Below are 56,915 nucleotides of genomic sequence, written 5' to 3'. Positions count from 1 at the left end.
GCCCGGCCAAAGACCGGAGGCATTGACATCGGCAATCGTATCCAGTGCGGTCGCTTTTTGGGCGTCATCCACATAATAGATCGCCGATCTGTAGGACAGACCACGGTCATTGCCTTGGCGGTTTTCCGTGGTGGGATCGTGGATTTGAAAGAAGAATTCCAACAGCCTGCGATAGCTGGTTTGGCTGGGGTCAAAGGTAATTTCGATCCCTTCGGCATGGGTGCCATGGTTGCGATAGGTCGCATTGGCGACATCGCCGCCGGTATAGCCAACGCGGGTTTTCAACACGCCCGGCAGTTTGCGGATCAGATCCTGCATCCCCCAAAAACACCCACCCGCCAACACTGCACGTTCTTGCATCGTTTCATCCCTTTTTGTAAACGCCGTAGCCCCAATGCCCCGCACCGTATTGCGGGGAGATTGCAACACGCAAGATCCCGAAAGAGCAAGGTGATACATGGGCGCTTGGGGTAGAGGGACAATATGGGGGCAATCTGTTTGGTTTCAAGACCCGCGGGTTGTGTGAGGAAAGGTCGCGGCGCGCCAAACACGCTAGGCGGGAAGGTGGCATGGGTGCTATTCGCTATGCGGGATTGTCCAGCGGTTGGATTGCCCGCGGACCCGCGAAATACGTATTTAAGATACAGGGAATGGGCATCCGGCCTTGTTTTGTCGAAAGGGCTCTGCCAGTTTCTTTAGATACATATTTAACGATTGAGCACAATTTCTGTGCGGGTTTCCAAGTCTTTTTAAAGATACGGTGTGGAGTCTAGATATGGGTAAAATTCGTTTTGTTGTCGTATCTGATATGCATGCAGGGGCAGAGCTTTCGCTTGCCACTGCGGTTGATGAAACCGGGGCGCGCACCGACCCCACGATCCCCAGCATAACGGCAGCCGCTTTTGGGCGCGCTGTTCAATCTGTGCTGATGCAACAGAATACAGCCCTTGCGGCTATGGATGACCCCGCGACGATTATCCTGTTGGGCGATATCATGGATCTTGCGTTCAGCGACCGTAATGCCGCTGCGCAAAGCTATGTCGGGTGGCTGAAAGGGTTGGTGGGGGCGCAGGCCGGATTGTTTGCGCCGGATATGATTTTCCTGCCCGGCAATCATGACCATTCGCTGTGGACGAGCGCACGGATGGCGGCCGAAACCGCGTCGGTCGCGGCGGGGGGCGCTCCGCAGATGGCGCTTTATACCCGATCCGAGACAGGAAACGCCTTACCCAGCGGCTTTGTCACTGCGCTGAACCAACGGGCGGGGATTTATGGCGATGTGCGCATCCATTACCCGAATTTTGCCTTGCATGACCCCACATTGGGGCGCTGTGTGGCGTTTCATCACGGGCATTTTCTGGACAGTGCGTACCGCATGATGAGTGCGGCACATGACATGTTGACAGGCGTGCCGCGGTTGCATGTGACGGTGGCCGAACTGGCCGATGAAAATGCCAATTGGATAGATTTCGGCTGGTCGTCCTTTGGCCAATCCTCGACCTTAAGCCGCGATGTGGCGACGCTTTATACCGGTTTGTCGGTCGCGTCCGAGGCGCATCATTTGCGGCAACGCATTGCGCGGGCGATCAGTGCGGAACTGGGCCCGAAATTGCCGATGGGTGGGCAGGAAGGGGTGAAGGCGGCGCTGCGGTACACTGTGCTGGCAGCGCTTGATGCAAGTTTCGGGGCCTATACCGACACGGCGCGCGCGTCGATTTCGGATGCTTTGTCTGACAGTGGGGTTGATGGGGTGCAAGCCTATATCGACGGCCCGCTTGCGGGGCAGTTGCGCGACGAATTGGGGCATATTCCGCCGCAGTTGAGTTTTGTGTTCGGCCATACGCACAAGCCGTTCATTGACACGCTGGTGCCCGCCAAAGGGCCGGTTGTGCAGCTGTGCAATACGGGGGGCTGGTATCTGGACAGCCCCCGCCTGAACGGGCGCGAAGGGGTAGCCTTGGTGTTGGTGGATGACATGCTGAATGTCGTGTCGGTGCGCTGCTTTGCAACGCCGCAGAACGGGGCTGTCGCCCCGACCGAGGTGCGGCTTGCGTCACACCCCACACCGGATGGCGAGGCCTTTGCTGCCGAGGTGGCAGGGTATGTGGCGGCCGCTGGGCCGGTGTGGGCGCATTTGGCACAAGTCGCCGCCACAGAATACGCGCTGCGCCAAGAGATGCTGTTGGCACGGTTGAACCGATCAGACCACGAGGCGATCATCGCAGGAGGTATGCCTATGACCCGTATTCAACTGTCAAAACCCCTGTCGGATGCCAAAGCGCGGTATGAGGTGGTGGTCATCGGGTCCGGCTATGGCGCGTCGATCGCGGCATCACGCCTTGCAAGGGCGGGGCGCGAGGTGGCCGTGTTGGAACGCGGGCGCGAGATGCGGCCTGGCGATTTTCCAAGGTCGATGACCGAGATTGCAGGCGATGCACAGGTGCAGGTCGCGGAGACGGGGAAACGGTTGGGGCGGGCGGATGGCTTGCTTGATTTTCATCTGAACGATGATCTGAGCGTTCTGATCGGTTGCGGGCTGGGAGGGACATCGTTGATCAATGCCAATGTCGCCTTGGAAAGCGACCCGAGGTTGATAGACCATTTCAACTGGCCTGCTGTGTATCGCGACAATCCGGGGCTGCTTGCGCCCTATTACGAGCGCGCGCGCAAGGCGTTGGGGTCACGGCCCTATCCCGAAACCGCACCCGCCTTGCCCAAGCTTGCGGCCTTGCAGCAATCGGCAACCGAGATGGGCAAACCGTTTTACCGCCCGCCGATCAATGTGACGTTCGAGGACGGGCCAAACGCCTTTGGGTTTGCCCAAAACGCCTGCAATCTGTGTGGCGATTGCTGCACGGGGTGCAACTATGGTGCCAAGAATACCACTTTGATGAACTACCTTCCCGATGCCCGCGCGCATGGGGCGCAGATTTTCACAGGCGCCGAGGTGCGGCATTTGGAAAAGACTGCTACGGGGTGGGATGTGCATATCCGCCCGATTGAGGGCGGGGCTGTGCGGGTCATCAGCGCCGATCTGGTCGTGATGGGCGCAGGCACGCTGGGGTCGACCGAAATATTGCTGCGCAGCAAAACCAAGGGTTTGGCACTGTCAAAACAGTTGGGGCAACGGTTTTCGGGCAACGGCGATGTGCTGGCCTTTGGCTATAACGCCAATCTGGACGGGGATATGGATGGGGAGACCCCACGCCCAATGCTGCGCGGCATTGGCGCGGGCAGCAATGCGCCAGATTTACCGGAATATCAGCCCGGCCCCTGTATTGCGGGGATTATCGATTGCCGCGATCCGGCCGCCCCTGTCACCGATGGTATGGTGATTGAAGAAGGCGTGATGCCCGGGGGGCTTGCGATGGGGTTTTCCGCGATATTCTTTTTGAACCAAGCGATTACAGGCGACCCCTTCAAGTTTGGTGATACGTCTTTGCGGCTGCAAGATGCCGCCGATGTGGGCAATGCGATAAACACGGATCCGGCAAGTTTGTCCCGTTTCGCCTATGACGGGCCTGTGGGGCGCACACAGACGTATTTGGTGATGAGCCATGATGCATCGGATGGCGAGGTGACACTGACCAATGATCAGGCCGTCGTGCGCTGGCAAGGTGCAGGCAGCGAGCCGTCGATCCTGCGCAATAACAAGATTTTGGCCCAAGCCTCTGACGCAATTTGGGCCGAGTTTCAGCCCAATCCGATGTGGCAAACCGAGATGGGGCGCAAGCTGGTGACGGTGCACCCCATCGGTGGCTGCGTGATGGCCGACAGCGCCGATACGGGCGTTGTGAACGGAGATTGCCAAGTGTTTGACGGCGCGGGGGGCGTACATGCGGGGCTTTATGTCTGTGATGGCGCGGTCATTCCGGGCGCGTTGGGCGTGAACCCTTTGCTGACCATTTCGGCCGTGGCTGAATATGCGGTTGAACAGATGGCCACATCGCGCGGCTGGACAATTGAGTATACCGGCACACGGCCCCTGCCCGCCGAATGCCATGTGCCCGACCCGATAAAACCACCGCCACCGCCCGATATTGCAGCACAGTTGCAAAGCATCATTGATGCGATGAAAGCGTCCAAGACATTGATAGATAACGGCGACTATGCTGCGGCCCGCGCGATATTCGAGGCGGCCTATAAGGCTGTGACCGAAGGTGTCGACAGCCCGCTTGCCCCGTCTTGGGCTGTGTTGCGATTGATGCTGACCGATACCCTGATGCGGGCGATTGCCGAAGTGTTCGCCGAGTTTTTGCCAATATTGGAGGCGGTGGACGCCAAGATCGACAGTGGTGATTTCTTGGGGGCGCTGACGGTGATCGAGGATGCGGCGGGCGATTTTACCCCCGGCCTGCGGTTTGACGAAAAGATGGAAGGGGTGATCGCCCCAGCCGACAGGCAGATGGACCGCCCGATTTCCGACGCTTACCGCGTTGCCCAGCGCCGCGGCGAAATGACGGGGCCGGAGGCGGCGATCGTGGGGCATTTCACCATCTCGACCGAGAGCATAGAACGCTTGCTGACCGATCCCGACCACCGCGCCACGCTGACCGGCACCATAGATTGCCCTGCCTTGGGCGGACGGCTGATTTTGGACGAAGGCGCCGTGTTTGACCTTTTGCGCGCCAATGACGGCGAGATTGAATGCTGGAATATGATCTATTCCGGCAAAATGCAGGACAGCGATGATGAAACGCCCTTTTATTTCAAAGGGGTGAAGACGCTGAAACGCCGCGCGGGGTCAAGCTGGTGGACGGATCTGACGACGTTGAATGTGGATATCTGGGACGGAACCGCGCCGCACGGCCTGCCCCGTTTTCAAGGCATCATGACATTGGGCCTAGAGGATTTGGCGCAGCAACTTTCGACTGTGCAAACACCGATGGCCCAGAACATCTGGACCAGCGGCTTTGACATTCTGGCAACCTTGGTTGCCGCACAATGGCAAGGCAATTTGGCCCAACGCCTGCAAGATCAGGACTTGCGAGCCGAGATCATTCGCCAAGGGTTGATGATCGCGGCGCGCATGGGGCATCCGGGGTTGTTGGAAATTGTGCAGCAAAACGAGGTGATGCGCTTTGGCAGTGTCTTCGCAAAGCTGGTGTTTCGCTGCTATGGCGGTGTCACGGCCTATTTGAACAACTTTCCGGCGTTGGACGATGCGCAGGCCCCGCACCGCCCGATGCGACTGCCTGCGCCCGAGGTGCATGTGCCGATGGTAGGTGACAAGGCCTTGGGGCTGACGCGGTATAAGGGGGGCACGCTTGGGCCCGTGATCCTTGCGCCCGGGTTTGGGGTGACTGCCGCGTCCTATGCGATGGACACCACGGACGAGAACCTTGCCGAATTTTTGGTGGCGCGGGGATATGATGTTTGGCTGTTCGATTATCGCGGCAGCCCCGCGCTGGATGCATCACGCCAGCCGTTTACCATCGACGATATCGCGCGTGAGGATTGGCCAGCGGCGATAGAGATGGTGAGGGATAACACCGGCGCGGCCGATGTGCAGATCATTGCGCATTGTTTCGCGTCGACCTCGGTTTTGATGGGGTTGCTTGCGGGGATGAAGGGCGTGCGGTCGGTCGTTTCCAGCCAGACCAGCCTGCACCCGATCAGCGGTTGGTTCAATTATGCCAAGGCCGACAGTCATTTGGCCAACCTGTTGGTGCAAGGTGTACCAAAGGCGATGCGGGGATTGGTGGACGGGATCGGCCTGCCGCCCGCGCTGGGGGATATCGTGAAATACGGGATGAAAACCGTGGATATGGTGTCAATCGTGGATCCAAGCGCCGAGGGGTATATGGCCGCAAAAACGCTGGATGCGCTGCTGTGGCCTGTGCCCTTTCCGGGTGAAATTCCGTGCTATAATCCCGTTTGCCACCGCGTGTTCGGCGTTTTTGGCCCGTCCTTTGCCCATGACCAGTTGAACGAGGCCACCCACAACGCATTGGGCCGTGTGTTTGGCAAAATATCGACCGAACCGTTTTTGCAGCTTGCAGAAATTTTGCGCTGGGGCAAAGCTGTGGATGCGGGGGGCGCAGATACCTATATGAACACCCCGGAAAACATTGATATTCCGATTGATTTTGTGGCAGGCGGCAAGAACCGTATCTTCTTGCCGGAAACCACCTTGCGGACGCTGCATTGGCTGCGTGCCACACATAAAGACGCGCCAAAAAATATGTTTACGCGCGTTGTGTTTGAAGAGTACGCGCATATGGACATATTCATCGGCAAGAACGCGCACCATGAGGTGTTCCCCTATTTGCTGGACCGATTGCGCGCGCGTGATGGGGGTGTGCAGGCCTAATGCGGGATGTAGCGGCGACAGATGGCGAACGACGATGGACGGCCGTGATGATGGCCGACATGGCCGCATCGACCGCGATCACTGAACAGATTGGCGCGGAAAAAACCTATCAACTGCTGACACGGTTGATCGCGATGGCGATTGCGGCGGTTGAGGCAGAAGGCGGCACGGCGCTGACCTTTGGGGGCGACAGTTTGCTTGCGTCCTTTGGCGCGCCTGTTGCGGTCGAAGATGCGTCTTTGCGGGCCTGCCGCGCGGCGCTGGCGTTTCAGGCGGCGCTGACCCGCGACAGTGACGCGCTTGAACAGCGTTTCGGGGTCAGGCCCCAGTTTCGCATCGGGATTAGCGGTGGCATGGTTGTCGTGGGCCATATGGGGCCGAATGCGGGTATGGACCTGAATATCATGGGCCAACCCGTGAATGCTGCGGCAAGGTTGCAGGAATTAGCCCAGCCCGGGCAAATTTTGCTGTCGGATGCGATGTTCGAACAGGTGGCCGGAGAGGTGGATTGCACCGACCTTGGCCCCCAGACCCTGAAGGGGCTTACCGGACGGCCCCATGCCTTTGTGCTGCACAAAACGCTGGACGCATCCGAGCGTTTTGCCGGCCGCATCCGCCGCGGGCTGGTGGATATGGTAGGTCGCCGCGCGCAGTTGGATGGCCTGCGCCACGCCATCAATGCCACGCCCCAAGGCTGGCATATGACCTTGATCGAAGGGCCGCCCGGCATTGGGAAATCACGGTTGCTGTATGATTTGCGGCTGTCGATGCAAGGCGAACGACAGGTGTTTCAAGGGCAATGCAGGTCGGGGTCGCAAGCGCCATACCAACCCCTGACCGATATTTTGCTTGCCGTCAGTCAGGTTAATGCGGCCGAGGGGCCAGATGCCATATTGGCGGGGCTGAAGCAGGTTTTGGGCGCTGATATTGACCTATCTGCGTTGCGCCACCTTTTTGCGCCGGGCAAGGAAGTGATTTCGTCGGAAACTGGCGGCAACCTTGCGCTGGCCTTGCGCGAAACGCTGCGGCGCGCGTTGATGCGGCTTTATACCATAAGCCCAAGCCTGATGGTTATTGAGGATATGCACTGGATCGACGGGTCCACCAGGAGCCTTTTGGACGATCTGCTGCGCCAAAGCGGGGCACGGATGCCACCCGCCGCCTGCCCGTTCTTGCTGACCACGCGCCCCGAAGGTATCAACGCCTTGGCGCACCACGAAACAACCACGACCTTGCGCCTTGGAGCCCTGACGCTGGACGAAACACGCGACCTTGCGTCCCGGCGGGTGCGCAGCGCGGTTTTGTCACCCGAGCTTGTGGACCGTTTGTATGAAAAGTCCGAAGGCAACCCGCTGTTTATCGAAGAAATCATGCGCTACCTTGGGTCGATAGATGCGTTGGTTGACGGCCCAAAAGGGTTGATCATCCGGCCCAGTGTTCGGGTGGACCTTGCTGGCGGCAATTTGCAGCATCTGGTGATGGCGCGTGTCGATGCTTTGCCCGCCCCGATGCGCCAAACGCTGCGCTTTGCCGCCGTGCAAGGCCGTCAGTTCAGCCAAATGGTGCTGGAATCCGTCGAACAGGGCCAAGATTTATCGCCCCATCTGGCGGAAGCCGCGGACCGTGGGTTGATTGAGGTTGCCCCCGGCGGCAATGCCGATCAATGGCGGTTTCGTCACGCGCTTTTGCGCGATGCGATTTATGGCAGTTTGCTGGAAGACAACCGATTGCCGATGCATCAGATCATTGGCATGGCGCTGGAAACCATGACAGCCGACCACGCGGACGAGCATTGCGAAACGCTGGCCTTTCATTTCAATGCGGCGCACATGCCTGCGCGCGCGTTGCCCTATCTGATCCAATCGGCGCGCAAGGCCTTGCAGGTGTATGACCTGAACGAAGTGGACAGAGTACTGTCGCTGGCCCGCGATATGTTGCGCCGCGAGCCTGCGTTGATTGACCAAGCCAAGCTTGACCGGATGGTCGTGATTTGGCTGGAGGCAATGAATTTCAAAGGTGATTTTGCCCGCGCGATTGAGGTTGGGCGCGAGTTTTTGCCAAAGCTGCAAGCCGGTGGAAATGAGCGGGCGATTGAAATCGCCGTGTCACATTACGCAACGGCCTTGACCCATGTGCGCGATTATCCGCAGGCGATAGAGCTGGCCAAAAACGGCATCACGCAGGCGCAAAAGCGCGGGGATGAAATGTCGGCGGCCTGGCTGCATTTGCCCTTGCTGCGCGCCTATGAAGAAACCAACGCAGTGCCCCATGCGGCCATTATGGATATGGCCGATGACACCTTGCGAAAGGCCGAAAGCTTTGGCGAGACGCGGCTGAAAATGCAGATCATTTATTTGCAGGCCGCACATTTCCGGTCAATCGGGAAAATGGCCCGCGCGCGCGAACGCAACGACGCCTTGCGCGATTTTGCCATTCTCCAGAATGATCGGCGTGGCCAAGGCTTTGCCGCGTGGTCACAAACGCTGTTGTATCAAGTGGTTGAAGAGAACGAGGCGGCTGTGGAATTGGCCGAAGCATCAATGGCGCTGACCTTACCGGGAACGGCAGACAAGCATGTGATGGTGTCGCTTTGGGCTGCCAATACCGTGTTGGGGAAAAACCCGAGGGCAGCGCGGGCCACATTGGACGAAATGATCGCTTTGTCGCGCAACTATCTGGATTACAACATTATTCAGGGAAATGCGTTGATTGACGCGATCTATTACTTGCGGCTTGGTAAGGTTGCTTTGGGGTGGAAGCGGCTGTGTGCGGTGTTGGACGATACGCGCAGCTCGGGTAATGTGGTGTTTAGCCGGTATTTTCATTTGGTGCGGGCCGAGATTTTGGTCAAGATCGCCGGATTGATGAAAGAGCCGCCCCCCGGCCCCGATTACCCCGACCGCAGCGTGGTGCCCCCGCCAAAACCCGGGCTGGTCGATATTTTGACGGTGTTAAAGCTGCGTTTGGTGGCACGGCGCATGGCATTGGCGGATCTGGCCTATTTTCGGGCTAATTTTCATGGCGATGGCACGGGCGTCCATGAGGCGCGGGCGTTGACCTGCGAAGCGTTGCTGAACCGTGACCGCGCGGCCCGTGATGCGGGGCTGCGGCGGGCGGCGGCATTGGCACAAGACGAAGGCCTGGCCATATTGCAACGGCGGATTGAAGCGCAATTGTAACGGGTTAGCGCGCCAGCCGCAGCAGGCCTTCGACATCCAAGCACTGTTCCAGATGTTGCGCCAAGGCGTCCAAAGTGGTTTCGACCGTATCGCTGTACGATAGCTGCGACGAAGCTGCGCCACGCGCTTGCAAGAACGCCGCGCGAAAACTGTCATCCCCGAACATGCCGTGCAGATAGCTGCCCATGATGCGGCCATCGCTGGACACGGCGCCTTCGGGTTGGCCGTTGATATGGGCAAAAGGGCGCGCACGGGCGGGGCCGTCGCTGCGCCCGATATGGATTTCATAGCCCGTGATCGGACATCCGGTTTCGGCATGGGTGGCAGAGACGCGGGTCAGGGTTTTATCGGGGCTCATCACCGTATCAACATCCAAAAGGCCAAGGCCAGCTGTGTCACCCGCCGCCCCTTCTATGCCCTGCGGGTCGCGCACCCAATTGCCAAGCATCTGATATCCACCACAAATTCCCAGCACAGCCCCACCGCGCCGCACATGGGCGGCGATATCAACATCCCAACCCTGCGCGCGCAGATAGGCGAGGTCGCCACGGGTGGATTTGGACCCGGGGATGACAATCAGGTCGGTATCGCCCGGCACCGCCTGCCCCGCACCGATCATTTGCAGGTTTACGCCGGGTTCTTGCGCCAAGGGGTCGAGGTCATCGAAATTGGCGATGCGCGACAGGGTAAGGCAGGCGATTTTATAAGCGCCCGAACCGCCGCCCTTTGGCAGGTCAAGCGCGTCTTCGGCAGGGAGGCGCGTGGCGTTGGGGAAGAAAGGGACCACGCCGAAACCGCGCCAATTGGTGCGGTCGGCAATCAGTTTGTAGCCGTCATCGAACAGCGACACATCACCGCGAAACTTGTTAATAAGGAACCCTGCGATCAAGGCGTTATCGGCGGGGTCCAGCACCGCTTGGGTGCCGATCATCTGGGCAATGACGCCGCCACGGTCGATATCACCGACAAGGATCACGGGGACATTGGCAGCCGATGCAAAGCCCATATTGGCAATGTCGCCTGCACGCAGGTTCACCTCGGCAGGGCTGCCAGCACCTTCGACAATGACCAGATCACATTGCGATTTCAGGCGGTTAAAGCTGTCGAGGACGGGGGCCATCAGCTTTGGTTTCAGCGCCGAATATTCGCGCGCTTTGACGGTGGCCACGCGGCGGCCTTGGACGATGACTTGGGAGCCGACCTCGGATTCAGGTTTTAGGAGGACGGGGTTCATATCGACCATCGGGTCCACCCCGCAAGCCATCGCTTGTAAGGCCTGCGCGCGGCCAATTTCGCCGCCATCGGCGGTGACGGCAGCGTTGTTGGACATGTTTTGCGGTTTGAACGGGCGCACCGACAACCCGCGCAGTTTAGCCGCACGGCACAGCCCCGCCACCAGCAAGGATTTACCGACATTGGACCCTGCCCCTTGGATCATCAGCGCGCGCATGGGTTATCCTTGAAAGGGCAAGAACGCCTCGACCGCCGCGGTGGCGATGACGAGGATGTTGCCGTTGTCGGGATTGGTGACGTTCAGCCCGCCGTGGGTCGCGGTGACGGTGGCCCGACCACGGGGCAGTTTTTCGGCGAGTGCCGCGCAATCCACCAGATCGGGGTTTTGCACACCGATGGTCACGCGGACCTCCATTTCGGCATGGGAAATGCCGACAGATTCAAACATCGGGATGGCGGAATGGCGGATCGCGTCTTCAATCGCGCGGGCGGCGGCTTTGGTATAATCTTGGCCGTATTGGTCGTTGCCCATGCCCATTTCGATAATAAAACGCTGCATCTATGCCTCCATCTCAAACGACACCGAGATTGCGGCATTGGCGATGACGGTGGGGTTGCCACCATCGGCGCGCGGCACATCCAGCCCGCCTTTGACCACCGAAATCGTGACTTGCCCGTACGGGAACACGGCGGCGAGGGTATCTTGGGCAACCAGATCGGGCTGCTGGACGCCAATTTCCAGATCAATCAACATGTCCGATTTGTCACGGCCAAAGAGTTCGGCGAGGTTGATGGAATTGTGCCACAGCGCATCTTTGACCGCGCGCACGGCGGCCTCGGTATAATCTTGACGGCGCAGCGATGTGCCCATGCCCAGTTCGGTCAACATGCGCTTTTTCATTCAGTATTCCACGCCTTTTTGCGCTTTGACACCCGACCGGAACGGGTGCTTGATCAGGGTCATTTCCGTGACCAGATCGGCCAGTTCGATCAACTCCTCTTTCGCGTTGCGGCCCGTCAGGACCACATGGGTCATGGGCGGTTTATGGTCGTGCAGGAAGGCCACGACTTCGGCTATATCAAGGTAGTCATAGCGCAGGGCGATGTTGATTTCATCGAGCAGGACGAATTGGATTTCGGGATCGAGGATCAGTTCTTTGGCCTTGGCCCAACCGGCCTGTGCTGCGGCGACATCGCGTTCGCGGTCTTGGGTTTCCCAGGTAAAACCTTCGCCCATCGCGTGAAACTGGCACATGTCGGAAAAATTCGCCTCGATCAAGCGGCGCTCGCCTGTGTCCCATGCGCCTTTGATGAACTGGACAACGGCGGAGGGCATGCCGTGGGCGATACAGCGCAGGATCATCCCGAAACCGGAGGAGGATTTGCCTTTGCCCGCGCCTGTGTGGACAATCACGAGGCCTTTGTCGCCTTCTTTGGTGGCCATGATCTTGTCGCGCGCGGCCTTTTTCTTGGCCATTTTAGTGGCGTGGCGGGCGTTATCGACGGGGGGCTTTTCGGCGGGCGGCTTTTCTGTGGGGGTCTGGTCCATGTCGGGCATCCTTTCATTCGGCTTGGCGCATCTTTGGCACCAGTTGTGGCCCACTACAACCCGAACCGCCGTGGGCTGCTGCGTCAATTACGGCACGGGGGCGCTTGACTCCGCCCCGCCACTTGGCCCAAGTGGGCGCTGCTGGTGCCCGAAGGTTTTCGGGTGAAAAGGGAATGTGCCAAGGCGATACGCGCCCCAAGCACAGCCGCCCCCGCGACCGTGACCGGAGAGGTCGCCCAATGCCACTGGCCCGTAAGGCTGGGAAGGCGGGGCAACCGCAGGGGCAACCGCGCCCCGATATCCGCAAGCCGGGAGACCTGCCAGCGCGAGAGAGACACGAAGTCCGGGCGGGGTGCCCCGGTGTCGGGCATTTGCGTATGCGCCCGCCATTTTTGCCCCGGTCCGATGTGATGCCAAGGACCGATGCGATGAGTGATGCCACTGCGACCAATTTGCCAGATGCAGAGTTGTTGATCTGCGTGACCTGCAAAACCAGCTTGCCTGCAAACCCGCTGGCTGACTTGGCTGCGGCCGAGGATGAAACCCGCCCCGGTGCGCGTCTTTATGCGGCGCTAATGGCAGGGGAGTTGCCTGCGGGGCTGCAGGTGCATGCGGTGGAATGCCTTTCCAATTGCACGCGCGGCTGTACCGTGGCGCTGCGGGGTGGTGACGCGCGTTGGTCCTATGTTTACGGCAATCTGAATCCCGATACCGATGTCGAAACCCTGCGCGATGGCGCTGCCCGTTACCTGACTGCCGCAGATGGGCTAGTGCCGTGGCGCGAAAGGTCGCAACACTTTCGCAAGAATTGCATCGCGCGGATTCCGCCCGCCACGTTCACCCCTATTGACCTAACCCCCGCTACTTTGACCAAGGATGCCCCCAATGTCTGATCTGTCCAAAATCCCCGTTACTGTGATCACTGGTTTCCTCGGGTCGGGCAAAACCACGCTGATCCGGCATTTGATGATGAACCCGCAGGGGAAACGCTTGGCGATTTTGGTCAATGAGTTTGGGACCGTGGGCGTGGATGGCGACATCTTGAAATCTTGCGCCGATGAAAGCTGTCCGGTGGAAAATATTGTCGAGCTGGCGAATGGCTGCATTTGCTGCACCGTGGCCGATGATTTTATCCCGACGATTGAGGCGCTGATGGCGATGCCGCAGCGGCCCGACCATATTTTGATTGAAACCTCGGGGTTGGCCTTGCCCAAGCCGTTGTTGAAGGCGTTTGATTGGCCTGCAATCCGGTCCAAGATTACGGTCGATGGGGTGATTGCGCTGGCCGATGCCGAGGCGGTGGCGGCGGGCCGTTTTGCGCCCGATGTGGCGGCGGTGGATGCGCAGCGTTTGGCCGATGACAGTATTGACCATGAAACGCCGTTGTCCGAGGTGTTTGAGGATCAGATCGCCTGTGCCGATATTATCCTTTTGTCCAAGGCGGATTTGGCGGGTGAGGCTGGATTGGCGGCTGCACGCGCGGTGATCACGTCGGAAACCGTGCGTAAGGTGCCGATGATTGCGATGACGGATGGGGTGATTGATCCGCGCGTGATTTTGGGTCTGAATTCGGCGGCGGAGGATGATATCGACGCCCGCCCCAGCCATCATGACGGGCATGACGACCACGAGCATGATGATTTTGAAAGCGTGGTGATTGATTTGCCGGAAGTGGCCGACCCTGACGCATTGCAAGCCGCGATTATTCGTCTGGCGCGGGAACAGCACATCCTGCGGGTCAAAGGCTATGTTGCGGTGACGGGCAAGCCGATGCGGATGCTGGTGCAAGCCGTGGGCGAGCGTATTCGCGTGCAATATGACCGCCCGTGGGGGGATACCCCGCGCCAGACCCGACTGGTGGTAATTGCCGAGCATGACCACATCAACGAGGCGGCGATCCGCGCGGTGCTAGAGGCCTGATCTATGCATGTCGTCTTTCGCGAAAGCCACGGGTTAGAGGAAACGGACACGCCCTATGACGTGGGGCAAAGCCCTGCCGATTTGGTGGTATTGTCCTTTTCCGACAGTGACCTTGGGGCCTTTGCGGCGGGCTGGCAGCGGGGGCGGGATACGCTGCCTACAACGCGCTTGGCCAATTTGGTGGCGCTGCGGCATCCGTTGTCGGTAGATACTTATGTTGAGAATACTTTGGCAGGCTCCAAGGGGATTTTGATCCGGCTGATCGGGGGCGAAAGCTATTGGTCCTATGGCTTGGCGCAGGTGCAGGATCTGTGCCGCAGGCGGGGGATTGCCTTGGCGATTGTGCCTGCCGATGGGCGGCCCGATGCGCGGCTGGATGCGTTGTCGACCTTGCCAGTCTCGACCTTGCGGCGGTTGTCGGCGCTGTGTGAGGCGGGGGGGGCTGTGGCAGCGCAAGCGGCTTTGGCGCAAATGGCGCTGGCGGCGGGGCTTTATGCGGGGCCGGTTGTGGGCGATAAATCGGTGCCGGAATGTGGGTGGTATGACCCTGATTTTGGGGTCATTGCAGGGCCAAAGGCGGATGGCCCCACGGTGGCGGTGACGTTTTACCGCAGCTATTTGACCTCGGCTGATACCAGCCCCGTTGACGCACTTATCACCCGCTTGCGGGCGCGCGGGCTTAACGCTGTGGGGCTGTTTGCCAATTCGTTGAAGGCACCCGTTTCGGCGGCGTGGGTGCGGCAGGCCTTGGGCGATTTGGCCCCTGTTGCGGTGATCAACGCCACTGCTTTTTCGGCGAAGGGTGCCGATGGCACGTCGCCGCTTGATGCGCCCGGGTGCCCAGTGTTTCAGGTCGGTCTGTCAACGGCGCGGCGGCGCGAATGGGTTGATGCCGACCGTGGATTGTCGCCTGCCGATCTGGCGATGCATGTGGTGTTGCCCGAGGTGGATGGCCGTATTTTCGCGGGCGCTGTAAGTTTCAAAGCCCCCACCCCGCGCGACCCCGATTTGCAGTTTTCCCGCTTTACCCACCGCGCCGATACGGGCCTGATTGAGGCGGCGGTGGAGAAGGTGGCGGCGTGGTATGCGCTGGCCCAAACCCCTGCGCCTGCGCGGCGCTTGGCGATTGTTCTGTCCACCTATCCTGGTAAAACCTATCAGCTGGCGCATGCGGTTGGCCTTGATGCGATTGCGTCGACCGAGGCGATTTTGGCGCGGTTAGAGGCGGAGGGCTATCGTGCCGTGGCTGGCGAAGGGCTGGGGCAGGATTTGACCCACCGCACGATTGCTTGGCCGTTAAAGGATTATGCGACCGCGCTGAAATCCCTGACGCAGGGGTTGCAAGATGACCTGACCCAAGCGTGGGGCGGGGCGGAAGATGATCCGGCTGCGGCGGATGGGGCGATGCGGTTTAAGGCTGTGATGCGCGGTGAGACCTTGGTCGCCCTGCAACCCGAGCGGGGTGAGGTGAACAGCCGCGATGATGACTACCACGACCTGTCGCGCACGCCGCGCCATGCCTATGTCGCGTTCTATTTGTGGCTGCGCGCACAAGGCCTGCACGCGTTGGTTCATGTCGGCGCGCATGGCACGCTGGAATGGTTGCCGGGCAAATCGGTGGCCTTGTCGCAGGCCTGTTGGCCCGATGCGCTGACGGGGCCATTGCCCGTGATCTATCCCTTTATCGTCAATGATCCGGGTGAGGCCGCGCAAGCCAAACGCCGGATTGGCGCGGTAACGCTGGGCCATATGCCGCCGCCCATGGCGCTGTCGGAAACGCCTGCCAATATGACGCGGCTGGAACGCTTGCTGGATGAATATTCCACTGCCGACGGGCTGGACCCAGCGCGGCGTGACCGCTTGATCGCTGATGTTCGGGCCGAGGCACAGGCGGCGGGGGTAGAGACGGATTTGGGGCTGGATGCTGATGCGTCGCCCGCCGAAGCGATCACGCGGATTGACCGGTTTGTTTGTGATGTAAAGGAAAGCCAATACGGCGAAGGGCTGCATATTTTTGGCCCCAGCGGTGAGATGGACGGGTTGCTGACGGCCCTTGCGGGGCGCCGCGTGGCCCCAGGCCCGTCTGGGTCGCCCTACCGTGGCCGGACCGATGTGCAACCCACGGGGCGCAACCTGTTTTCGGTTGATCCCCGCGCGGTGCCGTCGCGTTCCGCCCATGCCCAAGGCGTCAAGCTGGCCGAGGAATTGCTGCGCCGCCATTTGCAGGACCAAGGCGATTGGCCAAAGGGTTTGGTGATTGACCTGTGGGGGTCAGCGTCGATGCGGACATCGGGCGAAGAGTTTGCGATGGCCATGCATCTGGCTGGCGTGGCCCCGCGCTGGGACGAAGGGTCTGAACGCGTGTCGGGGTACGAGATCACGCCGCTCGCCCTGCTGCGCCGCCCCCGTATTGATGTGACGTTGCGCGTGTCGGGGCTGTTTCGTGATATTTTTCCGGGCCTTGCGCAGATGTTTGAGGCCGCAAGCGAGGCGCTGTCGCTGCGTGATGAGACGGTGGAGGATAACCCCTATATTGCCCGTACGCACCGCGTTTTTGGCCCCAAACCGGGGCTTTACGGCATGGGCATGACCGACGCACTGGAGGATTTTTCCGATGAGGGCCGCGCCTTGGCGGGTGAGGCGTGGTTGAAAGGGTCGGAATGGGCGATTGATGCGCAAGGGGCGTCGCACCATGCACGGGCCGCGCTCGAGGCGCGGGTTTTGGCCGCCGACAGCTTTGCCCATGTGCAGGATTTGGCGGAAACCGATGTGCTGGTCGCGTCTGATTATGCAGCACACGAGGGCGGGTTTGCGGCGGCGGTGGCGGCACTGGGGGGGCAAGCGCCTGCGCTGTACCACATTGATGCAACGCGGGCTGACAGCCCCCGCGCGCGCACCTTGGCCGAGGAAATTGCCCGTGTGATACGGGCGCGCGCAGCCAACCCGAACTGGGCCAACAGCATGATGAACCACGGGTTTCGGGGGGCTGCCGAGGTGGCCGCAACACTGGACCATCTGGCGTCATTCGCGCATTTGACCCGCGCCGTGCCGCCGCATCTGTTTGATTTGTACCACGAGGCGACCTTGGGCCGCGACGATTTGCGCGACTTTCTGGCACGCGAAAACCCCGCAGCTTTGGCCGCGATGCAGGCCAAATTTGCCGCCTTGCGCGATGCGGGCCTGTGGCTGACGCGGCGCAATTCGATTGCGGCGGCGATAGAGGCCCACCCCTTGGAGGCAGGAGAATGAGCGCGCCGATTGTCCAAGGCTGGTGCCCTGGTGCGCTGCGCCCGATGATGTCGGGCGACGGTTTGGTCGTGCGGGTGCGGCCACGCGGGGGGCGGTTGACGACGGTGCAGGCCAAGGGGATTGCCGCACTGGCGGGCAGGCATGGCAACGGATTGCTGGACCTGTCAAACCGCGCCAACCTGCAAATACGGGGGGTGAACGAGGCGGGCCACCCTGCCTTGATCGACGGTTTGCGCGCGCTTGGCTGTTTGGATGACAGTGCCGAGGCCGAGGCGCGCCGCAATATTATGGTTGGCCCGTTTTGGGCGGCGGGGGATGCGACCCAAGCGGTTTATGCCGCGTTGGAAGCCGGACTGTCGGGCACGAATGCCCCGAAACTGCCTGGAAAATTCGGATTTTCGATTGATTTGTCGCCGCAGAACGCGCTGTGCGGGGCGGCGGCCGATATCCGGATCGAGGCGGGAAACGGCGGGATTTTGGTGCGAGGCGACGGGTTCGAGACAGGCGCGCTGGCCGAGTGCCCTGCCGAGGCGGCGGCTTTGGCGCTGGCATTGGCGCATTGGTTCACGCAAACGGGGCACATCCAGAACGGGCGCGGGCGGATGGCGACGCTGTTTGCAGGGCTGGCCCCTGCCGCGCGCCATGCGTGCCTGCCAGCGGCGTTTCAAACCACACAGGCCTTGCCCGCAAGCCCCGCGACCCCGCAGATTGGGCCTTGTGCGCAAGGGTATCTGTTGGGCTTTGCCTTTGGTCAGATGACGGCGCAAACCCTTGCAAGCCTTGCCGATCTGGGTGATCTGCGACTGACCCCGTGGCGTATGGTTTTGGTCGAAGGGCTGGCCACGGCCCCCACCCTGCCCAGCCTGATAACCGCACCCCATGACCCCTTGCTGCGGGTTGTGGCCTGCACGGGCGCGCCGGGCTGTTTGCAGGCGCTGGCCCCCACGCGCGCGCTGGCCGTCGCTTTGGCCGCGCATGTGCCGCAGGGGCAAACCCTGCATGTGTCGGGCTGCGCCAAAGGGTGCGCCATGCCTGCCCCTGCCGAATATACGCTTGTGGCCACGACAAACGGCTTTGCTGCGTTGCACAAGGCCACGGCGGCAGGTAGGCCGCATAGCACCCATTCCGCCGCCGACCTTATGGCAAACCCCGACCTTTTGTTTGAGAAACCCAATGCCCCACAGCTATGAAACCAATGGCGCGGCCATTTACCTGCAATCCTTTGCCATGATCCGCGCCGAGGCGGATTTGGCGCGATTTACACCCGAAGAAGAAATTGTCGCCGTGCGCATGATCCACGCGGCGGGGATGGTGGGGCTGGAACAGTACATCCAGTTTTCGGCGGGCATGGCGATTGCGGCGCGGGCAGCGCTGGAAGACGGCGCGCCTGTTTTGTGCGATGCGCATATGGTGTCCGAAGGCATCACCCGCAAACGCCTGCCGCGCGAAAATGAGGTGATCTGCACCCTGCGCGATCCGCGTGTGGCGGGGCTGGCGGCCGATATGCAAAACACGCGGTCAGCGGTGGCGCTGGAGCTGTGGCGGCCCATGTTGGGCGGTGCCGTGGTGGCGATTGGCAATGCGCCAACTGCGCTGTTTCATTTGCTGAACATGCTGGAAGACCCCGCCTGCCCCCGCCCCGCCGCGATTATCGGATGCCCTGTGGGGTTTGTTGGGGCTGCCGAAAGCAAAGAGGCGCTGATGTTGGCGCCGCCTGTCCCATCCGTGGTGGTGTCGGGACGGTTGGGCGGGTCGGCGATTACTGTGGCGGCGGTCAACGCGCTTGCCAGCCGGAAGGAATAAAAATGGCCCGTATCATCTGCGCAGGGCTGGGGCCGGGCGATCCCGATCTGATTTCGGTTAAATCGGACCGGATTATCCGTGCAGGGCAAACGATTGCCTATTTCCGCAAGGCCGGCAAACGTGGCCAGGCCCGCCAGATTGTCGAGGGCATGCTGCGCGCGGATGCGGTTGAACTGGCGATGGAATACCCTGTCACCACCGAAATTCTGTTCAACACACCGGAATACAACGACATTCTGGCACATTTCTATGACGGTTGGGCCGAACGCCTGGTCGCCCTGCCCGGCGAGGTGGTGGTGCTGTGCGAAGGGGACCCCTTCTTTTACGGGTCGTTTATGCATCTGTATACGCGCCTGCAAGGACGGGTGGACATTGACGTGATCCCCGGCATTACGGGGATGACGGGGTGCTGGAATGCCACGGGTGTACCGATCACTTGGGGCGATGATGTGATGACCGTGCTGATGGCCACCTTGCCAGAGGCGGATTTGGTGCAGCATATGGGCCAGTCGGACGCGCTGGTCATTATGAAAACCGGGCGCAACCTGCCCAAGGTGCGGCGCGCGCTGGAAGCGGCGGGGCGGCTGGATGCGGCGTGGCTGGTGGAACGCGGCACCATGCCCAAACAGCGTGTGATGAAGCTGGCCGATCTGGACGACAGCGACACGCCCTATTTTGCCATTGTGCTGGTGCATGGGCATGGGCGCAGGCCGGAGATTGCGGAATGAAAGGCGAGGATAAGGGCTGGTTGGTGGTGGCAGGCCTTGGCCCCGGTTCGGATGCTTTGGTCACGCCAGAGGTGACGGCGGCACTGGCCGATGCGACCGATGTTGTGGGCTATATCCCTTATGTTGCCCGCGTGGCCCCGCGTGACGGGTTGACGCTGCATCCGTCCGACAACCGCGTTGAAATGGACCGCGCCCAACATGCGCTGGACATGGCGGCGGCGGGGCGGCGGGTGGTTGTGGTCTCATCCGGTGATCCGGGGGTGTTCGCGATGGCCTCGGCGATATTTGAGGCGTTGGAGGCGATGCCGCAGTACCTGCCCCTTGATATCCGCATTCTGCCCGGCATTACCGCGATGCTGGCGGCGGCGGCGCGGGCCGGTGCGCCCTTGGGCCATGATTTCTGCGCGATTAACTTAAGTGACAATCTGAAACCCTTTGCCACGGTGGAAAAGCGGGTGGCACTGGCCGCGCAAGGCGATTTCGCGATGGCGTTTTACAACCCGCGGTCGGCCAGCCGCCCGCATCAGTTTGCGCGTGTGTTGGAGGTGTTGCGCGAGCATTGTGAACCCACGCGGTTGATTACGTTTGCGCGGGCCGTGTCCACGCCGGACGAGGCGCTGAAGACTGTGACGCTGGCCGAGGCTGTGCCCGAGATGGCCGATATGCGCACGGTTGTGCTGGTCGGCAATTCCGCGACCCGCAGGATCGGGCGGCATGTTTATACACCACGGTCGGCGCTATGACCCAGCCATGCCAACACCTGCGCGACCGAGGCCACGATGCGACGCGGCGGCAGGGTTGGTCTGTCGATCATAATAACCGCCACGCCCAGCGCGCGGGCGGCGTGGAGTTTGGCCGCAGCCCCCGCGCCGCCTGCGTTTTTGGCGACGATATGGGTGATTTTGTTGCCGCGCAGCAAGGCGGTATCGCTTGCGATATCAAAGGGGCCGCGCGCGATAATGACGGTGGTATTCGGCAAGGGTTGGCTTGTGGGCGGATCGACCAGCCGCAGCAGGTAATGGTGCTGCGGCTTGGTGGCGAAGGCATCAAGGGTTTGCTTTCCAATCGCCAAGAATACCCGCGCAGGCGTGTCGGGCAAGGCGGCAACCGCGCCTGCGATATTCGGCACATGGATCCAGTGATCGCCGCTGGTGACCTGCCAAGGCGCGCGCTCCAAGGCCAGCAGTTGCACACCGCAGGCAAGGCTGGCATCAACCGCGTTCCGGCTCATTTGCGCGGCAAAGGGGTGGGTTGCATCGATAATATGGGTGATACTGTTGGCGCGCAGGTAATCGCACAGACCCGCCACGCCGCCAAAACCGCCGATGCGGGTGGGCAAGGGCTGGGGCACGGGGTTTGCGGTGCGACCCGCATAGGAAAACACGGCGTCTACGCCTTGTGCTGCAAGGGCGGTGGCAAGCTGACTTGCCTCAGTGGTTCCGCCCAAGAGGAGGGTGCGCATGGCTGATCCTTGGTTGCATATCATTGGATTGAATGAAGACGGGCTGGACGGTTTGTCAAGCCTTGCGCGCGCCGCATTGGACCGCGCCTGCGTGGTTTTCGGCGCACCACGGCATTTGCAACTGGCAGACGTGGGCGCGCGCGGGCAGGCGTGGCCTGTGCCATTTTCGACAGGTCCGGTGCTGGCGCAGCGGGGCACGCCTGTGGTTATCCTCGCCTCGGGTGATCCGTTCTGGTTTGGGGCGGGCGGGTCGATCGCACAGCATTTGGATGCGGGGGAATGGGTGTCCTACCCTGCCCCGTCCACCTTTGCGCTGGCGGCCAACCTTTTGGGCTGGCGGCTGGAAGTTGCGCGCTGTTTTGGCCTGCATGCGGCAGCCTATGCCCATTTGGCACCGCATCTGACACGCGGGGCGCAACTGATTTGCTTGGTCCGTGATGGGGCGGCGCCTGCGGAATTGGCATCGTGGCTGGTCGAACATGGGGCCGGTGACGCTCAGATGCACGTGCTGGAATGCCTTGGCGGGCCACGCCAGCGCAGCCGTCAAACCAGCGCCAAGGAATTTGATCTGGCAGATGTCCAAGCGCCCGTTGCCGTGGCCGTTGAGGTGATGCAAACCACGGCCCGCGCGCGCAGTGGTGGCCTGCCCGATGCCAGCTTTGCCCATGACGGCCAGATCACCAAACAGCCTGTGCGCGCGGTAACGATATCGGCGCTTGCCCCAAGGCAAGACGAAGTGCTGTGGGATATTGGCGCGGGATCGGGGTCCATCTCGGTCGAATGGTGCCTTGCAGGCGGGCGGGCCGTGGCGTTTGAGGCGAAACCCGCGCGCGCCGCGAATATTCGCGCAAATATAGACAGGTTCGGGTTAGCGCAGCAGATGACGGTGGTCGAGGGCAAGGTAGGGGCGGAGTTGCCCGATGCGCCCCTGCCCGATGCGATGTTCATTGGTGGCGGGGCGAATGACGCATTGCTGCACGCGCTTTGGGATCATCTGCCACAAGGGACGCGGTTGGTGATTAACGGCGTTACCTTGGAAACCGAGGGGCTGTTGGCACAGTGGCATGGAACCAAGGGCGGGCAGTTGTTGCGGATGGAATTGGCACATGCCGCCCCCTTGGGCACGATGCGCGGCTGGGTGCCGCTGCGGCCTGTGGTGCAGTGGAGTGTGGTGCGATGATCGTCGCGGGGTTTGGCCTGCGCGGCGCGGCCACCTTGGCCAGTTTGCGCGCACTGCTGGGAGAGACGCAGATAGATGCGCTGGCCGTGGTGGCCGACAAGGCCAGCCACCCCGCGCTGATCGGCTTGGCCGCAATTATGGCAAAACCCTTGCTGCCCATCGCGCTGGCCGATTTGGCTGTTGAGCGTGCCCAAACCCCTGCCCCCCACCAACCCCACCGTTACGGGAACACGTCTGTGGCCGAAGCCGCCGCACTGGCAGCCGCTGGGCCCATGGCCGTTTTGATCCACCCCCGCATCATCGCCGCCGATGGCACCGCCACAATGGCACTTGCACAAGGACCCGAGACATGACCGTTCATTTCATTGGCGCAGGCCCCGGTGCGCCCGACCTGATCACCCTGCGCGGCCGCGACCTGATCGCCGCCTGCCCCGTGTGCCTGTATGCGGGGTCGCTGGTGCCCCAAGCCCTGCTGGCCCATTGCCCCAGCGGCGCGCGGATTGTGAACACCGCACCAATGTCGCTGGACGAAATTATGGCCGAGATTGCGACCGCCCATGCGGCGGGCCAAGACGTCGCGCGGCTGCATTCGGGGGATTTGTCGATTTGGTCGGCGATGGGGGAACAGTTGCGCCGCCTGCGCGCGCTGAACATTCCCTATGATGTAACGCCGGGGGTGCCATCCTTTGCCGCGGCGGCGGCGGCCTTGGGCGCGGAACTGACCTTACCCGGCGTGGCGCAATCGGTGATCCTGACCCGCACATCGGGGCGCGCGACGTCTATGCCCGAAGGCGAAACGCTTGCGGCCTTTGCGGCAACGGGGGCCACGCTGGCGATTCATTTGTCGGTACATATGCTAGAGGCTGTCGTGGCCGAGTTGACCCCGCATTACGGCGCCGATTGTCCTGTGGCGGTGGTTTGGCGGGCAAGTTGGCCGGACCAGCGCGTGGTCAAGGCCACGCTAGACACCTTGGAAACCGCGATTGGGGCAGAAATGGAGCGCACCGCCCTTATCCTTGTCGGGCGTGCCATTGGAGCCGAAGAGTTTGACGAAAGCCGCCTATATGCCGGTGATTATGATCGCCGTTACCGCCCCGTCGGCACCGATCCGCGCTTTCCGGATGCGGATCAATGATCAAAGGGCTGCTGATTTCCGCCCCCGCGTCGGGCACCGGCAAAACGACCGTGACCTTGGGGTTGCTGGCCGCATTGCGGGCGCAAGGGGTCACGGTGCAACCGTTCAAAAGCGGGCCGGATTATATTGACCCTGCGTTTCATTCGGCTGCCGCAGGCCGCGCTTCGTTCAATCTGGACAGCTGGGCCATGCCTGCCGCAACCCTGCACGACATTCGCGCCCAAGCGGACGGGGCCGATCTGATCATTGCTGAAGGGTCGATGGGCCTGTTTGACGGTGTGGCGATTGCAGGCGAGGCTGGCAGCGGGGCCAGTGCCGATATCGCAAGCCTTATGGGCTGGCCTGTGGTGTTGGTGATTGATGTGTCGGGGCAGGCGCAATCCGCCGCCGCCGTGGCCTTGGGATTTTCAAAACTGCGGCCCGACATGCCTTTTGCGGGGGTAATTTTGAACCGCGTGGCATCCCCCCGCCATGAGGCGATGGTGCGGGCAGGGATGGAAGCTGCGGGCATTCGCGTGTTTGGCAGCTTGCCACGCAACCCCGACATCACCTTGCCCGAACGCCATTTGGGGCTGGTGCAGGCCGAGGAAAACCCCGAGCTGGAGGCGATTTTGGCCCGTGCGGCAGCGTTTATCGCGGCCAATGTGGATATTCCCGCGCTGTTGGATGTGGCAAATGCGGCCAGCACAACGCCTAGCGCTGGCCCCGCATCACCCCCGCCCGGCATGCGCATTGCCCTTGCCCGCGACACCGCGTTTTCCTTTGTTTACCCGCATCTGATTGCAGCTTGGCGGCAGGCGGGGGCTGCGATCCTGCCCTTTTCGCCACTTGCCGATCAAGGGCCGGATAACAGTGCCGACTGTTGCTGGCTGCCCGGCGGCTACCCTGAACTGCATGCCGGAAAGCTGGCGGCGGCGGCTGTGTTTCGCCGTGACATCACGGCCTTTGCCCAAACCCGCCCCGTGCATGGGGAATGCGGGGGCTATATGGCGATGGGGGCCGCGCTGGTGGATAAGGACGGGGTCAGCCACGAAATGGCGGGGCTTTTGGGCCTTGTGACATCCTATGAGAAACGCAAAATGCACCTTGGCTACCGTCAGGCGCACCTGTCCCATCCCATCCCCGGCTATGCTGCGGGCGCGGCCTTGCGGGGGCATGAATTTCATTATTCCACGATCCTGTCACAACCGGACGCGCCCTTGGCAACCGTGCGCGATGCCAGCGGCGCACAGGTTTCCGAGACAGGCTCCTTGCGCAGGCTTGGCGGGGGTGGCATGGCTACGGGCACCTATTTCCACCTGATCGGGCAAGCAACATGACCGGCTTTGTATCTTTTGTCTCGTCTGGCCCCGGTGATCCGGACCTGTTGACCCTTGCCGCTGTCAAACGATTACAAATGGCCGATGCAGTGTTGTTTGATGACCTATCGTCGGGGCCCATTTTGGAACATGCCAAACAGGGCGCGGACCTTGTGGGCGTGGGCAAGCGGGCGGGGCGCGCGTCACCCAAACAGGACCATGTGAGCCGGTTGTTGGTGGATTATGCCAGCACGGGGCAGCATGTGGTGCGCCTGAAATCGGGTGATGCGGGGATTTTTGGGCGGCTGGAGGAAGAGATCACGGCGCTGCGCGCGGCGGGGATCAAGTATGAGATTATTCCGGGTGTTACGGCGGCATCTGCGGCGGCTGCAGCGGCTGGCATTCCCCTGACCCGCCGCCTGACCGCACGGCGCGTACAGTTTTTGACCGGCGCCGATGTGACGGGTGATTTGCCCGAAGGGCTGAACTGGGCCGCCCTTGCCGATGCGCAGGCGACCACTGTGGTTTATATGGGCAAGCGGACCTGTGGTGTGTTGGCGGTAAACTTGCAGGCGCATGGAATGGCGGCAGATACGCCGGTTTTACTGGCGCAAAACATCTCGAAACCCGATCAAAGCCTGACGCGGGGCACGCTTGGCACACTGGCGCAAATGGTCGAAGCTGCGGGCGATGATGGACCTGCGCTGATATTGATCGGGCCTTTGGCGGAAAGCGCATGACGACGCTGACACTGTGCAAATCCTGCCCCGCAGGGCAATCAGGGTTTGATGATATGCTGCGCAACGCATTGCAAACGCTTGATTTTGATGTGACGCTGGCCAGCGTGGAGTGCATGTCTGGCTGCGCACGCCCGTCCACGCTGGCGTGTCGAGCCACAGGCAAAACCGCCTATTTGTTCGGTGATATCACCGACGAAGACCTGCCAGATATCCTGACCTTTTTGCGCCTTTATGCAGCCAGCCCCGACGGCAATTTTGCCGATGCCCGCCCTTTGGGCCGTTTGCGGCAAAAAGCACTGGCCCGCATCCCTGGATAACGGCATAAAGGTCGCGAAACAGCGATCCCGCGCCGCAATTCACCTTGACCCGTGCCCCCGTTCAACGGCACAAGGGTGGGGCAAGGTGTTCGATCGGCGCAAAGCGCCCGAACTGAAACGGGAATGGGAACGGGCGGACCTAATCAGGCGCCCAAACCCCAACCGCCCCCGCGACTGTATGCGGCGAGCGGCTTTCCAAATTGCCACTGACCGGGGTTCCGGTTGGGAAGGCGGAAAGCTGCTACGACCCGCGAGTCAGGAGACCGGCCTTGCGAAGGAAACACATATCCCGTCGGGTGAGACGGTAAGGAGACTGAAAATGACGACGAATACCCAAGCAACTGCCAAATCCTCGGCCCTGCTGTCGGTTCTGTTTGTAGCCCTGTTGGGCGGCACGGTTCTGTTTGTGGCGGGCCATGCGCAATCGTCGACGCTGCATGATGCGGCCCATGACGTGCGTCACGCGACCGGATTTCCCTGCCACTAAGGCAGCGTTTTCCACCCTATGATCCAGAAAATGGTGACCAGCGCGTTGATCGCTGGCTTTGTGGCCGGTCTGCTTGCAGCCCTGCTTCATTTCGCATTTGTGCAACAGTATATTCTGTTGGGCGAACAATATGAATCCGGGGCGATTGTGCATTTTGAAAATGCCGCCGCCCCCCCAACGCTTCATGACCACGACACAGACCAAGCCACCGATGAAACCGCCAGCGAACCTGCGACAGGTATGGCCGCCGATATGACAGCCGAACCTGCCGCCGATGGGCACGCCCATTCGCATGAGGCGGGCGAGGTTACGCCCCTGACCCGCAACAGCCTGACGGTTTTGTTTGCGGGCCTGATCTATGTTGCCTATGCGCTGATTTTGACCGCGGGCTTTGGCCTTGCGGCCAGTTTTGGCAAGGTCATCACCGCGCGTGAAGGGTTGCTGTGGGGGATTGCGGGCTTTGCCAGCTTTCAGCTTGCGCCATCTTTGGGGCTTGCGCCCGAACTGCCCGGCACGATTGCGGCAGACCTGACGGCGCGGCAAATCTGGTGGTGGGGGACGGTTTTATCCACGGGCACGGGCCTTGCGCTGCTGGCCTATGGGCGTGGATATGTGGCGATTGCTGCGGCGGTATTGCTGTTGGCAGCCCCCCATATCATCGGGGCACCGCTGCCCGATGCCTATTGGGGCGTTGCCCCGCCCGAAGTTGCGGCGATGTTTTCGGCCCGCGTTCTGGCCACGGCGCTGACGGTCTGGGCCGTGCTGGGCTGGTTGGCCGGATACCTTTGGTCGCAAGAAAAAGCTTGAACTTTATCCCCGACGGCGGCATCGCTGTCGGGGATAGCCCCTGCCGGAGAGTGCCATGAAAGACCTGTTCCTTGTTGGCATCGGCACCGGAAACCCCGAACATATCACGCTGCAAGCGATCCGGACGCTGAACGCGGTTGATGTGGTTTTGATCCCCCGCAAAGGCGACAGCAAGGCCGATCTGGCCGAAATTCGGCGTGAAATTTGTGCTGAAGTCGTGACAAACCCCGCCACCCGCATTGTGGAATTCGATCTACCGACACGGGATGAGGCGACGCCGGATTACCTTCAGCGGGTCGAGGATTGGCATGACCGGATCGCCACCGTCTGGGCCGAAACGCTGGCGCGAACGGACGGGCCAAAGGCCCGCGTGGCCTTGTTGGTTTGGGGGGATCCATCGCTGTATGACAGCACGTTGCGCATTGCATCGCGCCTGACGCCCCGTCCTGCTATAACGGTTATTCCTGGCATCACCTCGCTTCAAGGGCTGACAGCGGCGCATGCCATTCCGCTGAATGATCTGGCGGCCCCGTTCACCGTGACCACGGGGCGGCAATTGCGCGATGGGGGCTGGCCTGCGGGCAGTGACCGCATTGCCGTGATGCTGGACGGCGAATGTTCGTTTACCGATGTCGCGACGGAGAACACCACGATCTGGTGGGCGGCCTATGTTGGCATGCCGCAACAAACCACACTCAGCGGCCCGCTGGCGGAAACGGGGCCAAAGATCATCGAAACCCGCAAAATCCTGCGGGCTGCGCATGGCTGGGTCATGGATATTTACATCCTTGACCGCAGCAAAGCGGATCAAGCCTAGGGTAGAACATCCCCTTTCTCCTCGCCTTGACCATGGCTTAAAAACACCTCGTCGCAGTGGCCATCGGTCGGCGAAAACCGAATGCGCCGCATAAGGCTGCCGCCCAAACCCGATTGGACCACCAAAACGCCCTGTTCCGCCAAGTACCGTTGTGCAAAATCTGCGTTGCGCTTGCCCATATCACGGCGCCCGTCATGCACTTTTGCCCCGCCAAAGAGACAGGCCCGAAATCGCGCCACATCGCCGCCTTGTGCCACGATACCCGACATCAGCCCTGCAATCGCTTGGGGGCCAAATCTGGTTTCATCGAGGCGCTTTGCCTCGCCCCCCGGGAACAGGAAATGCGCCATGCCGCCAACCCGCGCAACGGGGTCAAACAGGCAAACAACAACGCAAGACCCTATAATCGCCGTAAAAACAATGCGGACATCGCCGGTCACACCGATCTGGCCTTGCACAACATGCACCGTGCGGCGCCCAACCGCTGCCCCCATCGCCAAAGACAAACCCATCCATCACCGCCTTTCTGTATCGCGGGGGACCTGCCCCCAAAGCCGCCACCCAACACCGTAACCGCTGCGACTTAATGCAAAGTAAAGCTGCAACATCCCGAAACAGATCGGCGCATCGCATATTCGCTGCGACTTGGGCTTGAAATCCCCAAAGACCGTGGTATCAGGACGGCGTCCGGGATGGGTGGCCGAGTGGTTTAAGGCTCTAGTCTTGAAAACTAGCGTGCGGGGAACCGTACCGTGGGTTCGAATCCCACCCCATCCGGACCTTCCTATCACAGGCTTTGCCAAATTCCGCCGAATGCAGGCCTAGGCCTTTCCACGGGGCAGGCATCACGATATGATGCGCCACAACGTCACGCTGTTTGAAAGGCTCTGTGCTGGCAAACCGATGACAGGACGACAAGCGCGCCACAGAATGCGCGCGGCAATAGGGGCAAAGAATGGCACGAGCGACGATTAAAGTTTTCCTTCTGGTATCCGCCGCGGCCTTTGGGGTGTCGGCCTGCCAAAACGGCAGTAACCCTTTTGCCAGCAAGGATAATCCTGACGGTTCCGGCGCTGCGGTGTCGAGTGAAACCTCGGTCCGGCTTGTCGACCGCGACGTCGAAGCGCCGCAGGTTTTCCAAGTCAGCGATGAGGCGCTTTGGGATGGTCGCCCGTCGCTTGGCGGTGTTTGGGTCGCCTCGCCCGATGCCAAGGATCCTGAACGTGTTATCTTGCGCAACCCGTCCAATGGCAAATTTGTGATCGGCGCGTTATTCCGGCGTGAACGGATCAACCCCGGTCCGGCCTTGCAAATCTCATCTGATGCGGCGGCCGCCTTGGGCATTCTGGCTGGTGGCCCGACCAAAATTAACGTAACCGCCCTGCGCCGCGAAGAGGCCGAGGCCGAAGTTCCCGATGCCACCCGCCCGATCCTTGATGCCAATGAGGCCGTGCAAACAACGGCGCTTGATCCGGTTTCAACGGCCGCATTGGATAAGGTTGAGAGCAAACCGATTGCAGCCGCAGCGCCACCCAAGGCCGCAGCCAAGGCAACCGCCAAGCCGGAAACCAAACCTGCGACGCCAAGCACAGGTGGCAAGACTCTGATCCAAATCGGCATTTTCAGCGTCGAGGCCAACGCCAACCGCGCCGCCGCCACGCTGACACAGGCCGGCGTCGCCGCCAATGTGACCAAAGACAGCACACAGGGTAAAACCTTCTGGCGCGTTGTCGCAGGTCCAGCGGCTGCAAATGCACGTGACGCCACCTTGTCCAAGGTCAAAGGCTTGGGCTTCACCGACGCCTATTTCGTGTCTCGCTAACCATTCGCCCCACATCTATCCGACCCGAACCCCAAGGAGCCCATAATGCTATTCAAACGCTTTTTGTGCATGCTTGCGCTTTTGCCCTTTATCGGACAGGCGCAGGCGTTCGAGACGCGGGCCACGGCGGCATGGGTTTACGATATGGCGACCCAAACCGTGCTGATGGACAAAAACGCCGACCAATCCTTGCCGCCTGCGTCGATGTCCAAGCTGATGACCCTGAATATGCTTTTCGAGGCGCTGCGCGATGGCCGTGTCACGATGGACACCGAGTTTACCGTGTCTACCCGCGCCAAGGATATGGGCGGATCGACCATGTTTTTGAACGAACGCGACCGCCCCACCGCGCGCGATCTGATCCACGGAATTATCATCAATTCGGGCAATGATGCCTGTGTGGTGGTGGCCGAAGGGCTTTCTGGCACCGAAGAGGCGTTTTCCAGCCAAATGACCGATCGCGCCATCGCCTTGGGGATGACCAATTCTAACTTTGCCAACGCCTCGGGCTGGCCGGACCCTCGCCAACGCATGTCGATGCGCGACCTTGGCATCCTTGCCCGCCGTTTGATCGAGGAATTTCCGGAATATTACCCGATCTTTGCCGAAACCGAATTCAACTTTGCCGACCGCGCAGCCGCCAACCGCCACAACCGCAATCCCATGTTGAAACTGGGCGGCGGGGCAGACGGGCTGAAAACCGGCCATACGGCCGAGGCAGGTTACGGGCTTGTCGGGTCTGCCAAGCAAGGCGACAGGCGGGTGATTTTCGTGATCACCGGCCTTGAATCGGAAAAAGAGCGCGCCGAAGAGGCGGACCGCATGATGAACTGGGCCTTTCGCCAGTTCGTTTTGAAAACCGTGATAAAAGCTGGGACCCGTGTGGCCGATGCTGATGTTTGGCTGGGGTCGGCCAAAACGGTTGGCCTTGTTGCGGCACAAGATGTGTCGATGCTGGTGCCCGCCCTTGTGCAAGACGGGGTCAAGGCCGACGTCACCTATACCGGCCCGCTGACGGCCCCGCTTGCGGCAGGCACCGAAGTTGGCGAATTGGTGATCACCGTCCCAGACCTGCCAGAACGCCGTATTCCCCTATTGACCGAAGCCGCTGTGGGCCAAGCCAGCTTTACCCAGCGGCTGCAAAAAGCGGTCAGTGTTTTGCACAAGCGTTTCTTGTCCGATGCGGAACCGGCCACCTGATATGGCGGGCGCACGCGGGCTTTTCATCAGCTTTGAGGGCATCGACGGGTCGGGCAAAAGTACCCAAGCCCGCATGCTGGCCGAGGCTTTGCGCGCGCTTGGCCACACCGTCCATCTTACCCGTGAACCCGGTGGCAGCGCGGGGGCTGAGGATATTCGCCGCCTTGTGCTGGAAGGCGACCCCGACCGCTGGTCCCCCGAAACCGAGATTTTGCTGTTTACCGCCGCGCGCCGCGACCATCTGGAAAAGACCATCCGCCCTGCCCTCGCGCGTGGCGAGGTGGTGATAACCGACCGTTTTGCCGACAGCACGCGCATGTATCAAGGCATCCGTCGTGGTTCGGGTACAGATCTGCGCGTGATGGTCGATGATCTGCACGCACGCATGATTGGCGTTGAACCTGATCTGACCGTCTTGATTGATATTGATGCCGCCACGGGCCATTCCCGTGCCGTTGCCCGTGCCGGCGCGGAACAGCGGTTTGAGGATATGGGCAGCGAAATGCAGGCCCGTATGCGCGATGGCTTCCTTGCCCTTGCCCAGACCGAACCCCGCTTTGCCGTCATCAACGGCGCGCGCGACCCTGAAACGATTGCTGCCGATGTGCTGGCCACCGCCTTGGCCAAACTGGCATGAGCCGCGCCCCCAAAACCGCGATCGAGGACCGCCCGCAACCCGATCAGGTGACAGGCGCGCCGCACCCGCGCGAAACGCCCACCTTGATAGGCCATCAGGTGGCAGAACAAACCTTTCTTGATGCTTACCGTTCGGGCAAGCTGCACCACGGCTGGATGATCACCGGCCCGCTTGGGCTTGGTAAGGCGACGCTGGCGTGGAAAATCGCGCGGTTTTTGCTGGCAACACCGGATGAAGCGGGCGGGATGTTTGCCGCCCCGCCGCCGGAAACGCTGGATATTTCGCCCGATCACCCCATTTCGCACCGCCTGATCGCCCTGTCTGAACCGCGGCTGTTTTTGCTGCGCCGCGCGTGGGATGATGACAAACGCAAGCTGAAATCGGTGATTACGGTCGATGAAGTGCGCAAGATGAAAAACTACTTTTCCTTGTCCGCCGCCGATGGGGGCCGCCGTGTGGCGATCATCGACGCGGTGGACGAGATGAACCCCCAAGCTGCCAACGCCCTGCTGAAACTGCTAGAGGAACCGCCGCCGAACGTGACCCTGCTGCTGGTCAGCCACCAACCGTTTCGCCTGCTGCCCACCATTCGGTCGCGCTGCCGCGAACTTCGGCTGTCGCCGTTGAATGCGCAGGATATGGCAACGGCACTGGCCCTGACGGGCGATGCGCCCGATGACCCCGTGCCCTTTGCCGAACTGTCGGGCGGGTCGGTGGGCGAAGCGATACGGATCATGAATCTTGACGGGCTAAAGCTCTATGCCGGTCTGATTTCCCTGTTTGCCACCCTGCCCCGCCTTGACCGTAACCGCGCGCAAACGCTGGCCGAACTGGGTGCAGGGCGCGGGAACGAAGAAAAATTCGATCTGATCCTTGCGCTGATTGATCTGTTTCTTGCCCGCCTTGCCCGCGCAGGCACGCTTGGCCATTGCCCACCCGAGGCGGCAAAAGGCGAGGCCGAACTGATCGCGCGCCTGTCGCCCCACCCGATAGCCGCACGTCAATGGGCCGATCTGGCCCAAGGTCTGGCTGCCCGCGCGCGCCGTGGCAGGGCCGTAAACCTTGACCCTGCCGCGCTTCTCATGGATATGGTTCTAAGGATAGACGAGACGGCGGGACGGCTCGCCCAGAGGTGAGACTATGACCAACCCCCCGACGATCGTTGACAGCCACTGCCATCTGGATTTCCCCGATTTCAACGGCGAATTGCCGGACATCATTGCCCGCGCCCATGCCGCTGGCGTGGCCCGCATGGTGACCATTTGCACCAAGCTGAAAAACGAACCCCTTGTGCGTGCGATTGCCGAGGCGAACCCATCGGTTTACTATGCCGCAGGTACCCACCCGATGAGCGTGGCAACCGAACCGATGGCGAGCGTGGACCAGTTGGTCCAGCTGGCCCAACACCCGAAATTCGTAGGGATCGGCGAAAGCGGTTTGGATTATCATTATACGGCGGAAAGTGGCGCGATGCAGCGCGACAGCCTGCGCATCCATATCACGGCGGCGCGCGAAACGGGGTTGCCGCTGATCATCCACGCCCGCGATGCCGATGACGATATAGCCGCGATTTTGACCGATGAATACCGCAAGGGTGCGTATACTTGCGTCATGCACTGCTTTTCATCCAGCGCCGAACTGGGGCAGGCCGCCCTTGACCTTGGGTTTTATCTGTCAATGTCAGGCATCGCCGCGTTCCCGAAATCGGGCGACTTGCGCGCGATCTTTGCCGCCGCCCCCTTGGACCGGATTTTGCTGGAAACCGACAGCCCCTACCTTGCCCCCCCGCCCCATCGCGGGCGGCGCAATGAACCGGCTTATACCGCGCATACCGCAAAGGTCGGGGCCGAGGTGTTTGGCCTGACCCTTGCCGATTTTGCCGCAGCCACGACCGCCAACTTTGACCGTTTGTTCTGGAAAGCCAAATGACCGCAAAACTGCGTTTCACTATTCTGGGCTGCGGGTCGTCGGGCGGCGTGCCGCGGCTGGGCGGACATTGGGGGGATTGTGACCCGAAAGACCCCAAAAACCGCCGCCGCCGCTGTTCCATGCTGGTCGAACGCGTAACGGATGCCGGCGTGACCCGCGTCTTGATCGACACCTCACCCGACATGCGCGAGCAGCTTTTGGATGCCAATGTGGGCACGATGGACGGCGTGGTTTTCACCCATTCGCATGCCGATCATACCCACGGGATCGATGATCTGCGCCAGATCGTCTATAACATGCGGGGCCGGTTGCCGGTTTGGGCCGATGTGCCCACACAAACGGCGCTGCGGGATCGGTTTGCCTATGCGTTTGAACAACTGCCGGGATCATCCTATCCGCCAATTCTGGACCTACACCTGATTGACGGCCCTGTTACCGTGTCGGGTGCGGGGGGCGATTTGGTTTTGACGCCGTTTTTGGCGAACCACGGCGGGATGGATGCCTTGGGGTTCCGGATCGGCGGCTTGGCCTATTTGCCGGATGCGGTTTCCATCCCTGCGGCGGGTTGGGCGGTGCTGGAGGGGTTGGAGGTTTGGGTCGTCGATGCCTTGCGCCGCATGCCGCACCCGACCCATGCCCATCTGGCCCTGACATTGGAATGGATCGCGCGGGCCAAACCGAAACGGGCGGTGTTGACGAATATGCATATCGATCTGGATTACGCGACGGTTGCGGCCGAGACGCCTGACCACATCACGCCTGCCTATGACGGCATGGTGATAGAAATCGACGCGCCTGCATGAATGCGCTGCTGGATGTTATCCTTCCGGTTTTCCTGATCCTTGGCGCGGGCTATGTGGCGGCGTGGCGCAAGATTGTCGATGCGGCGGCAATTGATGGGGTGATGAAGTTCGCGCAGAATTTCGCGGTGCCCGCGCTGCTGTTTCGGTCAATGAGCAAGCTGGATCTGGCGCAGAGTTTTGATCCGGGCCTCTTGCTCAGCTTTTATATCGGGGCGTTTGCGGCGGGGGGGCTGGGCTATCTTGGCGCGCGGGTTTTGTTTGCGCGGCCTCCTGCAGATGCGCTGGCGATTGCTTTTGTGGCCAGCTTTTCCAACACGCTGCTGTTGGGCCTGCCCATCACGGAGCGGGCTTATGGGGCGCAGGCCTTGGCGGGGAATTACGCGATTATTGCGCTGCATTCGCCGCTTTTATACGCCGTCGGGATCAGCCTGATGGAAATGGTCCGCAGCAAAGATGCGGGGCTGGCCAAGCGGGCGCTGGCGGCGCGGGTGGTGAAATCTATCCTGAGCCAGCCGTTGGTGATCGGGATTTTAAGCGGATTTGCCGTCAATCTGTCGGGGCTGCCTTTGCCGGGGGTGGTCGTCTCAGCGGTGGATATGATGGTGCGTGCGGCGATTCCTGCGGCCTTGTTCGGGCTGGGGGGTGTTTTGCTGCGGTACCGGCCGGAAGGGGATATGAAAACCATCGGGTTTGTCTGCGGGCTGACCTTGATTGTTCATCCGATGATTACCTACGGGTTGGGGCATGTTTTCGGACTGAATGTGGACCAGATGAGATCGGCTGTTTTGACCGCTGCGATGGCGCCGGGGGTGAATGCGTTTTTATATGCCAATATGTATGGAGTGGCAAAACGGGTCGCGGCATCGACTGTTTTGCTGGCCACGGCAGGGACGGTTTTGACCGCTTGGGGATGGCTGCATATTTTGCCGTGACGGGTTTGCCCGCGTGCGGACATTTTCTATTTTCATTTTATATCAGGGTGTTGGTGGTTTTCATTAACCTGATATTAACCCGCGTCCGCGATTGCGCGCAATTTAAGGGGCCGGTTCTTGACCGATGGGGCGGAGCCTCCGGCGGAGGCATTTTTGCCAAGATGATGTGAGGAGAGGGAAGCGTGAGCCTGCGGTGTTTTGGGCGGCGGACAATGGCAAACGCCGCCCTGATTGGGGCGGCGTTGCTGTAGGTTTGAAGGTGAGCCTGCTTGGTTAGGACGGCGTCACGCCGCGCAGGCGTTCAGAGCGGCGGCGCAGGAGTTCGACGACGGTCAAGAGGCAGATCGAGAAGATCACAAGGATGGTCGCCACTGCGAGGATCGACGGGCTGATCTGTTCGCGGATGCCGTTCCACATTTGGCGCGGGATGGTTTGCTGTTCGTGGCTGCCGATGAACAAAACCACGACAACTTCGTCAAACGAGGTGACGAAAGCGAAGAGGGCCCCCGACACAACACCCGGTGTGATCAGCGGCAATTGCACCTTGAAGAAAGTTGTTACCGGCCCTGCGCCCATGTTTTGCGCAGCGCGGATCAGCGAGCGGTCAAAGCCCATCATCGTGGCTGTCACGGTGATGATCACAAAGGGAATGCCCAGCGTGGCATGGGCCATGACAAGGCCGAAGTAGGTGCCCGAGAGGCCAATATCGGAGTAGAAGAAGAACAGGCCCGTGGCGGTGATGATGATCGGCACGATCATCGGCGAGATCAGGATCGCCATGATCAGCTTGCGGTAGGGCATTTCGGGGCGCGACAGGCCCATTGCGGCAATGGTGCCCAATACGGTTGCCACGATTGTGGCAAAGAACCCCACGATGATCGAGTTTTTCGCCGCTTGCAGCCATTTTGAATTGGCCCAGACATCGGCCCACCAGCCGCCATCGCGCAGGGCATCGGGGGCCTGCATGCCGAAGGTCAGCAAGTTGTCATACCAGCGCATCGAATAGCCCGCCGGATCGAATGTCAGCATTTCACGCGAAAAGGTGAAATAAGCCTCGGCGTTGAACGACAATGGCATGATGATCAGGATTGGCGCGATCAGAAAGACAAAAATCAGCGCGCAGATCACCCGATAGGAATAATACCAGATACGTTCGGCGGTGTCGGCGTAGATGGGAAGTGCCATATGCGTTTACCCTAGCTTCATGTTGTCGATGCCGATGATGCGGTCATAGGCCCAATAGAGGATCAGAACTGCGGCCAAGAGCATGGCGGCCAAGGCGGCGGCCAGCGACCAGTTCAGCGATTTTTGCATGTGGAAGGCGATTTGGTTGGAAATCAGCGTCCCATCTGCCCCCCCCACAAGCGCGGGCGTGATGTAATAGCCAACGGCGAGGATGAAGCACAAGATGCCCCCTGCCCCGATGCCTGATACGGTTTGCGGCAGATAGATGCGGCGGAAGGTGGTCCACGAGGTCGCCCCAAGGCTGCGCGCGGCGCGGGCATAGCTGGGGGGGATGGTTTTCATGACCGAATAGAGCGGCAAGATCATGAAGGGCAAAAGGATGTGGGTCATCGCTATGATGGTGCCGGTTTGATTGTACATCATGGCCAAGCGGCCATCCTCGCCCACAATACGAAGGGCAACGAGGACATCGTTTATCACACCCTGACTTTGCAGGATGACCATCCAGCTGGTTGTACGCACCAAAAGCGAGGTCCAGAACGGCAACAGCACCAGGATCATCAGCAAGCTGGCATAGCGCATCGGCAAAACAGCGAGCAGATGGGCGATGGGAAAGCCCAGCATCAGGCACAGCAAGGTGATGACGATAGAGATGACAAAGGTGCGGACGAAGAGTTTGACGTAGATCTGGGTGTTTTCGGGGGCTGCCTCAAAATTACCATCCGCGCCGATTTGACGGTCAAGAGCGGCTTGGTAAAAATTGGTCGTGGCGGCCGCCGAGGCCGAGCGCATGGCGGCCCAAAGATCGGCGCGGGCCCAATCCTTATCAAGGGCGATAATCGCCTCTTTGAACGGCGCTTCCAGCTTGTCAGCCTTGCGGGCGGCCGAGGTAAAGAGGGAACGGGTGCCGGGCAGTTCATAGTTGATACGGGTGCCAACGCTGCCGGCCGTACGCTCGTTAGAGGCGGTCACAAGATCGGCTGCAAGGGCGGTATAAGCGGCCTCATCGGGGGCGGCATTTGCATTGTCATCAAACCATTTCCCGAGTTCGACCATATTGGACGAGAATTTATCATCGGTGAAGGATCGCGACAGCATTTGCCCGATGGGGACGGCAAAGGTGAGCAGGATAAAGATGAGAAGCGGCAGGACCAGCATAAAGGCCCGGATACGGGCGCGGCGCGAGGCGATTGCCAAGGCGGTTTTCAGCGGTGTGCCGTCAACGGTGCGCAACACGTCTGTGTCAGTGGTCATATCTGGAGAGGCCATAGCGGTTCGGTCCTGTCGGTTGGGTCTTTCTGAGCGCCCTCTGACGGGGCGTTAGGGTGAAGGGGCGCAAGGCTGCGCCCCTTCGGGGTTGGGATTAGTTCAGCAACCAGGAATTGAAACGCTCGTTCAACTGGGTGTCGCGGTCAGCCCAGAATTCAAAGTCGGATGCCAAAGCGTTCTTCAGGTTCGCTTCTGCCGTTGGCATGAAAGGTGCCATTTCGGTTTTGCCATCTTCGAACAGACCAACCAATGGGCCGGACGAAATGCGCGCCGGACCATAGGAGATGTATTTCGCCTGATCGGCCAGACGCTGGGTGCCGGTGGCAAAGGTCAGGAACTGCTTGGCTGCGTCCATGTTCTTTGCGCCCTTTGGAATGGCAAGCACGTCATATTCATAGACCTGACCATCCCAGACCGAGGCGAATGGTTTGCCTTCGGTTACGGCAGCCGCAAAAATACGGCCGTTATAGGCGGTAGACATGGCAACTTCGCCATCGGCCAACAGCTGTGGAGGCTGCGCGCCGGCTTCCCACCAGACTGTGTCGGCCTTGATTTTGTCGAGCATGGCAAATGCGCGATCGACGCCTTCATCGGTGGCCAGCGTTGCGTAAACGTCAGCCGCTGGAACGCCGTCGCCCATCAGGGCCATTTCAAGGTTGGCCTTGGCGCCTTTGCGCATGCCACGCTTGCCCGGGAAGGCCTCCATGTTGAAAAAGTCGGCCATGGTTGCCGGGCCACCGTTCGGGAATTTGGTGGTGTCATAGGCGTACATGGTCGAGAACACGATGGTTGCCACCGAACAATCGGTCACAGCGCCGGGCAGGAAATCGTCCATCGCGGGGGTGCCATCGGCGCCATCGGCGAGGATGGATTTGTCCAGCTGTTCCAGCAGACCTTCGTCGCACAGGCGCACGGCGTCGGCAAATTCGAGATCAACCACGTCAACGGTGACATTGTTCGCCTCGACCATCGCTTTGATCGGGGTTGCAGGGTTGTCAGCATCGACCATCGTGGTTTTGATGCCGGTTTCCGCGGTGAATGGCTTGAGATACGCCTCATTCTGGCTTTTGCCATAGGACCCGCCCCACGACAGCAGCACGACTTCTTGTGCGGAGGCAGCAAAGGCAAAGCCGGATAGGGCGGTGGAAAGGATAAGAATTTTTTTCATGAGTTCCTGTTGGACCTTTTTATATGGCGGCGTTTTGAAGCCACCTTTTGAGTTTTGACACGGCCCCCCGCCAAGGGAAGGGAGCCGTATCGGCGTTGCCCTGTGGGGGCGCGCACAAGGGGGTGCGGCCCCTAATCAGGGTTATTTCAAGAGCCAGGCGTTAAAACGCTCGTTCAAGTCTGTGTCACGATCGGCCCAGAATTCCAGATTGGAAAACAAGGCGTTGGTCAGGTTTTCCGGGCTGGTTGGCAGGTTGGGGGCCATTTCGGTTTTCCCGTCTTGGTACATGCCGACAAGCGGTGCCGACGATTTGCGGGGCGGGCCATAGCTGATCCATTCCGCAGCTTTTGCCAGCGGCTCGGTGCCGGTCGAGAAGCTGATGAAATCCATGGCGTTTTGCAGGTTTGGCGCGCCTTTTGGCACAACCCACCCTTCAACATCATAGACCTGGCCATCCCAGATGATCCGGAAATCCTGATTTTCTGACACATTGGCGTTAAAGATGCGGCCATTATAGGCCACGGTCATCGCGACTTCGCCATCGGCAAGCAGTTGCGGCGGTTGGGCGCCCGCCTCCCACCAGATCATTTCGGACTTGATGGTGTCGAGCTTGGCAAACGCACGCTCAACGCCTTCGGGGGTGGCCAGAATCGCGTAAACATCAGCGGTCGGAACGCCGTCACCGATCAGCGCCATTTCGAGCAGCGTTTTAGCATTTTTGCGCGAGCCGCGCTTGCCGGGAAATTTGGTAAGGTCAAAGAAGTCAGCCATCGTTGCGGGCGCTTCCTTGCCGTCGTATGCCTTACCGTTAAAAGCGATGACGGTGGCGAACACATCTGTCGCAACAAAGCATTCGGTCACTGTGCCGGGCAAAAAGTCGTCAATCGCAGCCGTACCATCGGGGGCCGGTGTCAGAATCGCCGGATCAATGGTTTCCAGCAAACCTTCATCACAAAAGCGCACCGCATCGGCAAATTCGACCGAGGCCACGTCAAACGTGACATTCCCCGCTTCGACCTGCGCCTTAATCGGGGTCGCAGGGTTGTCGCTGTCGATCGACACGACCTTGATGCCGGTCTTTTCCGCGAAAGGCTTGTGATACGCCTCGATCTGGCTGGTGGTATACGACCCGCCCCAGCCCATGATGTTCACCTCTTGCGCCACGGCAGGAAGCGACAGGGCCCCCAATGCAGTGGATAGAATTAGTAGCTTTTTCATAGCAAGGCCTCCTATTGTGTAAAACGTGAGTTGATCTTTCCGCTTTCGCTTTGGCTTATCAAGCGGATTAAAGCGTGCGGTCAGGGCTGGAGGGCGCGCGCATCGGCGGGCGACCATCCGATTTTGATCTTTTCACCGGGGCGCAGCATGGTCTGGCCTTGGGTGTTGCGCGATTTAATGACGAAATCATCATGTCCAGCAACGCGCAGACGGGTGCGGAACAGATCGCCCATATAGATGAATTCCAGCACTTCGGCGTCAATCATATGGGCGCCTTTCGGCATCATTTCGGATTTGAATTCGACCCGTTCGGGGCGAATGGAGACAAGAACCTTTTCGCCCTTTTTGGTCACGTTCACCGGGGTGGCCGAAATCAGCTCGCCTGTCGCAAGCCGCACTTCGGCCTCGTCGCCGGAAATGGTTTCGATCACGCCTTCCAGCTTGTTATTTTCGCCAATGAACTGGGCGACAAAGGCGTTGTCGGGGCGTTCATACAGCTCATCCGGCGGGGCAAGCTGTTGGATTTTGCCATCGTTGAACACGGCCACACGGTCCGACATGGTAAGAGCTTCGCTTTGGTCGTGGGTCACATAGACCACGGTGATGCCAAGGCTTTCGTGCAAATGCTTGATTTCGAACTGCATATGTTCGCGCAGCTGCTTATCAAGCGCGCCCAAGGGTTCATCCATCAACACAAGGCTGGGGTCGAACACCAAAGCGCGGGCAAGCGCTATCCGCTGCTGCTGACCACCCGAAAGCTGGGCGGGACGGCGGTTGATAAAGTCATACATCTGCACCATATCCAGCGCGCGTTTGACCTTGGCTTCGCGTTCATCCTTGCCCATGCCGCGCACTTCGAGGGGGAAAGCAAGGTTTTCGCCAACGGTCATGTGCGGGAACAGCGCATAGTTTTGGAACACCATGCCAATGCCGCGCTTGTGCGGCGGAACCGAATTGATCGGGCGGCCATCAAGACGAATATCGCCGCTGGTCGCCGTTTCAAACCCCGCCAACATCATCAGGCAAGTTGTCTTACCCGACCCCGATGGCCCAAGCATCGTCAAAAACTCGCCCTTGCCAATCGACAAGTTCAGATCTTTGACAACAAGCGTTTCCCCGTCATAGCTTTTTTGCACATGATCGAAGACGACGAAACCGTCGTTCTGGGGTTGTGTAACCACCCTTATCTCCCTGATCGTTCCGGCAGGTGACCTGCGCTCTGATTGAAAACGACTAAAGCGAAATGTCAGGCATTTTGCAACAGCCAGCCGCAGGCAGATGAAGGTTTCTTAAAAATGCGGGATTATCGGGCGAATAGACGGCAAATTGCAGGCGTTTTGCCTTGCATGGTGCATTTCGATGAGGATCAGGCGGCGATTTGGCGGCAGCCTGTCAGCGCCTGACGCTGGGATTCTATGCTGAAAATCGGGAAAAATGATTCTGTTGCTCCATTCAATGTCCCAAAAACGACATCTACCAAGGGGCCAGAAGGGGCAAAAACGCGATGCATCAGGCCAAAGATGAGGCCACGATATCAGCGTTTTGATGCAATTGCCGAGAAAGGCCAAGTTGGTGCGGTCGGGGGGACTCGAACCCCCACTCCGGTTAAAGAACAGCGACCTCAACGCTGCGCGTCTACCAATTCCGCCACGACCGCACGATCTTGACTGCGCTGGGTCTTAGCGAAGGCGGCGGCGGACCTCAAGTTGAAATATGCATGCACAGGGCCGTAAACCGCACAAAGCCTGCGAATAAAAAACACCGCTGGGCACGAGGCCCAGCGGTGCACGCTGTATTACCGCGAAAATGTGCCGGATTTAAGGGTTTGCCGGCGGTGTGGTCGGCACACTGAAGGTGGGCAAGGTCGAGGCGGTGGTAGGCTGCGTGGTGCCCGGCACAGGGCGACCTGCTGCGGAATAGGCGGCCAGTTTGATCAGGTTGGCACGGTCTGCCATGCCCGGTGCAAACACCTGCGATGCGCCATTGGCACTTGCCCCCGTGCTTTGATCAAACCACGGCAAGGCTTGATCCATGCGCTGCGGCGCGCCGATCCCTGCCGATAGGTGATGGCCGACCAATTCGGCATAGGCCGCCTCGCCCACAGCGGTCAGGATAAGCGCGGAGCCGATGGCGACATCCATGTTATCCGTGACATAACCAACGCCGAGACAAATCTTGGCTGTTCCTGCCAGCTGAATCGGCGCCATACCGGAAGACGTGACAAAGCCCGCGACACCGTTCAGCACCTCGGCTTGTGATTTGACCGCCAAAGCGGCCACATGCGGCTGCATAACGGGGCCAAACCCTTCGCATTGCTGGGCGATTTGTTGAGGGGTAAAGCCTGTAACCTTGGAAACCAGATCCTCGCCCTGCGCAATGGCATAGGTGCGGGCAAGGCAGAATTGTTCAGACAAGGCAAAGCCCGGGTCGGTCAGCGTGACCGGGGTTACAAAACCGCCGTTGGTATTGGTCAACAGCGAGATTTTGTTGCAATAGCTGGCAAGCGAAACCTGGGCCGCGTTCTGCGCCATGAAGGACGGCAAGGTGGCAGGCGCGCCGAACTGAGGAACAGCAGCGGCCACGGGCGACAAGCCTGCGGCAGGCGCGGGTTCTGCGACTGGTTCTGCGGCGGCCATTTGGCCTGCAATGGCTGCGGTTGCGGCGGGGGGTGCCACGCCAAGCTTTTCATCGCGGTAGGTGATTAGCAAACCTTGGGTGCCGCGCGGATTTGTGGCGATTTGCTGTGCAGTCAGCGGCCCACCGGCCTGCGCGCGGTAATAGGATTGGACCAGCAGATCCTGTTCCCAGCTGTTCAGATTGCCGGTCGGGGCAAAGCCCAAAAGCGCCTGATATTGCGAAATGGCGCCGCGCGATTTAGGGCCAAGCGACCCGTCCGGCGTGCCAACCGGAAAGCCGAAGTAGTTCAGCGCGACCTGCACCTCGCGATTCGATTCGCGTTGGGCGGATGATACAGCCGGGCGCGTGGACTTGCGCGGGGCCGCTTTGCGGGTGGTGGTTTTGCGGTTCTGATTCGCGCTGTTCGCGATCGCCCCGCCAATAATCCCGCCGATAATGCCGCCGACAAAGGCATCGCCGGCCTGTGATTGCATGGGTGTTATGACAAGTGCCGTTGCCACAAATGCTGTAGAAATTTTTTTGAATACCATTTGAAAACTCCGCCCGCAGGCCCTACGTGCTACACTTATGTCAGGGTATCACGACTTTGAATTGAGTCCAGTTTGTTTTGACCCACCCCAATGGGGCAACGAAAAAGGATAAAATTTGGACAGGTTTGATCAGGGTCTTGGTGCGGTGGAATGGCGGGTTCTGGACGGGCTGGCGCCGTATGCCGAAACCTTGGCCGCTATGGAGGCGCGGGTGGCCGAGATTGCCGCAGGCACCGCGCCCGAGGCGGTTTGGCTGTTGGAACACCCCCCCCTTTATACGGCCGGAACCAGCGCCAAAGCGGTTGATCTGGTTGAGCCGGACCGATTCCCCGTGTTTGTGGCGGGGCGAGGCGGGCAATACACCTATCACGGGCCGGGCCAGCGGGTCGCCTATGTGATGCTGGACCTGAACAAGCGCGGGCGCGATGTGCGCAAATTTGTCTGCGCGCTGGAAAACTGGGTGATCGCGACACTGGCCAGCTTCAACGTGCGTGGCGAGCGGCGGGCGGGACGTGTGGGGGTTTGGGTTGTGCGGCCCGACCGGAAAGGACCCGCGGGACCAGCCGAGGATAAAATCGCCGCGATTGGGGTGAAACTGCGCAAATGGGTCAGTTTTCACGGAATTTCTATCAATGTTGAACCTGATCTGGACCATTTTACCGGCATTGTGCCCTGCGGGATTAGCGACCACGGGGTCACCAGCTTGGTTGATTTGGGCCTGCCCGTCGCTATGGCCGATGTCGATGTGGCGCTGCGACAGCAATTTGAGGCGGTGTTTGAAATTCGTCGTGAATAAGGTTATGTAACCCTTTCGCAGAACGCCCGAGGATATTGATCCTGCGCCAGCTTGACCTATGTCAAGCTGTATAAAGCTGCGCTATGATAGGCGCCCGGGCCATAGCGCCAGACCTTGTCTGGTAGCGCCCTGCGCAACGACCATCGACCGTGGCTGACGGCCCCGGCATGACACACGAACAAGGAAGAGCCATGAAACTGACCCTAATCACGACCGCCGCCCTTTTGGCCCTGTCAGCGCCCGCCTTTGCAGGCGACGCCGCCGTTGGCGAAAAAGAGTTCAAAAAGTGCAAGTCCTGCCACATGATCGTCGCAGATGACGGCACCGAGATTGTAAAGGGCGGCAAGACCGGCCCGAACCTGTATGGCATCATTGGCCGCACCGCTGGCGCCGCCGATTTCAAATATGGCGATTCGATTGTCGCAGCTGGTGCTGCCGGTTTGGTTTGGGACGAAACCAACATCGTTGCCTATATCGCCGATCCAAAGGCGTTTTTGATTGAGGCAACAGGCGATGCCGGCGCGAAATCGAAAATGTCGTTCAAGCTGGCAAAAGGCGGCGAAGATCTGGCTGCCTATCTGGCATCTGTCGCCCCTGCGGCAAACTGACACGTAAAAATGTGACTTTGACGCGGTTTTTATTGATCTGCGTCAAAGTCTTCAATTGCCGCCGCCGCTTGGGCATTCTAGAACAGGATTACAAGTGGCGGCGGGACTCTGATTTTCCCGCGCGCTGGAATCGTAGAACGCAAACGGGAGGGCAGGCATGGCCGACGCAGCCATTCATGGCCACGAACATGACGAACGCGGGTTCTTTACTCGCTGGTTTATGTCAACCAATCACAAAGACATCGGTCTTCTATACCTGTTCACCGGCGGCCTTGTTGGCCTGATTTCGGTTATTTTCACCGTATACATGCGGATGGAACTGATGCACCCCGGTGTTCAGTACATGTGCTTGGAAGGCGCGCGCTTTACCGCAGCCGCTGTGGGTGACACCTGCACACCGAACGGCCACCTTTGGAACGTGATCATCACAGCCCACGGCATCTTGATGATGTTCTTCGTGGTTATTCCAGCATTGTTTGGCGGTTTTGGTAACTATTTCATGCCATTGCAAATCGGCGCGCCGGATATGGCGTTTCCGCGGCTGAATAACCTGTCCTATTGGCTGTATGTCGCGGGCACCTCGCTTGCTGTGGCTTCGGTTTTGGCGCCCGGTGGGAACGACCAGAATGGGGCGGGCGTGGGTTGGGTTTTGTACCCGCCGCTGTCAACGATTGAACCTGGTTATGCGATGGATCTGGCAATTTTCGCGGTTCACCTTTCGGGTGCGTCGTCGATCTTGGGCGCGATCAACATCATCACCACCTTTTTGAACATGCGCGCGCCGGGGATGACCCTGCACAAAGTGCCTTTGTTTGCATGGTCGGTGTTTGTCACCGCTTGGTTGATTCTACTGGCTTTGCCGGTTCTGGCGGGCGCGATCACCATGTTGCTGACAGACCGCAACTTTGGCACCACGTTCTTTGATGCGGCGGGTGGCGGCGATCCGGTTTTGTACCAGCACATCTTGTGGTTCTTTGGCCACCCAGAAGTGTACATCATCATCCTTCCAGGCTTTGGGATCATTTCCCAGGTTATCGCGACCTTCTCGCGCAAGCCGATCTTTGGCTATTTGCCAATGGTTTATGCGATGGTGGCCATTGGGGTCTTGGGCTTTGTTGTCTGGGCGCACCACATGTACACCGTTGGCATGTCGCTGACCCAGCAGTCCTATTTCATGCTGGCAACGATGGTTATCGCGGTGCCTACGGGGATCAAGATCTTCTCGTGGATCGCGACCATGTGGGGCGGATCGCTGGACATGAAAGCACCAATGTACTGGGCGTTCGGGTTCATCTTTTTGTTCACCGTTGGGGGCGTCACGGGCATCGTGTTGTCGCAAGCCGGTTTGGACCGTGCGTATCATGACACCTATTATGTCATCGCGCACTTCCACTATGTGATGAGCCTTGGGGCCGTGTTTGCGATCTTTGCAGGCATCTACTTTTGGTTCGGCAAAATGTCGGGCCGTGAGTATCCGGAATGGGCGGCCAAGCTGCACTTTTGGATGATGTTCATCGGTGCAAACCTGACCTTCTTCCCGCAGCACTTCCTTGGTCGCCAAGGCATGCCGCGCCGTTACATCGACTATCCAGAGGCGTTCGCGCAGTGGAACTATTGGTCGTCGGTCGGTGCGTTCCTGTCCTTTGCATCCTTCATCTTCTTTATCGGGATCGTTGTTTATTCGCTACGCTTCGGCAAGCGCATCACGGAAAACAACTACTGGAATGAATATGCGGATACGCTGGAATGGACATTGCCTTGCCCGCCGCCCGAACACACGTTCGAGCAGCTGCCAAAGCAGTCCGACTGGGACAAGGGCCATAGCCACTAAAAGGCCCAAACCGTTTGAGAGATAAGACCGAGAGGGCCCCACAGCGATGTCGGGGCCCTTTCTTGTGCTGCGGGTTGGTGCTTGCCCTATGGTCAGATCCCGCTAGGTTTCGCGAAACCCCCAGATTATCAAAGGCCGATCATGCCCTATGAATGGACCAAATCACCCGACGCGCAGGTGCTGCACCTGTGGCCCTACCGCTCGCTTCCGCGGCGCGGGTTTGTAGCGTTTATCGGCGGGACGGCCTTTTTGGTTGCGATCCCTTTGATGGTCGTTCTGGGGTCGCCGGTGCTGTGGGGATTGTTGCCGTTCCTGGTGCTGGCCGTGACGGGCCTCTATTGGGCGCTGGAGCGCAGTTACCGCGACGGCGAGATCGTCGAGACGCTGACGTTTAACGGTAGTCAATTGCATCTGACGCGGGTTGGTCCGCGCGGCAAGCGGCAAGAGTGGGAGGCGAACCCGCATTGGGTGCGCGTGGTGCAGCATAAGACGGGGGGGCCGGTGCCCGAGTACATCACGCTGGCCGGTGGCCCGCGCGAGGTGGAATTGGGCGCGTTTTTATCCGAGGGGGAACGCGTGACTTTGGTCGCCGGTCTGCGGCAGGCGTTGCGCGCCCATAACGCAGGGGGGTGGGCCTAAGGGTTGCGCTGTTCCCAGCGGTCTTGACAGGGGCGCCACGGGTCACGGTAAGCTGCGGGCTTATTGACGCTAAAGGAGTTTTCCCGATGAACAGATTGTCCCTTTGCCTTGCCGCAACGCTTGCCCTTACGGCGGCCCCTGCCCTTGCCTTTGATATCGCCTTTGATTGGGCGGGGCTGAAATCCTGCACCAGCGGCAACCCCAACACCGTGGCGAACCCGCGCTTTGTGGTCAAAGATGTGCCTGCGGGGACCAAATACATCCGGTTCAAACTGACCGACCGTGATGCGCCCGGTTACAACCATGGCGGCGGGTTGGTGGCGTGGAATAGCCAAAAAACGATTGATCCCGGCGCGTTCAAATACAAAAGCCCCTGTCCGCCCGGTGGCCGCCACACCTATGAATGGACGGCCACAGCGCAAAGCGGCAAATCAAGCGGCAAGCTGGGGGTTGCAAAAGCGCGGCGCAAATACCCCGAATAGGGCGTTTAGCGTTTCGACGTTAACCAGAAACACTGCGCCTCACATACCGCATTGAAATCTTTGATTTCAGGCTGCAATATGTGAGGCGTATTTTAATCGAAACGCGTTAACTGAGCATCTCTTTGACACGCGGGCCAACGATGGCAAAATCCATCTGGCCCGTGAACTTGCCCTTCAGCACGCCCATCACCTTGCCCATATCGCGGATCGACGTGGCCGCAGCCTCGGCAATCGCGGCGGCGATAGCGGCGTCCACTTCTTCCGCGTCCATCTGGCGGGGCAAGAACTCTTCTATAACTTTGATTTCGTTCAATTCTTTTTCAGCCAACTCCAACCGCCCGCCTTCTTCATAGACGCGCGCGCTTTCTTGGCGTTGTTTGACCATCTTGGACAGAATGGCGGTGATATCCGCCTCGGACACCACGGCCTCGGCGCCGTCACCGCGCATTGCGATTTCACGGTCCTTGATGGCCGCATTGATCAGGCGCAGGGTCGAAAGCCGCTCCGCCTCACGTGCCCGCATCGCATCTTTCAGGGCCGATTGCAGCCGATCGCGCAAAGTCATTTTGGTGTTCTTTCCCAAGGTTTCAGCAACTGCCGACCATAGCGTGAAGCCAAAGCCCGCGCAACCAGACAGGATTTTTGCAAGCCATTGGAAAGGTGCGATATTCCATTTCGCCCCCTCCCTTGACCCCGAAGGCCCCTGCCCGTAGTGTCCCCGAAATCCGGCCAGAGAGAGTCGTACCATGCCCCATACTGATAGCACTGCCAAACCTACCGCCTGCCTTGTGCTGGCCGATGGAACCATCTTTTACGGCCGCGGGTTTGGTGCCACAGGGCAAACGGTGGCCGAGCTGGTGTTCAACACCGCGATGACCGGTTATCAGGAAATCATGACCGATCCGTCCTATGCGGGGCAGGTTGTCACCTTTACCTTCCCCCATATCGGCAACACGGGTGTAACCCCCGAGGATGACGAGACCCTTGATCCGGTCGCCGCTGGCATGGTGGTAAAATGGGACCCGACCGAGCCGTCGAACTGGCGCGCAACGGCAGAATTGACCGAGTGGCTGTTGTCAAAGGGTCGGATTGGCATTGGCGGGCTGGATACACGCCGCCTGACCCGCGCGATCCGCCAACAAGGCGCGCCGCACGTGGCGCTTGCCCATGATCCTGACGGGAATTTTGACATTGAGGCGATGGTCGCTGCCGCGCGGGCGTGGCGCGGGCTGGAAGGGTTGGATCTGGCCAAGGATGTGACCTGCGCGCAAAGCTATCGTTGGGATGAAATGCGTTGGGCCTGGCCTGATGGCTATACCAAGCGCACGGGCGATGGCCTGCGCGTGGTGGCGATTGATTTTGGCGCGAAACGCAACATTTTGCGCTGCTTGGCCTCGACCGGATGTGATGTGACGGTGCTGCCAGCCACTGCCACGGCCGAGGATGTGCTGGCCCTGAACCCCGAAGGCGTGTTTCTGTCGAACGGTCCGGGCGACCCTGCTGCAACAGGCGAATATGCTGTGGGCATGATCAAGGGTGTGCTTGCGGCCGATATTCCGGTGTTCGGAATTTGCCTTGGGCATCAGATGCTTGCGCTGGCGTTGGGTGGTAAAACCATCAAAATGAACCACGGCCATCACGGGGCCAACCATCCGGTTAAAGATTACGACACCAATAAGGTCGAGATTACCTCGATGAACCACGGCTTTACCGTCGATGCGCAAACCCTGCCCGCAGGCGTGCGTGAAACCCATGTCAGCCTTTTTGACGGGTCGAACTGTGGCATCGCGGTCGACGGCAAGCCGGTATTTTCCGTGCAATACCACCCCGAGGCAAGCCCTGGCCCGCAAGACAGCTATTACCTGTTTGAGCGATTCGCAGCCGCCATGAAGGCCCGCCGCGCCGCCTGAGGCGTTTTTGGGCCATTCCATATTTAGTGGCCGGTATTTATCCGGCCACTAATTGTATAGCCTGTTTTCAGAAAATTCTTTTAAAATTAGGCCATTAACCCCCTGTTAACTCCGCCTCGGCAAGGCTCGGTTCAACGATGGGGAAGACCATGACCGCTGCCATTCGCAACCTTGCGCGCGACCTTACCCCCTTGGACAGGGCGCAGGGCAATGCGGTGCAAGTCTCGGCCAAACCGGCTGGCGGGCGGAAAATTGCGGTTACGGCCCCATCGGTGCGCAACCTTGGCGTGGCCTTGTTGCGCGAAGGGTTGCTGTCGCCCGATGATCTGGTGATGGCACTTAGTCTGCAAAAACGCCACCGCGGGCGGCTTTGTGACATTTTGCTGTCGCGCCAGTTGATCGGCGAAAAGCAATTGTATGAGGCGCAGGCCCGCCATTGGAATGTGCGGCTGATTGACCCCATGTCGCAGCCCGCTGACCCACGGCTTATTGACCAGATTGGTGCGTCAGAATGCCTGCGCGAAGGGCTTATCCCTTGGCAACGGGTCGGGCAGATTGTGGTGGTTGCCACCGCCTATCCCGAAGAATTTTCAAAACATTACAAACGCTTGCGCGAGGCATTCGGGCCGGTGGTGATGGCCCTTGCCCCTGCATCGCGAATTGAATCTGCGGTGATGCGCGCGCGTGCCGATGTGCTGAACCATGCTGCCGAAAACCGCGTCACCGCCGCCGAAAGTTGCCGCGATTGGGGGCGCGAAGGAATGGCGGTAAAGATCGCGCTGTTTCTTGGCCTTTTCGCCCTCGGGCTTTGGGTGTCGCCTGCGTTCATGGCGCTGGCTTTTACCTTTTGGGCCTCGCTGACATTGGCCTTATCCACCGCCTTGCGCGCGGGGGCCGTGATGGCGGCCTTGCGGCACAAGGACCCCGCCCCGCCGTCACCGATCATCGCGCGCCTGCCCGTGGTGTCCGTCATGGTGGCCTTGTTCAAAGAGGGCGACATCGCCCCGCGCCTGATCCGGCGATTGGACCGCTTGGACTATCCGCGCGACCTGCTGGATATTTTGCTGGTGGTCGAAGAGCAGGATCATCTGACAAGGGATGCACTGAAAACAGTCGATCTGCCCCCGTGGATGCGGGTGGTTGTGGTGCCGGACGGGCCACTGAAAACCAAACCGCGCGCACTGAATTTCGGGTTGGATTTGTGCCGCGGGTCGATCATCGGGGTCTATGATGCCGAGGATGCGCCCGAACCTGCCCAGATAAGAAAAGTGGTGGAGCGGTTTTATCAGCGCGGGGCCGATGTAGCCTGTTTGCAAGGGGTGTTGGATTTCTACAACCCCGAAACCAACTGGCTATCTCGTTGTTTTACAATGGAATACGCAGCATGGTTCCGGATCATTTTACCAGGATTGCAAAGAATGGGCCTTGCCATTCCGCTGGGCGGGACGACCCTGTTTTTCCGCCGCGCAGCCCTTGAGGAACTGGGCGGATGGGATTCGCATAATGTGACCGAGGATGCCGATTTGGGCATGCGGCTGGCGCGCCACGGATACCGCGCCGAACTGCTGGAAACCGTGACCGAGGAAGAGGCGAACTGCCGCGCCCTGCCTTGGGTGCGCCAACGGTCCCGCTGGTTAAAGGGCTATATGATGACTTGGGCTGTGCATATGCGCGACCCCGCGCTGTTGTGGCGCCAGCTTGGCGCATGGAAGTTTTTCGGTTTTCAAGTGCTGTTTTTATGCACTTTATCGCAGTTTCTGCTGGCCCCTGTGCTGTGGTCATTCTGGCTGGTGCCCTTTGGATTTGCTCACCCTTTGGCCGCCGCCCTCCCCCCGTTGGTCATGCTGGGGTTGGTCGGGCTGTACCTGTTTACCGAAGTGGTCAACATAACCCTGAACATCATGGGCCTGCGCCAAACCAAGCATAAGATGAGCCTGCTGTGGGTGTTTTCGCTGCACTTTTATTTCCCGCTGGGCGCGCTGGCATCTTACAAGGCGGCATGGGAGATGGTCACCAAGCCGTTTTACTGGGACAAGACCAGCCACGGGCATTTCGACCAAACGGCCCCGGATTAACGCGTTTTCAATTCACCGGCGTCAATGCGCAACCGCGTTTCAAATGCCTTGGAAATATGGCCGCGCAAGGCTTGATAGGCGGCGTCGCCGTCACGCGCCTCAATGGCGCGAACAATCGCTTCATGTTCGGCAAGCCCCACCGCATCGCGGCCTTCGGCGGCAAAGGATGTCGACGCCATAAGCGCCATCGACCGATGCACCAGATCCAGTTGCTGCACCAAAAACCGATTGTGCGAGGCAAGGTGGATTTGCTTGTGAAACCGTTTGTTGGCACGGCTTAAGGCACGGGGATCGCCGCCCAAAAGCGCCATATCCTCATCCACCATCGACCGCAAAACCCGCGTTTCCTCTTCGGTCGCGTGGCGTGCGGCCAGTCGTGCGGCCAGACCCTCCAGCTCGGTCCGCACAGCGTAAAGTTCGGCCAGTTGGTTGTGATCCAGTGACGCGACAATCAGGCTGCGCCCGTCGCGGGTCAGCATGGATTGGGTTTCCAGCCGCTGCAACGCCTCTCGCACAGGGGTGCGCGACACGCCGAAACGGTCCGCCAACTCTGATTCGACCAACCGATCACCGGGCTTATAGACACCTGCGTCAATCGCTTCGAGGATCAGGGTATAGGCATCTTTTTGCACGTGCGGCACTTTCCATGTCAGGTGGCGGCAAGGTTAGCGGGCAAGGCGCGTCACCTCAACCGCAATCGCACGCGCAAAGCGATTGCCAAGCCGCCGCACCCGCCCTAATTTGCCGCCATGTTTACAGAAGATTTCGCACATGTGCGCCATTGGGTCTTTGACCTTGATAACACGCTTTATCCCCCCGCCGCCCGTCTGTTTGACCAGATCGAGGTGCGGATGACCGATTGGGTGATGCAATCCCTAAAGGTGGACCGCGCCGAGGCAGATCGGCTGCGCCGCCATTATTGGGCGACCTATGGCACAACTTTGGCCGGTTTGATGCGCGAACACGGGGTCGACCCCGCGCCATATTTGACCGATGTGCATGATATCTCGCTGGACCATCTGGAGCAGGACACGGCGCTGGCGGGCCATATCCGCGCCCTTCCGGGCCGCAGGATTGTCTATACCAACGGGTCGGCCCCTTACGCCGAGCGGGTTTTGGCGGCACGCGGGCTGTCCGGCCTGTTTGATGCGGTTTACGGCGTCGAACACGCTGGCTTTCGCCCCAAACCGGAACGCGCGGCCTTTGAAACCATTTTCGCGATAGACAAGCTCGACCCGACAACGGGTGCGATGTTCGAAGATGACAGCCGCAACCTGACCGCCCCCCATGCGATGGGGATGCGCACGGTGCATGTGACGCCTTTGGTGGAACCCGCCGACCACATCCACCACCACACCGATGACCTGACCGGATTTCTGGCGAAATTGATCGGCTAACCCGCCCTGCGGCACAGCGCCGCGCCGCGTCAAACCGCCACCTAAAAGCTTCCGCCTGCGCCGCTATCTAAAGTCGGTAAACAGGAGGAACACATGACACAAAGACTTGCACCCGTACCGCTGGCGATGCGCCTGCTGCAGGCAACGCCCGTTGTAGGCACGATCACGCGCGATATTCAAAAGGATATCAACAGCATATACTACGCCTTGGTCATTTTGGTGACGCTTGTGGTGCTGGGGGTGCAAACTTGGGGGCTGGTAGCACTGGCAATGACGGCGCTGGCGATGGTGCCGATTATGCTGGTCACGCTTATCGCGATTACGCTGGGCTAAATCAGACTGCCCATTGGACGACGGCGCGCAAACGCCCTATCTATACCGCAAAGGGGAGGTGCCGATGGTCCGTAAATCAACAGATATCCTGATTTCCGGTGGCGGTGTCGCCGGACTGACGGCCGCAATCGCCTTTGGCGAGGCTGGTTTTGACGTGCTTTGCGTCGACCCAAGCGCGCCTGTGACCGACCGCCAAAGTGCTGGTGCAGATATGCGGAGCACGGCGTTTTTGATGCCATCCGTTGAACTGTTTCAAGATATCGGGCTGTGGGACCGCCTACAGCCCTATGCCGCCGCCTTGCAAATCATGCGGATTGCCGATGCCGGTGGGGTCGCGGGTGACGCGCGGATGACCCGCGATTTTGACGCCGCCGAGCTGTCAGAACACCCCTTTGGTTATAACCTGCCCAACTGGCTTTTGCGCCGCGAAATGGTCGCGCATTTGGCCAACCTGCCCAATGTGACCTTCAGCGCAGGCGTCTCAACCACCCAAATCACACCGCGTGAAACCGAGGCGCTGGTCACCCTGTCCGACAGCACAAGCTGGCGGGCGCGGTTGTTGATCGGCGCAGATGGTCGCGATTCCAACGTGCGCCAAGCTGCTGGAATTCCAGTAAAAACCACCCGTTACGGGCAAAAAGCACTAGCGTTTACCACCACCCATCCAATCCCGCATCACAATGTCTCAACCGAGGTGCATCGCTCGGGCGGGCCGTTCACCATGGTGCCGCTTCCCGACCATGACGGACTGCCCGCCTCGGCCGTGGTGTGGATGGAGGAAGGCCACGAAATCGCGCGCCTTGCCGCCTTGCCTCAGCCCGCGTTCGAGGCCGAGATGAACCTGCGCGCCTGCCATATCCTTGGCCCGATGACCCGCACCAGCCCGCTGACCATCTGGCCGATCATCAGCCAGATCGCCACCCGCATGTCCGCCCAACGCATCGCCCTGATGGCCGAGGCCGCGCATGTCGTCCCCCCCATCGGCGCACAGGGCCTGAACATGAGTCTTGCAGACCTTGCCACCCTGCGCGACCTTGCGCTGGCAGATCATGCCGATCTGGGCAGTGCCAAAATGCTGGACGCCTATCACAATCGCCGCCACCGAGAGGTGCAGGCCCGCGTGGCAGGTATCGACGCGCTGAACCGTGCGTCTATGATGGGCGCGCCAGTGTTGCGCGACCTGCGTGCGTCCCTGCTCGGCGCGCTCTATTCCGCCGCACCCGTCCGCAAAACCTTGATGAAGGCAGGCCTTGGGCTGCGCTAACACCCCAATTTCATCTTGGCAAAAATACCTAAATCCCGCCCTGAACGTTACAAAACCGCGTCAACAGCACGTTCCAACCGCGCCACGGTTGCGGGAACATCGGCCAGTTTATCCAACCCGAACAAACCGATACGAAAGGTTTTGAAATCGGCACCTTCGCCAACTTGCAGCGGCACGCCTGCGGCGATTTGCAATCCTTCCTCGCGGAACTTGGACCCGTTCTGAACGCCCGCATCATCGGTATAGCTGACCACAACACCCGGCGCGCCAAAGCCTTCGGCAGCCACCGACATCACGCCGCGCTTGGCAAACAGCGCCCGCACCGCCGTGCCCAATTCCCATTGCGCGGCTTTTGCCTCTGCAAATCCCATCGCCTTGGTTTCGCGCATCGCGTCCAAAAACCCGACCAAAGCATCGGTTGGCATGGTCGCATGATAGGCATGCCCGCCCCCCTCATACGCCGCCATGATGCTGCGCCATTTCTTCAGATCCAACGCAAAACTGTCCGACGTCGTCTCCTCCAGCCGCGCCGCAGCGGCCGGTGACATCATCACCAAACCCGCCGAAGGGCTCGACGACCACACTTTTTGCGGCGCGGTCACAAGCACATCCACGCCAACCGCCGCCATATCCAGCCAGATACAGCCCGAAGCGATACAATCCAGCACCATCAACGCCCCCACCTCATGGGCGGCGGCGGACATTTGGCTGATATAATCATCGGGCAAAATAATCCCCGCGCTGGTTTCGACATGCGGGGCAAACACCACTTCGGGCTTGGTTTCATGGATCCGCGCGACCACATCGGCGATAGGCGGCGGCGCATATGGCGCGCGCGGGTCGTTGCCCGTTTGCCGCGCCATCACCACATCGACACTGGCGGCAAAACCGCCGGCCTCAAAGATCTGGCTCCAACGATAGGAAAACCAGCCATTGCGCACCACCATCACCCGCGCGCTGCGCCCGAATTGCCGCGCGACAGCTTCCATCCCATAGGTGCCACCGCCTGGCACCACGGCCACCGCGTCGGCGTTATAAACCTCGCGCAGGGTGCTCGAGATTTCACGCATTGTCGCCTGAAACTTGGCCGACATATGGTTGAGCGAGCGATCGGTGAACACCACCGAAAATTCCTCAAGCCCCTGTGGATCAACGGTATCATGCGGCAATTTCATAGCGATCTCCTTTATGCTTCCCCATTGATTGCCACGTCCCCCCCGCGCAATCCAGCAAAAACCCCAAATGGCTTTCTTTTCGGCACAAGTATCGTGCCAAGGCGATCACGCCCTTATCCCAATGGCCCCGGTCGCGCCTCTTCGGTCAGCAACACATTCGCCTCTACCTGCCCCACGCCGGGCAGGGTCATAACGCGGCGGCGCAAAACGCGTTCAAAATCGGCAATGTCGCGGGCGACCACACGCAGCCGGTAATCGAATAGCCCCAAAACGTGTTGCACCACCTGCACCTCGGGGATCGCCTGCACCGCGCGCTCAAAATCCTCCAACGACACCCGCCCTTTGGTCGCCAGTTTTATTCCCAAAAACACTGTCACACCAAATCCTAGCGCCGGTCGGTCCACGTCAACGCGCCGCCCCGCAATGATTCCCGCATCTTCCAGCCGTTTGATCCGGCGCCACGCGGCGGGCTGGCTTAACCCCAAGCGGCGGCCCAATTCGCCCGCGCTGGTCGTGGCATCGCGCGACAGGCTGCGCAGCAAGGCGCGGTCGATGTCATCAAGATCAATCATAATGGCAACGCGCTTTCGTTTTTAATGGTGGCGATCAGCATCAAGGCCTCAATATCCGCGATATGCGGTAAGGTCAGAATGCGTTTGCGATAGATCTCCTGATACTGCGCCATATCGCGGGCGATGACGTTCAGGCGCACATCGACGCGCCCCAAAAAGGTTTCAATTGCAATGACTTCGGGAACCTCCCGCGCGGCGGCCAGAAATTCGTCAAAGGCGCGGGGTTCGGTTTTATCAAGGTTAAAGCGCAGCGATACCTCCACCTCATACCCCATCGCCCGCCAGT

At 60.1% G+C, this 56,915-nt stretch carries 53 protein-coding genes, 2 tRNA genes and 2 riboswitches (2 of these 57 cut by a window edge); of the genes, 36 read left to right on the top strand and 19 right to left on the bottom strand.

Annotation, left to right across the window (positions count from 1 at the left end; genetic code table 11):
- Window positions 1-360, bottom strand: partial view of a peptide-methionine (S)-S-oxide reductase MsrA gene (msrA, locus tag G560_RS0103140; protein WP_022702862.1) — the 5' portion only. The gene continues 135 nt to the left of window position 1, outside the view; 360 of the gene's 495 nt are visible here — the first part of the coding sequence; it begins with the start codon at window positions 358-360; the stop codon falls past the left edge of the window.
- A 415-nt stretch (window positions 361-775) separates the two neighbouring features.
- On the opposite strand from msrA, the gene G560_RS0103135 reads away from it, so the two are divergent.
- Both G560_RS0103135 and G560_RS0103130 read left to right on the top strand, forming a co-directional pair.
- The gene (locus G560_RS0103135) at window positions 776-6,313 is read left to right on the top strand and encodes a GMC oxidoreductase (protein WP_022702861.1); all 5,538 of its coding nucleotides are present in this window, start codon (window positions 776-778) and stop codon (window positions 6,311-6,313) included.
- Window positions 6,314-6,360: 47 nt separating this feature from the next.
- Entirely contained in the window at window positions 6,361-9,492 is a 3,132-nt protein-coding gene (locus G560_RS0103130) for an ATP-binding protein (protein ID WP_022702860.1), read from the top strand.
- A gap of 4 nt (window positions 9,493-9,496) precedes the next feature.
- Here G560_RS0103130 and G560_RS0103125 read toward each other — a convergent pair whose 3' ends face one another.
- The 4 genes from G560_RS0103125 to cobO are packed head-to-tail and all read right to left on the bottom strand — an operon-like array spanning window position 9,497 to window position 12,274.
- The gene (locus G560_RS0103125) at window positions 9,497-10,942 is read right to left on the bottom strand and encodes a cobyric acid synthase (RefSeq protein WP_022702859.1); all 1,446 of its coding nucleotides are present in this window, start codon (window positions 10,940-10,942) and stop codon (window positions 9,497-9,499) included.
- A gap of 3 nt (window positions 10,943-10,945) precedes the next feature.
- Complete coding sequence (locus G560_RS0103120) at window positions 10,946-11,284, bottom strand: Lin0512 family protein (RefSeq protein ID WP_022702858.1); 339 nt, start codon at window positions 11,282-11,284, stop codon at window positions 10,946-10,948.
- Window positions 11,285-11,626 (bottom strand): Lin0512 family protein, encoded by a 342-nt coding sequence (locus G560_RS0103115; RefSeq protein WP_022702857.1) that lies wholly within the window; start codon window positions 11,624-11,626, stop codon window positions 11,285-11,287.
- Entirely contained in the window at window positions 11,627-12,274 is a 648-nt protein-coding gene (cobO, locus tag G560_RS0103110; protein ID WP_022702856.1) for a cob(I)yrinic acid a,c-diamide adenosyltransferase, read from the bottom strand.
- Between the two features lie 139 nt (window positions 12,275-12,413).
- Window positions 12,414-12,600: riboswitch (cobalamin riboswitch) on the top strand.
- Between the two features lie 102 nt (window positions 12,601-12,702).
- Here cobO and G560_RS18365 point away from each other — a divergent pair.
- The 7 genes from G560_RS18365 to cobJ are packed head-to-tail and all read left to right on the top strand — an operon-like array spanning window position 12,703 to window position 20,717.
- Entirely contained in the window at window positions 12,703-13,167 is a 465-nt protein-coding gene (locus G560_RS18365) for a DUF1636 family protein (RefSeq protein ID WP_022702855.1), read from the top strand.
- Window positions 13,160-14,194 (top strand): cobalamin biosynthesis protein CobW, encoded by a 1,035-nt coding sequence (gene cobW / locus G560_RS0103100; protein WP_022702854.1) that lies wholly within the window; start codon window positions 13,160-13,162, stop codon window positions 14,192-14,194. The genes G560_RS18365 and cobW overlap by 8 nt, the downstream gene beginning before the upstream one ends.
- Window positions 14,195-14,197: 3 nt before the next feature.
- A complete protein-coding gene (gene cobN / locus G560_RS0103095) occupies window positions 14,198-17,443 on the top strand; it encodes a cobaltochelatase subunit CobN (RefSeq protein ID WP_022702853.1) in 3,246 nt (1,081 codons plus the stop codon).
- A complete protein-coding gene (gene cobG, locus G560_RS0103090; RefSeq protein WP_022702852.1) occupies window positions 17,440-18,633 on the top strand; it encodes a precorrin-3B synthase in 1,194 nt (397 codons plus the stop codon). The genes cobN and cobG overlap by 4 nt, the downstream gene beginning before the upstream one ends.
- Complete coding sequence (locus G560_RS0103085; RefSeq protein ID WP_022702851.1) at window positions 18,617-19,246, top strand: precorrin-8X methylmutase; 630 nt, start codon at window positions 18,617-18,619, stop codon at window positions 19,244-19,246. The genes cobG and G560_RS0103085 overlap by 17 nt, the downstream gene beginning before the upstream one ends.
- Before the next feature lie 2 nt (window positions 19,247-19,248).
- The gene (locus G560_RS0103080; RefSeq protein ID WP_022702850.1) at window positions 19,249-19,974 is read left to right on the top strand and encodes a precorrin-2 C(20)-methyltransferase; all 726 of its coding nucleotides are present in this window, start codon (window positions 19,249-19,251) and stop codon (window positions 19,972-19,974) included.
- The gene (cobJ, locus tag G560_RS0103075; RefSeq protein ID WP_022702849.1) at window positions 19,971-20,717 is read left to right on the top strand and encodes a precorrin-3B C(17)-methyltransferase; all 747 of its coding nucleotides are present in this window, start codon (window positions 19,971-19,973) and stop codon (window positions 20,715-20,717) included. The genes G560_RS0103080 and cobJ overlap by 4 nt, the downstream gene beginning before the upstream one ends.
- On the opposite strand, the gene G560_RS0103070 is transcribed toward cobJ, so the two are convergent.
- The gene (locus tag G560_RS0103070) at window positions 20,693-21,436 is read right to left on the bottom strand and encodes a cobalt-precorrin-6A reductase (protein ID WP_022702848.1); all 744 of its coding nucleotides are present in this window, start codon (window positions 21,434-21,436) and stop codon (window positions 20,693-20,695) included. The two genes, cobJ and G560_RS0103070, sit on opposite strands and share 25 nt — an antisense overlap.
- Between G560_RS0103070 and G560_RS0103065 the strand changes: the two genes are divergently transcribed.
- The 9 genes from G560_RS0103065 to cobF all read left to right on the top strand — a co-directional run bounded on the left by G560_RS0103065 (window position 21,435) and on the right by cobF (window position 28,217).
- The gene (locus G560_RS0103065) at window positions 21,435-22,616 is read left to right on the top strand and encodes a bifunctional cobalt-precorrin-7 (C(5))-methyltransferase/cobalt-precorrin-6B (C(15))-methyltransferase (protein ID WP_022702847.1); all 1,182 of its coding nucleotides are present in this window, start codon (window positions 21,435-21,437) and stop codon (window positions 22,614-22,616) included. The two genes, G560_RS0103070 and G560_RS0103065, sit on opposite strands and share 2 nt — an antisense overlap.
- The gene (locus G560_RS0103060; protein WP_022702846.1) at window positions 22,613-22,969 is read left to right on the top strand and encodes a cobalamin biosynthesis protein; all 357 of its coding nucleotides are present in this window, start codon (window positions 22,613-22,615) and stop codon (window positions 22,967-22,969) included. Before G560_RS0103065 ends, G560_RS0103060 begins: the two co-directional genes overlap by 4 nt.
- Window positions 22,966-23,751, top strand: a complete 786-nt coding sequence (gene cobM, locus G560_RS0103055) for a precorrin-4 C(11)-methyltransferase (RefSeq protein ID WP_022702845.1) — start codon at window positions 22,966-22,968, stop codon at window positions 23,749-23,751. Before G560_RS0103060 ends, cobM begins: the two co-directional genes overlap by 4 nt.
- A complete protein-coding gene (locus tag G560_RS0103050; protein ID WP_022702844.1) occupies window positions 23,748-25,070 on the top strand; it encodes a cobyrinic acid a,c-diamide synthase CobB in 1,323 nt (440 codons plus the stop codon). Before cobM ends, G560_RS0103050 begins: the two co-directional genes overlap by 4 nt.
- Complete coding sequence (gene cobA / locus G560_RS0103045; protein ID WP_022702843.1) at window positions 25,067-25,789, top strand: uroporphyrinogen-III C-methyltransferase; 723 nt, start codon at window positions 25,067-25,069, stop codon at window positions 25,787-25,789. The genes G560_RS0103050 and cobA overlap by 4 nt, the downstream gene beginning before the upstream one ends.
- Window positions 25,786-26,106 carry a DUF1636 domain-containing protein gene (locus tag G560_RS0103040; RefSeq protein ID WP_022702842.1) on the top strand — a complete coding sequence of 107 codons (321 nt, stop codon included), beginning with the start codon at window positions 25,786-25,788 and terminating at the stop codon, window positions 26,104-26,106. Before cobA ends, G560_RS0103040 begins: the two co-directional genes overlap by 4 nt.
- Window positions 26,107-26,172: 66 nt before the next feature.
- Window positions 26,173-26,392: riboswitch (cobalamin riboswitch) on the top strand.
- A 33-nt stretch (window positions 26,393-26,425) separates the two neighbouring features.
- Window positions 26,426-26,593 carry a CbtB domain-containing protein gene (locus G560_RS20520; protein ID WP_022702841.1) on the top strand — a complete coding sequence of 56 codons (168 nt, stop codon included), beginning with the start codon at window positions 26,426-26,428 and terminating at the stop codon, window positions 26,591-26,593.
- 18 nt (window positions 26,594-26,611) lie between these two features.
- Window positions 26,612-27,400: a CbtA family protein gene (locus G560_RS0103030; RefSeq protein WP_022702840.1), complete on the top strand. Its 789-nt coding sequence runs from the start codon at window positions 26,612-26,614 to the stop codon at window positions 27,398-27,400.
- A gap of 55 nt (window positions 27,401-27,455) precedes the next feature.
- Window positions 27,456-28,217: a precorrin-6A synthase (deacetylating) gene (cobF, locus tag G560_RS0103025; RefSeq protein WP_022702839.1), complete on the top strand. Its 762-nt coding sequence runs from the start codon at window positions 27,456-27,458 to the stop codon at window positions 28,215-28,217.
- Here cobF and G560_RS18360 read toward each other — a convergent pair.
- Window positions 28,214-28,729, bottom strand: a complete 516-nt coding sequence (locus tag G560_RS18360; RefSeq protein ID WP_022702838.1) for a chemotaxis protein CheD — start codon at window positions 28,727-28,729, stop codon at window positions 28,214-28,216. The genes cobF and G560_RS18360 overlap by 4 nt on opposite strands.
- A 178-nt stretch (window positions 28,730-28,907) precedes the next feature.
- Here G560_RS18360 and G560_RS0103015 point away from each other — a divergent pair.
- The 8 genes from G560_RS0103015 to G560_RS0102980 all read left to right on the top strand — a co-directional run bounded on the left by G560_RS0103015 (window position 28,908) and on the right by G560_RS0102980 (window position 35,540).
- Window positions 28,908-28,994 (top strand) — tRNA-Ser (locus G560_RS0103015).
- Window positions 28,995-29,172: 178 nt separating this feature from the next.
- Window positions 29,173-30,039, top strand: a complete 867-nt coding sequence (locus tag G560_RS0103010; RefSeq protein ID WP_022702837.1) for an SPOR domain-containing protein — start codon at window positions 29,173-29,175, stop codon at window positions 30,037-30,039.
- Window positions 30,040-30,084: 45 nt separating this feature from the next.
- Window positions 30,085-31,239: a D-alanyl-D-alanine carboxypeptidase family protein gene (locus G560_RS0103005; protein ID WP_022702836.1), complete on the top strand. Its 1,155-nt coding sequence runs from the start codon at window positions 30,085-30,087 to the stop codon at window positions 31,237-31,239.
- Window positions 31,220-31,876: a dTMP kinase gene (tmk, locus tag G560_RS0103000; RefSeq protein WP_022702835.1), complete on the top strand. Its 657-nt coding sequence runs from the start codon at window positions 31,220-31,222 to the stop codon at window positions 31,874-31,876. Before G560_RS0103005 ends, tmk begins: the two co-directional genes overlap by 20 nt.
- Window positions 31,873-33,012 carry a DNA polymerase III subunit delta' gene (locus G560_RS0102995; RefSeq protein WP_022702834.1) on the top strand — a complete coding sequence of 380 codons (1,140 nt, stop codon included), beginning with the start codon at window positions 31,873-31,875 and terminating at the stop codon, window positions 33,010-33,012. The genes tmk and G560_RS0102995 overlap by 4 nt, the downstream gene beginning before the upstream one ends.
- Before the next feature lie 4 nt (window positions 33,013-33,016).
- Window positions 33,017-33,805, top strand: coding sequence for a TatD family hydrolase (locus tag G560_RS0102990; protein ID WP_022702833.1), 789 nt, complete (start codon window positions 33,017-33,019; stop codon window positions 33,803-33,805).
- Window positions 33,802-34,608 (top strand): MBL fold metallo-hydrolase, encoded by an 807-nt coding sequence (locus G560_RS0102985; RefSeq protein ID WP_022702832.1) that lies wholly within the window; start codon window positions 33,802-33,804, stop codon window positions 34,606-34,608. The genes G560_RS0102990 and G560_RS0102985 overlap by 4 nt, the downstream gene beginning before the upstream one ends.
- Window positions 34,605-35,540 (top strand): AEC family transporter, encoded by a 936-nt coding sequence (locus G560_RS0102980; protein ID WP_022702831.1) that lies wholly within the window; start codon window positions 34,605-34,607, stop codon window positions 35,538-35,540. Before G560_RS0102985 ends, G560_RS0102980 begins: the two co-directional genes overlap by 4 nt.
- 273 nt (window positions 35,541-35,813) lie before the next feature.
- Here G560_RS0102980 and G560_RS0102965 read toward each other — a convergent pair whose 3' ends face one another.
- The 7 genes from G560_RS0102965 to G560_RS18355 all read right to left on the bottom strand — a co-directional run bounded on the left by G560_RS0102965 (window position 35,814) and on the right by G560_RS18355 (window position 43,547).
- Window positions 35,814-36,725, bottom strand: coding sequence for an ABC transporter permease (locus G560_RS0102965; protein ID WP_022702829.1), 912 nt, complete (start codon window positions 36,723-36,725; stop codon window positions 35,814-35,816).
- 6 nt (window positions 36,726-36,731) lie between these two features.
- On the bottom strand, window positions 36,732-37,979 hold the full coding sequence (locus tag G560_RS0102960; RefSeq protein ID WP_028913655.1) for an ABC transporter permease: 1,248 nt from the start codon (window positions 37,977-37,979) through the stop codon (window positions 36,732-36,734).
- 109 nt (window positions 37,980-38,088) lie between these two features.
- Window positions 38,089-39,162: an ABC transporter substrate-binding protein gene (locus G560_RS0102955; protein WP_022702827.1), complete on the bottom strand. Its 1,074-nt coding sequence runs from the start codon at window positions 39,160-39,162 to the stop codon at window positions 38,089-38,091.
- 141 nt (window positions 39,163-39,303) lie between these two features.
- Window positions 39,304-40,380, bottom strand: coding sequence for an ABC transporter substrate-binding protein (locus G560_RS0102950; protein ID WP_022702826.1), 1,077 nt, complete (start codon window positions 40,378-40,380; stop codon window positions 39,304-39,306).
- A gap of 80 nt (window positions 40,381-40,460) precedes the next feature.
- A complete protein-coding gene (locus G560_RS0102945; protein WP_022702825.1) occupies window positions 40,461-41,561 on the bottom strand; it encodes an ABC transporter ATP-binding protein in 1,101 nt (366 codons plus the stop codon).
- A 389-nt stretch (window positions 41,562-41,950) separates the two neighbouring features.
- Window positions 41,951-42,037: transfer RNA gene (locus G560_RS0102935), tRNA-Leu, on the bottom strand.
- A 160-nt stretch (window positions 42,038-42,197) separates the two neighbouring features.
- Window positions 42,198-43,547, bottom strand: a complete 1,350-nt coding sequence (locus tag G560_RS18355) for a peptidoglycan-binding domain-containing protein (RefSeq protein ID WP_022702823.1) — start codon at window positions 43,545-43,547, stop codon at window positions 42,198-42,200.
- A 115-nt stretch (window positions 43,548-43,662) separates the two neighbouring features.
- Between G560_RS18355 and lipB the strand changes: the two genes are divergently transcribed.
- The 5 genes from lipB (at window position 43,663) to G560_RS20195 (ending at window position 47,903) form a co-directional block, all read left to right on the top strand.
- Window positions 43,663-44,343, top strand: a complete 681-nt coding sequence (lipB, locus tag G560_RS0102925) for a lipoyl(octanoyl) transferase LipB (protein WP_022702822.1) — start codon at window positions 43,663-43,665, stop codon at window positions 44,341-44,343.
- Between the two features lie 191 nt (window positions 44,344-44,534).
- A complete protein-coding gene (locus tag G560_RS0102920; protein WP_022702821.1) occupies window positions 44,535-44,951 on the top strand; it encodes a c-type cytochrome in 417 nt (138 codons plus the stop codon).
- A 157-nt stretch (window positions 44,952-45,108) separates the two neighbouring features.
- Window positions 45,109-46,782 carry a cytochrome c oxidase subunit I gene (gene ctaD / locus G560_RS0102915; protein ID WP_022702820.1) on the top strand — a complete coding sequence of 558 codons (1,674 nt, stop codon included), beginning with the start codon at window positions 45,109-45,111 and terminating at the stop codon, window positions 46,780-46,782.
- 141 nt (window positions 46,783-46,923) lie between these two features.
- Window positions 46,924-47,421, top strand: a complete 498-nt coding sequence (locus G560_RS0102910) for a DUF2244 domain-containing protein (protein WP_022702819.1) — start codon at window positions 46,924-46,926, stop codon at window positions 47,419-47,421.
- An 86-nt stretch (window positions 47,422-47,507) separates the two neighbouring features.
- Window positions 47,508-47,903, top strand: coding sequence for a YbhB/YbcL family Raf kinase inhibitor-like protein (locus tag G560_RS20195; protein ID WP_022702818.1), 396 nt, complete (start codon window positions 47,508-47,510; stop codon window positions 47,901-47,903).
- Window positions 47,904-48,009: 106 nt separating this feature from the next.
- On the opposite strand, the gene G560_RS0102900 is transcribed toward G560_RS20195, so the two are convergent.
- Window positions 48,010-48,468 carry a GatB/YqeY domain-containing protein gene (locus G560_RS0102900; RefSeq protein ID WP_022702817.1) on the bottom strand — a complete coding sequence of 153 codons (459 nt, stop codon included), beginning with the start codon at window positions 48,466-48,468 and terminating at the stop codon, window positions 48,010-48,012.
- 181 nt (window positions 48,469-48,649) lie between these two features.
- Here G560_RS0102900 and carA point away from each other — a divergent pair, with 181 nt between their 5' ends.
- Window positions 48,650-49,813: a glutamine-hydrolyzing carbamoyl-phosphate synthase small subunit gene (carA, locus tag G560_RS0102895; RefSeq protein ID WP_022702816.1), complete on the top strand. Its 1,164-nt coding sequence runs from the start codon at window positions 48,650-48,652 to the stop codon at window positions 49,811-49,813.
- 149 nt (window positions 49,814-49,962) lie between these two features.
- Window positions 49,963-51,888 (top strand): glycosyltransferase, encoded by a 1,926-nt coding sequence (locus tag G560_RS0102890; RefSeq protein ID WP_081647586.1) that lies wholly within the window; start codon window positions 49,963-49,965, stop codon window positions 51,886-51,888.
- On the opposite strand, the gene G560_RS0102885 is transcribed toward G560_RS0102890, so the two are convergent.
- On the bottom strand, window positions 51,885-52,520 hold the full coding sequence (locus G560_RS0102885; RefSeq protein WP_022702814.1) for a GntR family transcriptional regulator: 636 nt from the start codon (window positions 52,518-52,520) through the stop codon (window positions 51,885-51,887). The two genes, G560_RS0102890 and G560_RS0102885, sit on opposite strands and share 4 nt — an antisense overlap.
- A 117-nt stretch (window positions 52,521-52,637) precedes the next feature.
- Here G560_RS0102885 and G560_RS0102880 point away from each other — a divergent pair, with 117 nt between their 5' ends.
- From G560_RS0102880 to G560_RS0102870, 3 genes are all read left to right on the top strand, one after another.
- The gene (locus G560_RS0102880) at window positions 52,638-53,285 is read left to right on the top strand and encodes a pyrimidine 5'-nucleotidase (protein WP_022702813.1); all 648 of its coding nucleotides are present in this window, start codon (window positions 52,638-52,640) and stop codon (window positions 53,283-53,285) included.
- Between the two features lie 93 nt (window positions 53,286-53,378).
- Window positions 53,379-53,618 (top strand): hypothetical protein, encoded by a 240-nt coding sequence (locus tag G560_RS0102875; protein WP_022702812.1) that lies wholly within the window; start codon window positions 53,379-53,381, stop codon window positions 53,616-53,618.
- A 64-nt stretch (window positions 53,619-53,682) separates the two neighbouring features.
- The gene (locus G560_RS0102870; RefSeq protein WP_028913650.1) at window positions 53,683-54,882 is read left to right on the top strand and encodes a UbiH/UbiF family hydroxylase; all 1,200 of its coding nucleotides are present in this window, start codon (window positions 53,683-53,685) and stop codon (window positions 54,880-54,882) included.
- 47 nt (window positions 54,883-54,929) lie between these two features.
- Here the strand turns inward: G560_RS0102870 and G560_RS0102865 are convergent, their stop codons facing one another.
- The 3 genes from G560_RS0102865 to G560_RS0102855 all read right to left on the bottom strand — a co-directional run.
- Window positions 54,930-56,057, bottom strand: a complete 1,128-nt coding sequence (locus G560_RS0102865) for an aminotransferase class V-fold PLP-dependent enzyme (protein ID WP_022702810.1) — start codon at window positions 56,055-56,057, stop codon at window positions 54,930-54,932.
- Window positions 56,058-56,170: 113 nt separating this feature from the next.
- Window positions 56,171-56,629 (bottom strand): Lrp/AsnC family transcriptional regulator, encoded by a 459-nt coding sequence (locus tag G560_RS0102860; RefSeq protein WP_022702809.1) that lies wholly within the window; start codon window positions 56,627-56,629, stop codon window positions 56,171-56,173.
- A protein-coding gene (locus G560_RS0102855; RefSeq protein ID WP_022702808.1) for an Lrp/AsnC family transcriptional regulator crosses the window boundary here: on the bottom strand, window positions 56,626-56,915 show its 3' portion. It continues 169 nt past the right edge of the window; 290 of the gene's 459 nt are visible here — the last part of the coding sequence; its start codon lies beyond the right edge, outside the window; it ends in the stop codon at window positions 56,626-56,628. The genes G560_RS0102860 and G560_RS0102855 overlap by 4 nt, the downstream gene beginning before the upstream one ends.

Origin of the sequence: Pseudorhodobacter ferrugineus DSM 5888 (assembly GCF_000420745.1) — a bacterium.
Lineage (GTDB): Bacteria > Pseudomonadota > Alphaproteobacteria > Rhodobacterales > Rhodobacteraceae > Pseudorhodobacter > Pseudorhodobacter ferrugineus.
The sequence above is the reverse complement of the archived record's forward strand: the minus strand, read 5'-3'. Positions and strand labels throughout refer to the sequence as shown.

Bases quoted from the DNA above. Each gene is read 5' to 3' on its own strand.
- G560_RS0103135 (WP_022702861.1), top strand. From the start codon at position 776: ATGGGTAAAATTCGTTTTGTTGTCGTATCTGATATGCATGCAGGGGCA.
- G560_RS0103130 (WP_022702860.1), top strand. From the start codon at position 6,361: ATGATGGCCGACATGGCCGCATCGACCGCGATCACTGAACAGATTGGC.
- G560_RS0103125 (WP_022702859.1), bottom strand. From the start codon at position 10,942: ATGCGCGCGCTGATGATCCAAGGGGCAGGGTCCAATGTCGGTAAATCC.
- G560_RS0103120 (WP_022702858.1), bottom strand. From the start codon at position 11,284: ATGCAGCGTTTTATTATCGAAATGGGCATGGGCAACGACCAATACGGC.
- G560_RS0103115 (WP_022702857.1), bottom strand. From the start codon at position 11,626: ATGAAAAAGCGCATGTTGACCGAACTGGGCATGGGCACATCGCTGCGC.
- cobO (WP_022702856.1), bottom strand. From the start codon at position 12,274: ATGGACCAGACCCCCACAGAAAAGCCGCCCGCCGAAAAGCCCCCCGTC.
- G560_RS18365 (WP_022702855.1), top strand. From the start codon at position 12,703: ATGAGTGATGCCACTGCGACCAATTTGCCAGATGCAGAGTTGTTGATC.
- cobW (WP_022702854.1), top strand. From the start codon at position 13,160: ATGTCTGATCTGTCCAAAATCCCCGTTACTGTGATCACTGGTTTCCTC.
- cobN (WP_022702853.1), top strand. From the start codon at position 14,198: ATGCATGTCGTCTTTCGCGAAAGCCACGGGTTAGAGGAAACGGACACG.
- cobG (WP_022702852.1), top strand. From the start codon at position 17,440: ATGAGCGCGCCGATTGTCCAAGGCTGGTGCCCTGGTGCGCTGCGCCCG.
- G560_RS0103085 (WP_022702851.1), top strand. From the start codon at position 18,617: ATGCCCCACAGCTATGAAACCAATGGCGCGGCCATTTACCTGCAATCC.
- G560_RS0103080 (WP_022702850.1), top strand. From the start codon at position 19,249: ATGGCCCGTATCATCTGCGCAGGGCTGGGGCCGGGCGATCCCGATCTG.
- cobJ (WP_022702849.1), top strand. From the start codon at position 19,971: ATGAAAGGCGAGGATAAGGGCTGGTTGGTGGTGGCAGGCCTTGGCCCC.
- G560_RS0103065 (WP_022702847.1), top strand. From the start codon at position 21,435: ATGGCTGATCCTTGGTTGCATATCATTGGATTGAATGAAGACGGGCTG.
- G560_RS0103070 (WP_022702848.1), bottom strand. From the start codon at position 21,436: ATGCGCACCCTCCTCTTGGGCGGAACCACTGAGGCAAGTCAGCTTGCC.
- G560_RS0103060 (WP_022702846.1), top strand. From the start codon at position 22,613: ATGATCGTCGCGGGGTTTGGCCTGCGCGGCGCGGCCACCTTGGCCAGT.
- cobM (WP_022702845.1), top strand. From the start codon at position 22,966: ATGACCGTTCATTTCATTGGCGCAGGCCCCGGTGCGCCCGACCTGATC.
- G560_RS0103050 (WP_022702844.1), top strand. From the start codon at position 23,748: ATGATCAAAGGGCTGCTGATTTCCGCCCCCGCGTCGGGCACCGGCAAA.
- cobA (WP_022702843.1), top strand. From the start codon at position 25,067: ATGACCGGCTTTGTATCTTTTGTCTCGTCTGGCCCCGGTGATCCGGAC.
- G560_RS0103040 (WP_022702842.1), top strand. From the start codon at position 25,786: ATGACGACGCTGACACTGTGCAAATCCTGCCCCGCAGGGCAATCAGGG.
- G560_RS20520 (WP_022702841.1), top strand. From the start codon at position 26,426: ATGACGACGAATACCCAAGCAACTGCCAAATCCTCGGCCCTGCTGTCG.
- G560_RS0103030 (WP_022702840.1), top strand. From the start codon at position 26,612: ATGATCCAGAAAATGGTGACCAGCGCGTTGATCGCTGGCTTTGTGGCC.
- cobF (WP_022702839.1), top strand. From the start codon at position 27,456: ATGAAAGACCTGTTCCTTGTTGGCATCGGCACCGGAAACCCCGAACAT.
- G560_RS18360 (WP_022702838.1), bottom strand. From the start codon at position 28,729: ATGGGTTTGTCTTTGGCGATGGGGGCAGCGGTTGGGCGCCGCACGGTG.
- G560_RS0103010 (WP_022702837.1), top strand. From the start codon at position 29,173: ATGGCACGAGCGACGATTAAAGTTTTCCTTCTGGTATCCGCCGCGGCC.
- G560_RS0103005 (WP_022702836.1), top strand. From the start codon at position 30,085: ATGCTATTCAAACGCTTTTTGTGCATGCTTGCGCTTTTGCCCTTTATC.
- tmk (WP_022702835.1), top strand. From the start codon at position 31,220: ATGCGGAACCGGCCACCTGATATGGCGGGCGCACGCGGGCTTTTCATC.
- G560_RS0102995 (WP_022702834.1), top strand. From the start codon at position 31,873: ATGAGCCGCGCCCCCAAAACCGCGATCGAGGACCGCCCGCAACCCGAT.
- G560_RS0102990 (WP_022702833.1), top strand. From the start codon at position 33,017: ATGACCAACCCCCCGACGATCGTTGACAGCCACTGCCATCTGGATTTC.
- G560_RS0102985 (WP_022702832.1), top strand. From the start codon at position 33,802: ATGACCGCAAAACTGCGTTTCACTATTCTGGGCTGCGGGTCGTCGGGC.
- G560_RS0102980 (WP_022702831.1), top strand. From the start codon at position 34,605: ATGAATGCGCTGCTGGATGTTATCCTTCCGGTTTTCCTGATCCTTGGC.
- G560_RS0102965 (WP_022702829.1), bottom strand. From the start codon at position 36,725: ATGGCACTTCCCATCTACGCCGACACCGCCGAACGTATCTGGTATTAT.
- G560_RS0102960 (WP_028913655.1), bottom strand. From the start codon at position 37,979: ATGACCACTGACACAGACGTGTTGCGCACCGTTGACGGCACACCGCTG.
- G560_RS0102955 (WP_022702827.1), bottom strand. From the start codon at position 39,162: ATGAAAAAAATTCTTATCCTTTCCACCGCCCTATCCGGCTTTGCCTTT.
- G560_RS0102950 (WP_022702826.1), bottom strand. From the start codon at position 40,380: ATGAAAAAGCTACTAATTCTATCCACTGCATTGGGGGCCCTGTCGCTT.
- G560_RS18355 (WP_022702823.1), bottom strand. From the start codon at position 43,547: ATGGTATTCAAAAAAATTTCTACAGCATTTGTGGCAACGGCACTTGTC.
- G560_RS0102920 (WP_022702821.1), top strand. From the start codon at position 44,535: ATGAAACTGACCCTAATCACGACCGCCGCCCTTTTGGCCCTGTCAGCG.
- ctaD (WP_022702820.1), top strand. From the start codon at position 45,109: ATGGCCGACGCAGCCATTCATGGCCACGAACATGACGAACGCGGGTTC.
- G560_RS0102910 (WP_022702819.1), top strand. From the start codon at position 46,924: ATGCCCTATGAATGGACCAAATCACCCGACGCGCAGGTGCTGCACCTG.
- G560_RS20195 (WP_022702818.1), top strand. From the start codon at position 47,508: ATGAACAGATTGTCCCTTTGCCTTGCCGCAACGCTTGCCCTTACGGCG.
- G560_RS0102900 (WP_022702817.1), bottom strand. From the start codon at position 48,468: ATGACTTTGCGCGATCGGCTGCAATCGGCCCTGAAAGATGCGATGCGG.
- carA (WP_022702816.1), top strand. From the start codon at position 48,650: ATGCCCCATACTGATAGCACTGCCAAACCTACCGCCTGCCTTGTGCTG.
- G560_RS0102890 (WP_081647586.1), top strand. From the start codon at position 49,963: ATGACCGCTGCCATTCGCAACCTTGCGCGCGACCTTACCCCCTTGGAC.
- G560_RS0102880 (WP_022702813.1), top strand. From the start codon at position 52,638: ATGTTTACAGAAGATTTCGCACATGTGCGCCATTGGGTCTTTGACCTT.
- G560_RS0102875 (WP_022702812.1), top strand. From the start codon at position 53,379: ATGACACAAAGACTTGCACCCGTACCGCTGGCGATGCGCCTGCTGCAG.
- G560_RS0102870 (WP_028913650.1), top strand. From the start codon at position 53,683: ATGGTCCGTAAATCAACAGATATCCTGATTTCCGGTGGCGGTGTCGCC.
- G560_RS0102865 (WP_022702810.1), bottom strand. From the start codon at position 56,057: ATGAAATTGCCGCATGATACCGTTGATCCACAGGGGCTTGAGGAATTT.
- G560_RS0102860 (WP_022702809.1), bottom strand. From the start codon at position 56,629: ATGATTGATCTTGATGACATCGACCGCGCCTTGCTGCGCAGCCTGTCG.